This is a genomic window from Georgenia thermotolerans, from assembly GCF_009193185.1.
Taxonomy (GTDB): domain Bacteria; phylum Actinomycetota; class Actinomycetes; order Actinomycetales; family Actinomycetaceae; genus Georgenia; species Georgenia thermotolerans.
This window is the reverse complement of sequence record NZ_VUKF01000004.1, coordinates 114238-160454: the sequence shown is the minus strand read 5'-3', so window position 1 is coordinate 160454 and position 46217 is coordinate 114238. Positions and strand designations below refer to the sequence as shown.

General features: G+C 73.2%; 41 protein-coding genes and 1 tRNA gene (1 of these 42 running past the window's edge). 23 read left to right on the top strand and 19 right to left on the bottom strand.

Going from position 1 to position 46217, the window contains the following annotated elements:
• Positions 1–173: 173 nt before the first annotated feature.
• The 5 genes from GD970_RS03335 to tkt form a co-directional block, all read right to left on the bottom strand.
• On the bottom strand, positions 174–1103 hold the full coding sequence (locus GD970_RS03335) for a glucose-6-phosphate dehydrogenase assembly protein OpcA (RefSeq protein WP_152200712.1): 930 nt from the start codon (positions 1101–1103) through the stop codon (positions 174–176).
• Between the two features lie 76 nt (positions 1104–1179).
• The gene (zwf, locus tag GD970_RS03330; RefSeq protein ID WP_152200710.1) at positions 1180–2727 is read right to left on the bottom strand and encodes a glucose-6-phosphate dehydrogenase; all 1548 of its coding nucleotides are present in this window, start codon (positions 2725–2727) and stop codon (positions 1180–1182) included.
• A complete protein-coding gene (locus tag GD970_RS03325) occupies positions 2724–4355 on the bottom strand; it encodes a glucose-6-phosphate isomerase (RefSeq protein WP_152200768.1) in 1632 nt (543 codons plus the stop codon). The genes zwf and GD970_RS03325 overlap by 4 nt, the downstream gene beginning before the upstream one ends.
• Positions 4356–4405: 50 nt before the next feature.
• Positions 4406–5539: a transaldolase gene (gene tal, locus GD970_RS03320; RefSeq protein WP_152200707.1), complete on the bottom strand. Its 1134-nt coding sequence runs from the start codon at positions 5537–5539 to the stop codon at positions 4406–4408.
• A 54-nt stretch (positions 5540–5593) separates the two neighbouring features.
• Positions 5594–7789 (bottom strand): transketolase, encoded by a 2196-nt coding sequence (tkt, locus tag GD970_RS03315; RefSeq protein ID WP_193314871.1) that lies wholly within the window; start codon positions 7787–7789, stop codon positions 5594–5596.
• Positions 7790–8198: 409 nt separating this feature from the next.
• On the opposite strand from tkt, the gene GD970_RS03310 reads away from it, so the two are divergent.
• Both GD970_RS03310 and xerD read left to right on the top strand, forming a co-directional pair.
• On the top strand, positions 8199–9101 hold the full coding sequence (locus GD970_RS03310; RefSeq protein WP_226925123.1) for a heme o synthase: 903 nt from the start codon (positions 8199–8201) through the stop codon (positions 9099–9101).
• A 46-nt stretch (positions 9102–9147) separates the two neighbouring features.
• The gene (gene xerD / locus GD970_RS03305; RefSeq protein WP_152200700.1) at positions 9148–10107 is read left to right on the top strand and encodes a site-specific tyrosine recombinase XerD; all 960 of its coding nucleotides are present in this window, start codon (positions 9148–9150) and stop codon (positions 10105–10107) included.
• A 67-nt stretch (positions 10108–10174) separates the two neighbouring features.
• Here the strand turns inward: xerD and GD970_RS03300 are convergent, their stop codons facing one another.
• Positions 10175–11107 carry a type IV toxin-antitoxin system AbiEi family antitoxin gene (locus tag GD970_RS03300; protein WP_152200698.1) on the bottom strand — a complete coding sequence of 311 codons (933 nt, stop codon included), beginning with the start codon at positions 11105–11107 and terminating at the stop codon, positions 10175–10177.
• Positions 11108–11355: 248 nt separating this feature from the next.
• Between GD970_RS03300 and GD970_RS03295 the strand changes: the two genes are divergently transcribed.
• From GD970_RS03295 to GD970_RS03245, 12 genes are all read left to right on the top strand, one after another.
• Positions 11356–12228, top strand: coding sequence for a ParA family protein (locus GD970_RS03295; protein ID WP_452179011.1), 873 nt, complete (start codon positions 11356–11358; stop codon positions 12226–12228).
• On the top strand, positions 12212–13156 hold the full coding sequence (locus GD970_RS03290; protein ID WP_152200695.1) for a segregation and condensation protein A: 945 nt from the start codon (positions 12212–12214) through the stop codon (positions 13154–13156). The genes GD970_RS03295 and GD970_RS03290 overlap by 17 nt, the downstream gene beginning before the upstream one ends.
• Positions 13153–13743, top strand: coding sequence for an SMC-Scp complex subunit ScpB (scpB, locus tag GD970_RS03285; RefSeq protein ID WP_152200693.1), 591 nt, complete (start codon positions 13153–13155; stop codon positions 13741–13743). The genes GD970_RS03290 and scpB overlap by 4 nt, the downstream gene beginning before the upstream one ends.
• Positions 13744–13751: 8 nt before the next feature.
• Positions 13752–14504 (top strand): pseudouridine synthase, encoded by a 753-nt coding sequence (locus GD970_RS03280; RefSeq protein WP_152200690.1) that lies wholly within the window; start codon positions 13752–13754, stop codon positions 14502–14504.
• Between the two features lie 277 nt (positions 14505–14781).
• Positions 14782–15912 carry a prephenate dehydrogenase gene (locus GD970_RS03275; protein WP_152200763.1) on the top strand — a complete coding sequence of 377 codons (1131 nt, stop codon included), beginning with the start codon at positions 14782–14784 and terminating at the stop codon, positions 15910–15912.
• A gap of 114 nt (positions 15913–16026) precedes the next feature.
• Entirely contained in the window at positions 16027–16761 is a 735-nt protein-coding gene (gene cmk / locus GD970_RS03270; protein WP_152200688.1) for a (d)CMP kinase, read from the top strand.
• Positions 16761–17498, top strand: coding sequence for a lysophospholipid acyltransferase family protein (locus tag GD970_RS03265; RefSeq protein WP_152200686.1), 738 nt, complete (start codon positions 16761–16763; stop codon positions 17496–17498). The genes cmk and GD970_RS03265 overlap by 1 nt, the downstream gene beginning before the upstream one ends.
• A gap of 5 nt (positions 17499–17503) precedes the next feature.
• On the top strand, positions 17504–19030 hold the full coding sequence (der, locus tag GD970_RS03260) for a ribosome biogenesis GTPase Der (RefSeq protein WP_152200684.1): 1527 nt from the start codon (positions 17504–17506) through the stop codon (positions 19028–19030).
• Positions 19030–20175 carry a hypothetical protein gene (locus tag GD970_RS03255; RefSeq protein ID WP_226925116.1) on the top strand — a complete coding sequence of 382 codons (1146 nt, stop codon included), beginning with the start codon at positions 19030–19032 and terminating at the stop codon, positions 20173–20175. The genes der and GD970_RS03255 overlap by 1 nt, the downstream gene beginning before the upstream one ends.
• Before the next feature lie 93 nt (positions 20176–20268).
• Positions 20269–20433: a hypothetical protein gene (locus GD970_RS21465; protein WP_155524106.1), complete on the top strand. Its 165-nt coding sequence runs from the start codon at positions 20269–20271 to the stop codon at positions 20431–20433.
• Between the two features lie 104 nt (positions 20434–20537).
• Positions 20538–20611, top strand: a tRNA-Pro gene (locus GD970_RS03250).
• A 300-nt stretch (positions 20612–20911) separates the two neighbouring features.
• Positions 20912–22738: an FAD-dependent oxidoreductase gene (locus GD970_RS03245; protein ID WP_152200682.1), complete on the top strand. Its 1827-nt coding sequence runs from the start codon at positions 20912–20914 to the stop codon at positions 22736–22738.
• Between the two features lie 151 nt (positions 22739–22889).
• Here the strand turns inward: GD970_RS03245 and GD970_RS03240 are convergent, their stop codons facing one another.
• The 3 genes from GD970_RS03240 to GD970_RS21460 all read right to left on the bottom strand — a co-directional run bounded on the left by GD970_RS03240 (position 22890) and on the right by GD970_RS21460 (position 24968).
• Positions 22890–23552 (bottom strand): dihydrofolate reductase family protein, encoded by a 663-nt coding sequence (locus tag GD970_RS03240; protein ID WP_152200680.1) that lies wholly within the window; start codon positions 23550–23552, stop codon positions 22890–22892.
• 144 nt (positions 23553–23696) lie between these two features.
• On the bottom strand, positions 23697–24518 hold the full coding sequence (locus GD970_RS03235; RefSeq protein ID WP_152200677.1) for an MBL fold metallo-hydrolase: 822 nt from the start codon (positions 24516–24518) through the stop codon (positions 23697–23699).
• Positions 24519–24626: 108 nt separating this feature from the next.
• A complete protein-coding gene (locus GD970_RS21460; RefSeq protein WP_170297168.1) occupies positions 24627–24968 on the bottom strand; it encodes a ribosomal maturation YjgA family protein in 342 nt (113 codons plus the stop codon).
• Positions 24969–25338: 370 nt separating this feature from the next.
• Between GD970_RS21460 and GD970_RS21455 the strand changes: the two genes are divergently transcribed.
• Complete coding sequence (locus tag GD970_RS21455) at positions 25339–25683, top strand: hypothetical protein (protein WP_170297167.1); 345 nt, start codon at positions 25339–25341, stop codon at positions 25681–25683.
• Between the two features lie 104 nt (positions 25684–25787).
• Here the strand turns inward: GD970_RS21455 and GD970_RS03225 are convergent, their stop codons facing one another.
• On the bottom strand, positions 25788–26315 hold the full coding sequence (locus GD970_RS03225) for a CarD family transcriptional regulator (RefSeq protein WP_170297166.1): 528 nt from the start codon (positions 26313–26315) through the stop codon (positions 25788–25790).
• 558 nt (positions 26316–26873) lie between these two features.
• On the opposite strand from GD970_RS03225, the gene GD970_RS03220 reads away from it, so the two are divergent.
• Both GD970_RS03220 and GD970_RS03215 read left to right on the top strand, forming a co-directional pair.
• A complete protein-coding gene (locus tag GD970_RS03220; RefSeq protein WP_152200669.1) occupies positions 26874–27794 on the top strand; it encodes a pseudouridine-5'-phosphate glycosidase in 921 nt (306 codons plus the stop codon).
• 187 nt (positions 27795–27981) lie between these two features.
• Entirely contained in the window at positions 27982–29331 is a 1350-nt protein-coding gene (locus tag GD970_RS03215) for an 8-oxoguanine deaminase (RefSeq protein ID WP_152200666.1), read from the top strand.
• Positions 29332–29364: 33 nt separating this feature from the next.
• Here GD970_RS03215 and GD970_RS03210 read toward each other — a convergent pair whose 3' ends face one another.
• Positions 29365–29868 (bottom strand): pyridoxamine 5'-phosphate oxidase family protein, encoded by a 504-nt coding sequence (locus tag GD970_RS03210; RefSeq protein ID WP_152200664.1) that lies wholly within the window; start codon positions 29866–29868, stop codon positions 29365–29367.
• A gap of 227 nt (positions 29869–30095) precedes the next feature.
• Here GD970_RS03210 and GD970_RS03205 point away from each other — a divergent pair, with 227 nt between their 5' ends.
• The gene (locus tag GD970_RS03205) at positions 30096–31550 is read left to right on the top strand and encodes an amino acid permease (protein ID WP_152200662.1); all 1455 of its coding nucleotides are present in this window, start codon (positions 30096–30098) and stop codon (positions 31548–31550) included.
• 7 nt (positions 31551–31557) lie between these two features.
• On the opposite strand, the gene GD970_RS03200 is transcribed toward GD970_RS03205, so the two are convergent.
• The gene (locus GD970_RS03200; protein WP_152200660.1) at positions 31558–32055 is read right to left on the bottom strand and encodes a phosphatase PAP2 family protein; all 498 of its coding nucleotides are present in this window, start codon (positions 32053–32055) and stop codon (positions 31558–31560) included.
• Between the two features lie 227 nt (positions 32056–32282).
• Between GD970_RS03200 and GD970_RS03195 the strand changes: the two genes are divergently transcribed.
• From GD970_RS03195 to GD970_RS03180, 4 genes are all read left to right on the top strand, one after another.
• Positions 32283–33497, top strand: coding sequence for a sugar ABC transporter substrate-binding protein (locus tag GD970_RS03195; RefSeq protein ID WP_152200658.1), 1215 nt, complete (start codon positions 32283–32285; stop codon positions 33495–33497).
• A gap of 150 nt (positions 33498–33647) precedes the next feature.
• Positions 33648–34385, top strand: coding sequence for an ATP-binding cassette domain-containing protein (locus tag GD970_RS03190; protein WP_226925115.1), 738 nt, complete (start codon positions 33648–33650; stop codon positions 34383–34385).
• 5 nt (positions 34386–34390) lie between these two features.
• Positions 34391–35671 (top strand): sugar ABC transporter permease, encoded by a 1281-nt coding sequence (locus GD970_RS03185; protein ID WP_152200653.1) that lies wholly within the window; start codon positions 34391–34393, stop codon positions 35669–35671.
• 138 nt (positions 35672–35809) lie between these two features.
• The gene (locus GD970_RS03180; protein WP_152200650.1) at positions 35810–36148 is read left to right on the top strand and encodes a hypothetical protein; all 339 of its coding nucleotides are present in this window, start codon (positions 35810–35812) and stop codon (positions 36146–36148) included.
• Positions 36149–36234: 86 nt separating this feature from the next.
• On the opposite strand, the gene GD970_RS03175 is transcribed toward GD970_RS03180, so the two are convergent.
• From GD970_RS03175 to GD970_RS03145, 7 genes are all read right to left on the bottom strand, one after another.
• A complete protein-coding gene (locus GD970_RS03175) occupies positions 36235–37878 on the bottom strand; it encodes a thiamine pyrophosphate-binding protein (protein WP_152200648.1) in 1644 nt (547 codons plus the stop codon).
• A 223-nt stretch (positions 37879–38101) separates the two neighbouring features.
• On the bottom strand, positions 38102–38923 hold the full coding sequence (locus tag GD970_RS03170) for an HpcH/HpaI aldolase family protein (protein WP_152200646.1): 822 nt from the start codon (positions 38921–38923) through the stop codon (positions 38102–38104).
• The gene (locus tag GD970_RS03165; protein WP_152200644.1) at positions 38908–39693 is read right to left on the bottom strand and encodes a 2-keto-4-pentenoate hydratase; all 786 of its coding nucleotides are present in this window, start codon (positions 39691–39693) and stop codon (positions 38908–38910) included. The genes GD970_RS03170 and GD970_RS03165 overlap by 16 nt, the downstream gene beginning before the upstream one ends.
• A gap of 60 nt (positions 39694–39753) precedes the next feature.
• On the bottom strand, positions 39754–40857 hold the full coding sequence (gene hpaD, locus GD970_RS03160) for a 3,4-dihydroxyphenylacetate 2,3-dioxygenase (RefSeq protein ID WP_405002558.1): 1104 nt from the start codon (positions 40855–40857) through the stop codon (positions 39754–39756).
• Positions 40858–41001: 144 nt separating this feature from the next.
• Entirely contained in the window at positions 41002–42570 is a 1569-nt protein-coding gene (hpaE, locus tag GD970_RS03155; protein ID WP_152200639.1) for a 5-carboxymethyl-2-hydroxymuconate semialdehyde dehydrogenase, read from the bottom strand.
• A 22-nt stretch (positions 42571–42592) separates the two neighbouring features.
• Positions 42593–43360: a GntR family transcriptional regulator gene (locus tag GD970_RS03150; protein WP_152200636.1), complete on the bottom strand. Its 768-nt coding sequence runs from the start codon at positions 43358–43360 to the stop codon at positions 42593–42595.
• Positions 43342–44844 (bottom strand): fumarylacetoacetate hydrolase family protein, encoded by a 1503-nt coding sequence (locus GD970_RS03145; RefSeq protein ID WP_152200634.1) that lies wholly within the window; start codon positions 44842–44844, stop codon positions 43342–43344. The genes GD970_RS03150 and GD970_RS03145 overlap by 19 nt, the downstream gene beginning before the upstream one ends.
• A 125-nt stretch (positions 44845–44969) precedes the next feature.
• Here GD970_RS03145 and GD970_RS03140 point away from each other — a divergent pair, with 125 nt between their 5' ends.
• Positions 44970–46217 carry the 5' portion of an MFS transporter gene (locus GD970_RS03140; protein ID WP_152200631.1) on the top strand. It continues 153 nt past the right edge of the window, so only the first 1248 of its 1401 coding nucleotides appear in the window; it begins with the start codon at positions 44970–44972; its stop codon lies off the right edge, out of view.

The following is a 46217-nucleotide window of genomic DNA, read 5'->3' as shown; positions in this document are numbered from 1 at the left end:
GTCGCGCTCCGCGCGAGCCTTGACCCCGACGCCTCATGCCCGACGCACCCTCAACTACGCGAAGGGGACCAGACCGCCGGTCACCAACCCCCTTGACTCACCACGCTCCTTCAGGGATGACGTCTCGTGCACTGCTTGACGTCTCGCGCCCTACTTGACGTCTCGCGGGAGGGTCAGGCCATCTCCACCAGCGGCAGCCCGCGGGTGAGGACCTCGCCGTAGGTGGGGTCCGGGTCGAGCCGGCGCAGCTCCTCGATCAGGCAGTTCTCGATGTCCCGCTGGGGCAGGTTCACCCGCTGGTCCGGGCGCCCCGGCCGGCTGAGCACGGCCACGGTGGAGCCGTTGGCCCGCGCCAGGCTCACCGGCCCGGACTCGCGCTCCAGCACGACGGCGCTGATGGCGTCGTCGCCGGCGACGCCCTCCATGGTCACCGGCACCCGCAGCCGCTCGGCCAGCCACCCGGCCAGCAGGGCGATGGAGGGGTGGTAGGGCGAGCCGGTCACGGTCGCCGCCGTCACCGCCTCCATGGGCGGCTCGTCGAGCGCCGCCGCCAGGATGCTGCGCCACATGGTCAGCCCGGCCCAGGACAGGTCGGTGTCGCCGGGGGCGTAGTTCTCCCGCAGCTCGGCCATGACCAGCCCGGGGTCGGGGCAGTGCATGGAGTTGGTGATGCGCCGCTGCGCCATCCGCCCGATCGGGTGCTGCGAGGGCGCCGCCGGGGGAGTGTTCACCCACCAGGCGACGATCGGGGCGTCGGGCAGCAGCAGCGGCATGATGAGCGTGTCCGGCCGGGCGCCGGCCCCGCCGTAGGGACGCAGCACCACGACCTCCGAGGCGCCCGCGTCGCGCCCGACCCGGATCTCCGCGTCCAGCCCGGCCCGCCCGTCGGTGTCGTTGTCCCGCAGCACGACGAGCACGCGCGAGGGGTGCTCGTGCGAGGCGACGTTGGACGAGCGGATGCCCGCCTCGGCGGAGGCCTCGTCGTCGGCGAGGATGACCAGGGTGAGCACGCGGCCCAGGGCGACGGCGCCGCCCTCGTCGCGCAGCGAGACGAGCCGGTTGCCGACGGCGGCGGACGTGGTGTCGTTGAGGGTGACGATCATCGGCGGACCTTCCCGGTGAGGGACGACGGCGCGGCGGGCGTCGTCGGGACGAGTGACGGCACGGGGGCGGGGCGGGTCACGGCCGGCGCCAGGTGCGGCCGTCGATCGCGAGCATGTCGTCGGCACCGGCCGGCCCCCACGAGCCGGGCGCGTACGGCTCCGGCTGCCCGCTGTGCGACCAGTGGTCGATGATCGGGTCGAGGATCTGCCAGGACAGCTCGACCTCGGTCTGGCGCGGGAACAGCGGCGGGTCGCCGAGCAGCACGTCGAGGATGAGCCGCTCGTAGGCCTCGGGGGAGTTCTCCGTGAAGGCGTGGCCGTAGCCGAAGTCCATGGTGACGTCCCGGACCTCCATGGCGGTGCCCGGCACCTTCGAGCCGAACCGGATCGTCACGCCCTCGTCCGGCTGGACCCGGATGACCAGGGCGTTCTGCCCGAGCTCCTGGGTGGAGGTGCTGTCGAAGGGCAGGTGCGGCGCCCGCTTGAAGACGACGGCGATCTCCGTCACCCGCCGGCCGAGCCGCTTGCCGGCCCGCAGGTAGAACGGCACCCCGGCCCAGCGGCGGGTGTCGACGTCGAGGCGCATGGCGGCGTAGGTCTCGGTGATCGAGGTCGGCGGGATGCCGTCCTCCTCGAGGTAACCGCGCACCTGCACCCCGCCCTGCCACCCGGCGGCGTACTGGCCGCGGGCGGTGTGCAGGGACAGGTCCTCGGGCAGCTTGACCGCGGAGAGCACCTTCTCCTTCTCGGCGCGCAGCGCCTCCGGCCCGAAGGAGACCGGCTCCTCCATGGCGGTCAGCGCGAGCAGCTGGAGCAGGTGGTTCTGGATGACGTCGCGGGCGGCGCCGATCCCGTCGTAGTAGCCCGCCCGGGTGCCGATGCCGATGTCCTCGGCCATGGTGATCTGGACGTGGTCGACGTAGTGGGCGTTCCACACCGGCTCGAACATCTGGTTGGCGAAGCGCAGCGCCAGGATGTTCTGGACGGTCTCCTTGCCCAGGTAGTGGTCGATCCGGAAGACGGCGTCGGGCGGGAACACCTCCGAGACGACCTTGTCCAGGTCCTGGGCGGAGGCCAGGTCGTGCCCGAACGGCTTCTCGATGACCACCCGGCGCCACCCGGTCGCGTCGCGGCCGGACAGGCCGGAGCGGGCCAGCTGGCGCAGCACCACGGGGAAGGAGTCCGGCGGGACGGACAGGTAGAAGGCGTGGTTGCCGCCGGTGCCGCGCTCGGTGTCGAGCTCCTGGACGGTCTGGGCGAGCCGGTCGAACGCGGCGTCGTCGTCGAACTCGCCCTGGACGAACCGGAACCCGGACGCCAGCTGGTTCCAGGTGCGCTCGTTGAACGGCGTGCGGGCGTGCTCGCGCACGGCGTCGTGGACCACCTGGGCGAAGTCGTCGGTGCTCCAGTGCCGCCGGCCGAAGCCGGTCAGCGCGAACGAGGGCGGGAGCAGCCCGCGGTTGGCCAGGTCGTAGATCGCCGGCATGAGCTTGCGGCGGGCCAGGTCGCCGGTGATCCCGAAGATCACCAGGCCCGACGGGCCGGCGATGCGGGGCAGCCGGCGGTCGCGGGGGTCGCGCAGCGGGTTGCTCACGGCGGGGGTGGTGGTGCGGATGGTGGTCATGCTGCCGGCCCTTCCAGAACGCCCGCCAGCCAGGCGAGCGCGTCAGCGTTGGTCACGTGCAGGCGCAGCACGGGACGGCCGCGCTCGGTGAGCACGGCGGCGTCGCCCGCGGCCTGGGCGGAGATGAGGGTAGCGAAGTCGAAGTCGCGGCCGGGGATCTGTACCGGGTGGCGGGCGGTCCCGGTCAGCTGCAGGAAGACCCCGACCGCCGGGCCCCCCTTGTGCAGCTGCCCGGTGGAGTGCAGGAACCGCGGGCCCCAGCCGAAGGTGACCGGCCGGCCGGTGCGGGCGGCCAGGGCGGCGCGCACCCCGGCGAGGGTGTCGGCGGCCCGGCCCTCCCGGTCCAGGTAGGCCATGACGGCGAGGTAGCCGTCCGGGCCGAGCCGGCCCAGCAGGTTCCCGACCGCCTCGGCCACCGTGGTGGCCCCGGCCAGCAGGTCCGCGGGGCCGCGGACCTCCACGCCGGAGTCGGTGAACGCCGGCGGTTCGGGCGCCGGGGTCTGCTCGAGCAGCCCGCGCGCGGCCGCCTTGGCGGCCTCGACGTCGGGCTGGTCGAAGGGGTTGATGCCGAGCAGGCGGCCGGCCACGGCCACCGCATGCTCCCACAGCAGCAGCGTGCCGCCGAGGGTGCCGGCGACGGTGACCTCGGTGCGCGCGGCGGCGCCGGCGTCCTCCCCACCCTCGTCGGTCTCGTCCGTCAGCGGCAGGAGCACCACGGGCAGCACGTCCGCGGCGGGCGCGGCGAGCTCGGGGGCGTCGGCGCCGACGACGACGGGCAGCAGGCCGGTGCCGGCCTTGCCGGTGGACTCCGCGAGAAGCTGCTCGGCCCAGTCCCCGAGGTGGAACAGGCCCGACCCGGCGTCGCGCAGGACGACCTTGCCGCGCAGGGGGTCGGTGCCGGCCAGCGCGGCGCCGAGGACGAGCGCCGGGTTGGCCTCGGAGTCCTCGGCGAAGAACGGGGCGACGGCGGCGGCGTCGTCGAGCACCTGGGCGACGTCGACCCCGGCCAGCGCCGCGGGCACGAGCCCGAACGCCGTCAGCGCCGAGAACCGGCCGCCCACGTGCGGGTCGGCGGTGAACACGGCCCGGTACCCGGCGGCCCTGGCCGCCGCCTCGAGCGGGGAGCCCGGGTCGGTGACGACGACGATGTGGCGGGCCGCGTCCAGCCCGGCGGCGGTGAACGCCGCCTCGATGGTGCGGCGCTGGGAGTCGGTCTCCACCGTGGTCCCCGACTTCGAGGACACGACGAGGACCGTGGCGCGCAGGTCGCCCTCCAGGGCGCGGTGGACCTGCTCGGGGTCGGTGGAGTCGAGCACCGTCAGCTGCGCGCCGGCGGTGCCGGCGAGCACCTCGGGCGCCAGCGACGACCCGCCCATGCCGGCCAGGACCACCCGGTCGATCCCCTCGGCGGCCAGCTCGGCGCGCAGCGCGGCCAGCGGCTCCAGGAGCGGGCGGGAGGTGTCGGGCAGCGCCGTCCAGGCCAGGCGCACCCGCGCCTCGGCCTCCGCGGCCGGACCCCACAGGGTGGGGTCCTGGGCGGCGAGTCGGCTCGCCACCTGCTCGGCCACCAGCGCCGGCACGCGCGCCGCGACGGCGTGGGCGGCGTCGCCGGTGGCGGTGACCTCGATGAGGGCACCGCCGTCCGGCCCCGCCCACGCCACCGTGGCGGCAGGTGCGCTCACTTCGCGACCGCCTGCCCCGCACGGTCGAGGGCGGCGGTGACGGTCTCGAGGAGCTCGGTCCAGCTCTTCTCGAACTTCTCGACGCCCTCGGCCTCCAGCACGTCGGTGACGTCGGTGTAGGAGACCCCGAGCCGCTCGAGCTCGTCGAGCAGCGCGCGGGCGTCGTCGTAGGTGCCGTGGACGGTGTCGCCGCGCAGGTCCGCGTGGTCGGCGACCGCCTGCATGGTCTTCTCCGGCATGGTGTTGACGACGCCGTCGACCACGAGCTCGTCGACGTACATCGTGTCCGGGTAGGCCGGGTCCTTCACGCCGGTCGAGGCCCACAGCGGGCGCTGGGGGTGGGCGCCGGCCGCGGCCAGCTCCTCCCAGCGCGGGGTGGAGAAGATCTCCTCGTAGGCCTCGAAGGCGAGGCGGGCGTTGGCGATGCCGGCCTTGCCCTTGAGGGCCGCGGCCTCCTCGGTGCCGATGGCGTCGAGGCGCTTGTCGATCTCGGTGTCCACGCGGGAGACGAAGAAGGACGCCACGGAGCGGACGGTGCTCAGGTCGACGCCGGCGCGGTGGGCCTGCTCGAGGCCGTCGAGGTAGGCGTTGGCGACGGCGCGGTAGCGGTCGAGGGAGAAGATCAGCGTGACGTTGACGCTGATGCCCTCGCTGATCGCCTTGGTGATCGCGGGCAGCCCCTCGAGGGTGGCCGGGATCTTCACCATGGTGTTGGGCCGGTCGACCGTGCGCCACAGCAGGCGGGCCTGCTCGATGGTGGCGTCGGTCTGCTTGGCCAGGCGCGGGTCGACCTCGATCGACACCCGCCCGTCCTGCCCGTCGGTGTCGCGGTAGACGTCGGCGAACAGGTCGGCGGCGGAACGGACGTCGTCGGTGGTGATGGTCAGCACCGCGTCGTCCAGACTCGTCCCGGCGGCCGCGAGGGTGGCCACCTGCTCGTCGTAGTCGTGGGCCTTGGCCAGGGCGCCGGCGAAGATCGTCGGGTTGGTGGTCACGCCCACCACGTGCTTGGTCCGGATGAGGTCGGCGAGGCCGCCGCCGTTGAGCCGGCCGCGCGAGAGGTCGTCGAGCCAGATGGAAACGCCCTGGCTGCTCAGCTCGCCCAGTCGGTCAGTCGTGCTCTCGGTCATGTTGTGTGCTCCAGACTCCGTGATGGTGAGGTGTGGTGGGCGCGACCACCGCGGTCACTTGGGCAGGTCGCCCGTGCCGGCCGTGGTGGGGGTGGTCTCGCCGGAGGGCGCCGCGTCGCCCTCGGCGGCCGCGATGGACTCCTTGGCGGCGGCGGCGACGGCCTCGGCGGTGATCCCGAACTTCTCGTAGATCACCTTGTAGTCGGCGGAGGCGCCGTAGTGCTCGAGGGAGACCGAGCGGCCGGCGTCGCCGACCAGGTGACGCCAGCTCATCGCGATGCCGGCCTCGACGGAGACGCGGGCGCGCACCGCGGCGGGCAGCACCTCCTCGCGGTAGGCGGCGTCCTGCTCGGCGAACCACTCCTGGCTGGGCACGGACACCACGCGGGCGTGGATGCCCTCGGCCGCGAGCTGCTCGCGGGCCGCCAGGGCCAGCTGCACCTCCGAGCCGGTGCCCATGAGGATGACGTCGGGGGTGCCGCCCTCGGCCTCGGCGAGGACGTAGGCGCCGCGCAGCGTGCCCTCGGCGCTCGCCAGGGTCTCGGCCGTGGCCGGGCCCTCGCCGCGCTCGGGGTTGGGCACGTCCTGGCGGGTCAGGACGATCCCGGCCGGGCGGTCGGTGCGCTCGAGGATGCCGCGCCAGGCCCAGGCGGTCTCGGCGGCGTCGGCGGGGCGGACGACGTCGAGGCCGGGGATGGCGCGCAGGGCCGAGAGGTGCTCGACCGGCTGGTGGGTCGGGCCGTCCTCGCCCAGGCCGATGGAGTCGTGCGTCCACACGAACGTCGACGGGATGCCCATGAGCGCGGCCAGGCGGACCGCGGGGCGCATGTAGTCGGAGAAGGTGAGGAACGTCCCACCGTAGGGGCGGGTCAGCCCGTGCAGCACGATGCCGTTGAGGGCCGCGGCCATGGCGTGCTCGCGGACGCCGAAGTGCAGCGTGCGCCCGTAGGGGTTGCCCGGGAACATCTTGCTGGCGCGGTCCTCGGGCAGGAAGGACGGCTCGCCCTTCATCGTGGTGTTGTTCGAGCCGGCCAGGTCGGCGGAGCCGCCCCACAGCTCGGGCAGCGTGCCGGCCAGCGCGGAGAGGACCTCGCCGGAGGCCTTGCGGGTGCTCACGGCCTTGCCGGCCTCGAAGGAGGGCAGCGCGGCCTCCCAGCCCTCGGGCAGGGCGCGGGCCTGCAGCCGGTCGAGCAGGGCGGCGGCGTCGGGGTGCTGCTCGCGCCAGGCGGCGAAGGCGGCGTCCCACTGCTCGCGGGCGGCCGCGGCGCGAGCGGTGGCGTTGCCCCGGGTGTGGCCGATGACGTCGTCGGCGACCTCGAAGGACTTCTCCGGGTCGAAGCCGAGGATCTTCTTGACGGCGGCGACCTCGTCGGCGCCGAGCGCCGAGCCGTGGATGGCGCCGGTGTTCTGCTTGTTCGGGGCCGGCCAGCCGATGATGGTGCGCAGCGCGATGATCGAGGGGCGGCCGGTCTCGGCCTTGGCGGCCTGGATGGCGTTCCACAGCGCGGGGACGTCCTCGGCGTACTCGCTGCCGCCGTGCGTCCAGTCCACGCTCTGGGTGTGCCAGCCGTACGCGGCGTAGCGGCCCAGCACGTCCTCGGTGAAGGCGATGTTGGTGTCGTCCTCGATGGAGATCTTGTTGTCGTCGTAGATGACGACGAGGTTGCCCAGCTGCTGGGTGCCGGCCAGCGAGGACGCCTCGCCGCTCACGCCCTCCTCGAGGTCGCCGTCGGAGGCGATGACGAAGATGTGGTGGTCGAAGGGGCTGGTGCCGGGGGCGGCGTCGGGGTCGAGCAGGCCCCGCTCGCGGCGCGATGCCATCGACATGCCGACGGCGGAGGCGATGCCCTGGCCCAGCGGGCCGGTGGTGATCTCCACGCCCTTGGTGTGGCGGTACTCCGGGTGGCCGGGGGTCTTCGAGCCCCAGGTGCGCAGCGCCTCGATGTCCTCGAGCTCCAGGCCCATGCCAGCGAGGTAGAGCTGGATGTACTGGGTGAGGGAGGAGTGGCCGGCGGAGAGGACGAAGCGGTCACGGCCGAGCCAGTGCTCGTCCGCCGGGTCCAGCCGCATGACCTTCTGGTACAGGAGGTAGGCGGCGGGCGCGAGCGACATCGCGGTGCCGGGGTGGCCGTTGCCGACCTTCTGGACGGCGTCGGCGGCGAGCACCCGGACGGTGTCGACGGCGCGCTGGTCGAGGTCCGACCACTCCAGGTCGGTGCTCTGATCGGTCGCGGCGGGCGTTGCGTTCACAAATCCTCGATTCCTCGTCCGGACGTGCACGTCCGGGGCTCGGCCTGTGCGGGCGCCGCGGAGAGGCCGCGTGGCGCCGATGTCTCTACGTTTCTGACCCTACCGGCGTGGCGGTGGGGTGGAACGTCGGCCCCGGTTGTCGCGCCGCTCACGGACGGCTAGGGAACGGTCCGCGGGGCGGCACGATCGCCGTCGGGGGGCCACGTACGATGGAAGCACCAGGGGCGGAGCAATATTCCGCCCTCGTCGCGCCCGAACCGGGCAGATGGGAAGCAGGGATCGCGTGCACAGTGCCCAGCCAGCCGCCGAGCGGGCCGCCCGTGTGGCGGACGCCGAGGGTGCGCCCCAGGGTGCCGACATCGTGGCGGGCGCCGGACCCGCCGCCGGTCCTGCGGGGTCCGCCGGGCCGCTGCACCCCCAGGCCCGGCCCGCCCGGTCGAAGTTCTGGGCGTACCTGGCGCTGACGAAGCCCCGGATCATCGAGCTGCTGCTCATCACCACCGTCCCGACGATGATCGTCGCCGCGGACGGCTGGCCGGGCACCTGGCTGACGCTCCTGACCCTGGTGGGCGGCGCCTTCGCCGCGGGGTCCGCCAACGCCTTCAACATGTACATCGACCGGGACATCGACCGGCTGATGAACCGCACCAAGCAGCGCCCGCTGGTGACGGGCGAGCTCACCGACCGGCAGGGCGTGGTATTTGCCACAGTTCTCGGCGTGGTGTCCATCGCCTGGTTCGCGGCGCTGGTCAACCTCGTCGCCGCCGGGCTGACGCTCGCGGCGATCCTGCTCTATGTGGTCTTCTACACGCTGGTCCTCAAGCGGCGGACGTCGCAGAACATCGTGTGGGGCGGCGCGGCCGGGTGCATGCCCGTCCTCATCGGCTGGTCCGCGGTGACCGGGTCGCTGGACTGGGCGGCCCTGGTGCTCTTCCTCGTCATCTTCTTCTGGACGCCGCCGCACTACTGGCCGCTGTCGATGAAGTTCAAGAAGGACTACGCCCGCGCCGGGGTGCCCATGCTCCCGGTGGTGGCCGACGACGTCCGGGTCGCCCGGCAGATCCTCGCCTACGGCGCCGCCATGGTGGCCGCCACCCTGGCGCTGATCCCGGTGGCCGGGATGGGCTGGGTCTACACCGCGGCCGCGGTGGTCGCCGCGGCGTGGTTCCTGGGCATCTGCGTGCGGCTCTACCGCCGGGCGCTGCACCCCGAGCGCGGCAAGCTCGCCGCCATGAAGGTCTTCCACGGGTCGATCACGTACCTCACGATCGTCTTCGTCGCCGTGGCCGTCGATCCCATGCTGCCGTACTAGGCCCCGGCTGGCGTGCGGTGAGGGCGGGCGTGAGGACGGCCGCGCCGTGACGGCGCAGGCCCAGGCGGGTCCAGGCACCCTCGGGCGCGCGCTCGCCGACTACCTCGCCCACCTCACCGTCGAGCGGGGCATGAGCGAGCACACCGTCGCCGCCTACCGCCGCGACCTCGAGCGCTACACCGCCTACCTCGCCACCCGCGGGGTGCACGCGCTGGGCGAGGTGCGCGAGGCCGACGTCGCCGGCTACGTCGAGGTCATCCGCACCGGCGCGGACGGGCGCAGCGCGCTCGCCGCCTCCTCGGCGGGCCGGGCGGTGACGGCCGTGCGCGGCTGGCACCGGTTCGCCCTCGAGGAGGGCGCCACCGCCGAGGACCCCAGCGCCGCCGTCCGCCCGCCCGCGGCCGGCAAGCGGCTGCCCAAGGCGATCACGGTCGACGAGGTCGAGCGGCTGCTGGAGGCGGCGTCGCTGGGGGAGGGGCCGGTCCCGCTGCGGGACCGGGCGCTGCTGGAGGTGCTCTACGGCACCGGGGCGCGCATCAGCGAGGCGGTGGGCCTGGCCGTCGACGACCTCTCCCTCGACGCCGACGTCGCCACCGTGCGGCTGTTCGGGAAGGGCCGCAAGGAGCGAGTGGTGCCGGTCGGGCACTACGCCGTGGAGGCGCTCGAGGCCTACCTGGTGCGGGCCCGGCCGGCGCTGGCCCGCTCCGGGCGCGGCACGCCGATGGTGTTCCTCAACACTCGCGGCAACCCGCTGAGCCGGCAGAGCGCCTGGGCGGTGCTGCAGCAGGCGGCCGGGCGGGCCGGGCTGGACCAGCGGATCTCCCCGCACACCCTGCGTCACTCCTTCGCCACCCACCTGCTCGCCGGCGGCGCGGACGTCCGCGTGGTCCAGGAGCTGCTCGGCCACGCGTCGGTGACCACCACGCAGATCTACACCCAGGTCACCGTGCAGACGATGCGCGAGGTCTACGCCGCGGCCCACCCCCGGGCGCGAGACGTCAAGTAGCGCGCGAGACGTCCAACAGGTCGCGAGGCGTCAAACAGGTCATGCGACGTCAAACACGTCGCAGCGGTCACCAGCGCCGGCGCGCCGGCACCAGCGGCAGGCCGAGGACCTCGATGACCGTCGCCTCGACGACCGGACGCCACCCCAGCACATCGCCCGCGTGGAACGAGAAGGTCCGCCAGCCCCAGCGCCGCTCGATGTCGGACCGGCGGGCGTCGTCGTGCCGCGCTTGCTCGACCGTCCGGCGGTGGTGCTCCTCGCCGTCGTACTCGAGCGCCAGGAGGTGCTCGAGGTAGCCCATGTCGAGCCGGTAGACCTCCCGGCCCGTGCCGTCGCGCAGGCGGATCTGCAGCTCCGGCATGGGCAGGCCGGCCTCGTGGAGCCGTAGCCGGGTCCAGGACTCCCCGGGCAGCTCGGTGCGCGGGTCGGCCAGGGCGTGCACGGAGCGGGCGCGGGCGATCCACCGCTGGCCGGGGAGCGCCGCGATCCGCTCGCCGATCTCCTCCAGGGTGATCAGGCCCTGGTGGCTGAACATGTCGAGGGCGGCCAGGCCCATGTACCGCTCGGCGTAGCGGGCAAGGTCGAGGGCCGTGCGGGCGGGGGAGGTCACCGGGACGCCGGCGACAGTGACGACGTCGCTCGCGGGCAGCCCGCCGCGTGAGCCCCTGATCTCCGGGCGGCGGATCGCGTTGAGCGCGAGGTCGGAGTCGCTCACACACTCGAGGCGCGGCGGCTCGCGGAACCGCTCGGGGGGCCGGATGTCGATGCCGTGCAGCCACGCGGCCGATTCGCGGGCCAGCGCGGTCCCCGACGGGACGAGCAGACTGAGCGCCCGGACGCGTGCCTTCGGGTCGCTCGCGAGCTCGGCTGGGAGGTAGACACCGCGGAAGGGGCGCACGAGGCTGCCCTCACGCACCATCGCGCGGAGGTCGTGCTTGCTGAACCCGGCGGCGACCGCAGCGCTCAGCGTGATGGGCTCGTCGGGTGGTCGAAGCTGCATGGGTCCGATCGTGGCGGGTGCGCTCCCCGCGGCTCGGCGAAAGCGTCAGGGGTGTGGACAACCGGGCCACAGGGGCGTCGTCGGACGGGGAGCGGGCGGGGACCGGTCCTCGCCGCCTCCGGTGCACAAGTTGACCGCTCGCGCCCAACTTGACGTCTCACGGCCGGGAGGAGGCGTCTCACCTGCCGACGCGCGGGCGTTTCTGGCCCAAGAGCGCCCGGAGCGTCGACTACCGTGGCGGGGTGAGCATCGAGCAACCAGGACTGATCTCCCAGACCGCAGTGGGCGCGAGCCCCGACGGCGCGGCCGAGGACTTCCCGGTGCCCGCCCCGCTCCGCACCCACGGGCCCGCGCGGATCATCGCCATGGCGAACCAGAAGGGCGGCGTGGGCAAGACCACCTCGACGATCAACCTCGCCGCCGCGCTCGCCGAGTACGGCCGGCGCACCCTCATCGTCGACTTCGACCCCCAGGGCGCCGCGTCCGCCGGGCTGGGCATCAACGCCCACGAGCTCGACGAGACGATCTACACCCTGCTCATGACCCCCCGCTCGGACGTGCGCGAGATCATCGAGCACACCGAGGTCGAGGGGCTCGACGTCGTGCCCGCCAACATCGACCTGTCGGCCGCCGAGGTCCAGCTCGTCAACGAGGTGGCTCGCGAGCAGGCCCTCGCCCGGGTGCTGCGCCCGGTCCAGGACGACTACGACGTCATCCTCATCGACTGCCAGCCCTCCCTCGGCCTGCTCACCGTCAACGCGTTGGCCGCCGCGCACGGCGTGATCATCCCGCTCGAGGCGGAGTTCTTCGCGCTGCGCGGGGTCGCGCTGCTCGTCGAGACCATCGAGAAGGTCCAGGACCGCATCAACCCGCGCCTGCGCATCGACGGCATCCTCGCCACCATGGTCGACCTGCGCACCCTGCACTCCCGCGAGGTCATCGAGCGGGTGCGCGAGGCGTTCGGCGACAAGGTCTACACCACGATGATCTCCCGCACCGTGAAGTTCCCCGACGCCTCCGTCGCGAACGAGCCGATCACCACCTACGCGCCGTCGCACGCCGGCGCCGAGGCGTACCGCCGCCTCGCCCGCGAGCTCATCGCCCGTGGCGACGCGGCCTGACGCGACGACGACGGCGCCCGCGCCCACCGGCGCCCGTGCCTTCGAGCTCCAGCTGGAGAACTTCTCCGGCCCGTTCGACCTCCTGCTCTCCCTGATCGCCAAGCACCGCCTCGACATCACCGAGGTGGCGCTGGCGCAGGTGACCGACGAGTTCATCGCCTACATCTCCGCGCAGAGCGAGTGGGACCTGGGGCAGGCCAGCGAGTTCCTCGTCATCGCCGCGACCCTGCTCGACCTCAAGGCCGCCCGGCTGCTGCCGCGCGGCACGGTCGACGACGAGGACGACCTCGAGCTGCTCGAGGCCCGCGACCTGCTCTTCGCCCGGCTGCTGCAGTACCGGGCGTTCAAGGAGGTCGCCGAGCACCTCGAGGAGCGGTGGGCCGCGCAGGGCAAGAGCTACCCGCGCAGCGTGCCGCTGGAGCCCCACCTGGCGGCGCTGCTGCCCGAGCTCGTCATGCAGGTCGGGCCCGACGAGCTCGCCCGGCTCGCCGCCGGGGCGTTCGCGCCCAAGCCCGGCGCGCCCCAGGTCGACATCGCCCACGTGCACGACCCGGTCGTGCCGGTGCGCGAGCAGGCCGCGCTGATCGTCGAGAAGCTGCGCCGGCTGCGCACCGCGACCTTCCGCGCCCTCACCGCCGACGCCGCCTCCACCGCGGTCGTGGTGGCGCGGTTCCTGGCGCTGCTCGAGCTCTTCCGCGAGCGGGCCGTGGCCTTCGACCAGCCCGAGCCGCTGGGCGAGCTGACCATCCGCTGGTCGGGCGCCGAGGAGGGCGAGGTGGCCGTGGGGGACGAGTACGACGGCGACCCCGCCTCGCCCGCCGACCTCGCCCCCGCGCCCGGTGCCGGGGAGCCGGACGGCGCCGTCGACCCGGCCGCCGCCGTCGCCGCCGATCTCGTTCCCGCCCATCCCGCCGAGGACCGCCCATGACCGACGTCCAGTACGAGCCCGTCCCCGACGACGCCCTGCCCGAGACGCACCTGGCCGCCCTCGAGGCGGTGCTCATGGTGGTCGACGAGCCGGTCCCGGCCGCCCAGCTCGCCTCGAACCTGGGCCTGCCCACCGGCCAGGTCGTCGAGCTGCTCGAGGAGCTGGCCGCCGAGTACCGCGGCGAGCGCGGCACCCGCGCCCGCGGCTTCGAGCTGCGCCAGGTCGGCGGCGGCTGGCGGGTCTACTCCAGCCCCGCCCACGCCGACGTCGTCGGCCGCTTCGTGCTCGACGGGCAGACCGCCCGCCTCACCCAGGCCTCCCTGGAGACCCTCGCCGTCATCGCCTACCGCCAGCCGGTCTCCCGCGGGCGCATCGCCGCGATCCGCGGGGTCAACGTCGACGGCGTCGTGCGCACCCTGGTCGCCCGCGGCCTGGTGGAGGAGGCGGGCCACGACCCGGAGGGGGGTGCGATGCTGTACCGCACCTCCTCCTACTTCCTCGAGCGGATGGGCCTGGACGCCCTCGAGGACCTGCCCCCGCTGGCGCCCTACCTCCCCGAGGTGGACGCGCTGGACGACGTCGACTGAGAGCTGTGATGAACAACCACACCGACCCGCACGACCCGAACGGCGTACGCCTGCAGAAGGTGCTCGCCGGCGCCGGCCTGGGCTCGCGCCGGGCCTGCGAGGAGATCATCGCCTCCGGCCGGGTGAGCGTGGACGGGCAGGTGGTGCGCGAGCTGGGCGTGCGGGTCGACCCGACCCGCGCCGTCATCCACGTCGACGGCCTGCGCGTCCAGCTCGACGACTCCCTCGTCACCCTCGCGCTGAACAAGCCCCGCGGCGTGGTCTCCACCATGGACGACGACCGGGGGCGGCCGAGCCTGTCCCAGTTCGTCGCCGACCGGCCCGAGCGGCTCTTCCACGTCGGGCGCCTCGACGCCGACACCGAGGGCCTCATCCTGCTGACCAACGACGGCGAGCTGGCCCACCGTTTGGCGCACCCCTCCTACGAGGTCCTCAAGACCTACCTGGCCACCGTCGATGGCCGGGTGCCGCGGTCCCTGGGCCAGAAGCTCAAGCAGGGGGTCGAGCTCGACGACGGGCCGGTGCGGGTGGACGCCTTCACGGTCAAGGAGACGACGGCGGACGCCTCCCTGGTGGAGGTCGTGCTGCACGAGGGCCGCAACCGGATCGTCCGCCGGCTCATGGACGCCGTCGGCCACCCGGTCACCCGCCTGGTGCGCACCCGCATCGGGCCGGTCCGGCTCGGCACGCTCAAGCCCGGCCGCACCCGGGTGATCGCGGGCACCGAGCTCGGCCAGCTCATGCGCGAGGTCGGCCTCTGACCCCTCCCGCCGCGAGGCGTCAAGTAGTGCGCGAGGCGTCAAGTAGTGCGCGAGACGTCAAACGGTGCGCGAGACGTCAAACAGTGCGCGAGGCGTCAAGTAGTGCGCGAGACGTGAGACCGCTTCGCCGGGCGACCTGCGCGCCCAAGATGACGTCTCGCGACCAACTTGACGTCTCGCCGGAGGGGGCGGGTGCGGGGGACGTCACGCCCCGCCACACGGGCCCCGGACAAGGGGCGACGGCGCCGGGCGGTAGTCTGCCCGGGTGCCCGAGAACATGCCTCGCCCTGCTGTGGCCACGGTCGGCCCGGTCCGGGTGGTCGGCACCGGGCTCCTCGGCGCGAGCCTGGGCCTGGCGCTGAGCGCCGCGGGCGTCGACGTCCAGCTCGAGGACGCCTCGCCGTCCGCCGTCGCCCTCGGCCGTGACATGGGCGCCGGCCGGCCGGCCACCCCCGACAGCCCCGCCCCGCGCCTCGTCGTCGTCGCCACCCCGCCCGACGTCGCCGGCCCCACCGTGCTCGCCCAGCTTCGCGCCCACCCTGGCGCCGTCGTCACCGACGTCGCCTCCGTCAAGGCCCGGGTGGCCCACCACGTCGAGCGCCACGGCGGCGACGACGCCGCCCGGTACGTCGGCTCCCACCCCATGGCCGGCCGGGAGCGGTCCGGCGCGGCCGCCGCGGACGCCGACCTGTTCGTCGGCCGCCCCTGGGTGATCGTCCCGGGCCCGCGCTCGACCCCGGACGCCGTCCTGGCGGTGCGCTCCCTCGCCGTCGACGTCGGCGCCGCCCCCACCACCCTCGGCGCCCAGGAGCACGACGACGCCGTCGCCCTCGTCTCCCACCTGCCCCAGCTGGCCGCCTCGATGGTGGCCGCGCGGCTGCGCGACGCCCCGGAGACGGCGCTCGGCCTGGCCGGCCAGGGGCTGCGCGACGTCACCCGCATCGCCGCCTCCGACCCGCAGCTGTGGGCCGCCATCCTCGTCGGCAACGCCGGGCCGGTGGCCCGCGCGCTGCGGGCGCTGCGCGAGGACGTCGACACCGCCCTGGCCGCCCTCGAGCGCGCCGCCGCCGACGGGCCGCTGACCGAGGGGGCCGCCGGGCCGCTCGCCCGGGTGGTCGCGGCCGGCAACACCGGCGTCGCCCGCATCCCCGGCAAGCACGGCGGGGCGCCGCGGCGCTACGCCGAGGTCAGCGTGCTCGTGCCCGACCAGCCCGGCGAGCTCGGCCGCCTCTTCGGCGAGGTCGGCGAGGCCGGGGTCAACATCGAGGACCTGCACCTGGAGCACTCGGCCGGGCAGCCGGTGGGCCTGGCGATCCTGTCGGTCGACCCGGCCGCCGCGAGCCGGCTGGAGGCCGAGCTCGACCGGCGCGGATGGCGCCTGGTGGCCAGCGGGCGGGCCGAGGCATGAGCCCGCGGGCGGGCGGCGCGGCGTGACATCTCGCGCACTACTTGACGTCTCACGCACAACTTGACGTCTCGCGCACAACTTGACGTCTCACGACACTTCTTGGAGGAGGACACGGTGGAGCAGGCAGGCAGGCCCGACGGGCGCGGGCTCGTGGTGGCGATCGACGGGCCCTCGGGGACCGGCAAGTCCACCGTCTCCAAGCGCCTGGCCGCCGAGCTCGGGCTGGCCTACCTCGACACCGGCGCCATGTACCGCGCGGCCACCTGGTGGTGCCAGCACGAGGGCGTCGATCTCAGCGACACCGACCGGGTCGCCGCCGCCGTCGAGGCCATGCCGCTGCAGATGGTCACCGACCCCGCCGACCCCCGGGTGGTGTGCGCCGGCACCGACATCACCGCCGCCATCCGCGAGGCCGCACTGACGGCCGTCGTGTCCACCGTGGCCACCAACCTCGCCGTGCGCGCCGAGCTGTGCCGCCGCCAGCGCGCCGAGATCGACGCCGAGGCGTCCGGCGCCCCGGGCACCCGCTCCGCCGGGCGGGGCATCGTCGCCGAGGGCCGCGACATCACCACCGTCGTCGCCCCCGACGCCGACGTGCGCATCCTCCTCACCGCCGACGAGGCCGCCCGCCTGGCCCGCCGCGCCCGGGAGCGCCACGGCAGCGCCGACGCCGCCGCCATCGCCGCCACCCGCGACGAGGTGGTGCGCCGCGACGCGCAGGACTCCACCGTCTCGACCTTCATGACCGCGGCCGACGGCGTCACCACCGTGGACACCTCGGCCTTCGACATCGAGGACACCTTCCGCGCGGTCCTGGGCGTGGTCCGCGCCGTGAGCGAGGCCCGCTGATGGGCGCCGCCACCGGCGCGACCCGTGGGCAGCGGGTGCGCCCGGAGGACATCTACCGCTGGGGACCGACCTGGTCCCGCCGCGTGGGCTGGGTGCTCGACCACGTGTGGTGGAACACCACCGTGCACGGCGCCGAGAACGTCCCGGCCACCGGCCCGGTGATCATCGCCTCGAACCACACCGGCATCGTCGACGGGCCGGTGCTGCACGGCGCCCTGCCGCGCGGCTCCCACGTGCTGGTCAAGCAGGAGTTCTTCGACTCCACGATCGGCTTCCTCATGACCTGGGCCGGGCAGATCCCGGTGGACCGCGCCTCCGGCCGGGCCGCGCTGGCCGTCGGCAAGGCGCTGCTCGACGAGGGCCGCGTCGTGGGCATCTTCCCCGAGGGCACCCGCGGGCGCGGCGACGTCAGCGAGGTCCGCGCCGGCGTCGCCTGGCTCGCCGTCAACTCCGGCGCCCCGGTGGTGCCCGCCGCCGTCCTGGGCACCCGCCGCACCGGCGACAAGCGCGGCTACGTCCCGCCGCCGCGCGCCAAGCTCCACGTGGCCTTCGGCAAGCCGCTCGACCTGGCCCTGCCCGACGGCGTCAGCCGGCGCGAGCGCCTGGCCCGCGCCATGGACGGGATCGGCGCCGGGCTCGCCGCCCACGTCGCCGCCGCCGTCGCCCTCACCGGGGTGCCGCTGCCGGCCTCCGCGCAGGACCCGGTCGGCCCCGTGGCCACCGACAAGGAAGAATGAGACCCATGAGCACCGATCCCGCGCGCGAGCCGAACCTCGCCGACCCCGCCGAGGCGGAGGACCTGCGTACCGCCGAGCAGATCGCCGCGGAGGAGGCCGAGGAGGACCGCCGCGCCGAGGCGCTGCGCGCCGGCCTGGCCGACTACGTCCTGGAGGAGGAGGACCTCGTCGTCCTCGAGGGCGCCGAGCCCGCCGAGGCGCCGGGGGAGCGGGCCGGGCTGCCCGTCCTCGCCGTCGTCGGCCGTCCCAACGTGGGCAAGTCCACCCTGGTCAACCGCATCCTGGGCCGGCGCGAGGCCGTCGTCCAGGACACCCCCGGCGTCACCCGCGACCGGGTCAGCTACCCCGCGGAGTGGGCCGGGCGCCACTTCACCCTCGTGGACACCGGCGGGTGGGAGGTCGACGTCGCCGGCATCGACGCCCGCGTGGCCGAGCAGGCCGAGGCCGCCGTCGAGCTCGCCGACGCCGTGATGTTCGTCGTCGACGCCACCGTCGGGCCCACCGACACCGACGAGCGGGTGGTCCGCCTGCTGCGCCGCTCGGGCAAGCCCGTCGTGCTCGTCGCGAACAAGGTCGACTCCCCGATGCAGGAGGCCGACGCGGCCATGCTGTGGTCGCTGGGGCTGGGGGAGCCCTATCCCGTCTCGGCGCTGCACGGGCGCGGGTCGGGCGACGTGCTCGACGCCGCCATGGCCGTCCTGCCCGAGGTCTCCGCCGTCGCCGGCAAGCTGCCCGAGGGCGGGCCGCGCCGGGTGGCGCTGGTGGGCCGGCCCAACGTGGGCAAGTCCTCCCTGCTCAACCAGCTCGCCGGCGCCGAGCGCGTCGTCGTCCACGAGACCGCCGGCACCACCCGCGACCCCGTCGACGAGCTGATCGAGCTGGGCGGCAAGCCGTGGTGGTTCGTCGACACCGCCGGCATCCGCCGCCGCGTGCACCAGACCTCCGGCGCGGACTTCTACGCCTCGCTGCGCACCCAGGCCGCGCTGGAGAAGGCCGAGGTCGCCGTCGTCCTCGTCGACGCCTCGGTGCCGATGACCGAGCAGGACACCCGGGTGATCCAGCAGGTGATCGACTCGGGCCGGGCACTGGTCGTCGCCTACAACAAGTGGGACCTCATGGACGAGGACCGCCGGCCCTTCCTCGAGCGCGAGATCGAGCTCGACCTGGTCCAGGTGCAGTGGGCGCCGCGGATCAACGTCTCGGCCAAGACCGGCTGGCACACCAACCGGCTGGTGCGGGCCCTGGAGACGGCGCTGGACTCCTGGGACACCCGCATCCCCACCGGCCGGCTCAACGCCTTCCTGGGCGAGCTGACGGCGGGGCACCCGCACCCGGTGCGCGGCGGGAAGCAGCCGCGCATCCTCTTCGCCACCCAGGTCTCCAACCGGCCGCCGCGGTTCGTCATCTTCGCCACCGGGTTCATCGAGGCGGGGTACCGGCGGTTCATCGAGAACCGGCTGCGGGAGAGCTTCGGGTTCACCGGCTCCCCGATCGAGATCAGCGTGCGGGTGCGGGAGAAGCGGCGGCGCTGATGCCCAGGCCCCGGCGCCGCGCGGCGGGGGAGCGGCCGGTGGCCGCCCCCGAGGAGTCCGTGCGCGGCCGGCCGGGGGAGGAGTCCGGGCGACCGGGGCGTGAGCACGCCCCGCTGCGGCGCGCCCCCGAGCGGCCCGGTCGGCTGCTGCGGTGGGGCCTGCCGCGGGACCCCGAGGCGACGGCGCACGTCACCGGGTTCGTCGTCACCACGGTGCTCACCGTGGTCGTCACCCGGGCGTTCCTGCAGCTGGCCGGCTTCCCGCAGGTGGGCGGCGGCGGGCTGCACGTCGCCCACGTGCTGTGGGGCGGGCTGTTCCTGGCGGTGGCGGTCGTGCTAGCGCTGTCCTTCGCCGGGCCGGTGGTCCGCCCGCTCGTGGCGCTGACCGGCGGCATCGGCTTCGGTCTGTTCATCGACGAGGTGGGCAAGTTCCTCACCCAGGACAACGACTACTTCTACGCGCCCGCCCCGATGATCATGTACGTCACCCTCGTGCTGCTCATGGTGTGGGCGGACGTGCTGCACGGCCGGCGCGTGCACCACCGCCGCGAGCACCTCGCCGCGGCCGCCGACCACGCCGTCTCCGGCCTGGTCGGCGGGTTGAGCCAGCGGCGCCGCGCGGTCGCGGAGGACCTGCTCGCCCGCGGGCGGGGCGCGCGCGGCTGGGCGGAGACGGCCGCCCTCCTGCGCGCCATCCCCGACGACGAGGAAGAGGTCCTGGACCCCGTCGACGCCGCCCGTCAGCGGCTGCGGGCGCTGCTGCACGGCGTGGTGCGCCGGCGGTGGTCGACGGCGCTCACCGGCGTGCTGCTGCTCGTGCTGCTCGCCGGGGCCCCGGCCACGCTCATGGTGCACCGCGCCCAGGGGCAGACGGCGCCCGGCTGGGTCGAGGCCGGGGTGCTGGGCGCGACGGCGCTCACGCTCGTCGTGGCCGCGCGTGGCTGGCTGCTGCTGCCGACGGACCGGTACGCCGCGTTCCGGTGGCTGCGCGGCGCGGTGCTGGTGACGCTGCTGCTCACCCAGGTGGCGCTGTACCGGGTCGAGCCGTGGCTGGCCTCCGCCGGGCTGCTGCTGGCAGTGGCGGCGCTGGGTGTGACGGGGGCGGAGCTGCGGCGGCTGCAGCGGGTCGCCGGGGCGCCGGCGTAGCGGCTTCGCATCCCGCCGCCTCGGGTTGCCGTTGCCGCCTCCGGCGGCCCCACCCAGACTGGGAGCTTGTCCGTCGAACCAGGAGGAACGACTGTGAGCGAGCAGGACCAGAACCCCACCGAGGAGCCCCGTAAGCACGGCCGGCACGTCAAGGAGGACAGCGACGTGCCCAACCCGGAGACGGGTGCCGGCCTCGGCGCCGGCAAGAGCAGCACCTTCGAGGGCGAGGAGGACGCCGACACGGGCGCCGACAAGTAGGCAGCCGGGCGGTGGGGGGCGGGTGAGGCGACCGTCACAGCCGGCCGGATTCGGTCGCACCGGGTGCGCTGGGGTAACCTTTCGGAGTCCGGTTCGCCGGACAACGGGCTGTGGCGCAGCTTGGTAGCGCACCTGACTGGGGGTCAGGGGGTCGTGGGTTCAAATCCCGCCAGCCCGACACTGTAGAGCCGCACGCCAAGGGCCGTTCCGGAGTTTCCGGGGCGGCCCTTTCGGCGTGCTGGAAGCACTCAGGCAGCCCGCGTCACGCCCAAGGCGGCCGTCGCCCGCGAGCACCAGCCAGCCGGGGGTCGGCACCTGTTCTGCGAGACCTCGATGCTGTGGCCGAGCCCACTCATACGGAGAAGCGGCGTCGGGAATTCCCCTGGAGAGGTCGGAGTTGCCCCGGGTAGATCGATGCATACGTATCGACTGCGGCCGTGTGGCCGGTGTCATGCCGGCCAGTTGGGAGGGAAGTGTCATGAGGTTCGCAGCTGGCTCCATCGGATCGGTCGCCCAGGAGGGCATCCCGGACGAGGTCGATGTGGTGATCGTCGGGTCCGGTGGCGCAGGCCTGACGGCGGCGCTGACCGCCGCGAAGGAGGGGGCACGCGTCCTGGTCGTCGAGTCCCGGGAACTGGTGGGCGGCGCCACGGGGATCTCCGCCGGGGCCGCCTGGATCCCCAACCACGGCTTCTCGCGCAAGGAGCTGAAGGTGGACGACGACCTGGACCAGGCACGGCGCTACATGTACGGCCAGGGGCGCGACCAGGTCCTCGACCACGATCTGGTCGAGAAGTTCCTCGAGACCGGACCCCGCGTCGCCAGGTTCATCGAGGAGCACACCTCCTTCGGGTGGATCCCGACGATCTGGCCCGACTACCGCTCCGACATCGACGGCGCGTCCGTCGGTCGCGCGCTGTTCCCCGGGCCCTACTCCCCGAAGGGCCTGGGCAGGGCAGCGAAGTACGTGCGCCCGGCCCTGACCACCGGCATGGCGAAGAACCCGCTCCCGTTCTGGCTCCTGGGCGGGATCGGCATCGACGACGTCTGGCTCGCCGGACCGGCCCTGGTCGGCGCGCTGCTCGAGGCGGGCCTGCGCAACGGCGTCGACGTCCGCGTCGAGGCGCCCGCCACCCGACTCGTCATCGAGGACTCGCAGGTGCGCGGCGTCGTCGTCGAGGCCGATGGCGTCGAGCACACGGTGCGGGCCACCAGGGGCGTGCTGCTGGCCAGCGGCGGGTTCGAGAGCTCGCCCGAGCACACCTCGACCTACCTCGGCGGCCCGTTCGGCGTGCAGGTCTCCCCGAAGGGCCACAACGGCATTGCGGTGCAGCTGGCCCAGGAGGTCGGCGCCGACCTGACAGGCATGGAGGACGCCTGGTGGATGCCGGGCGTGCAGCTGCCCGGCGAGGAGCTGGAGGGCCGCCCGCTCGCCCGTGTCTTCCTCGGCGAGCGCGCCCTGCCCCACAGCATCATGGTGAACAGCAAGGGCGAACGCTTCGCGAACGAGGCCCTGGCCTACGACCAGTTCGGCCAGATCATGCGCGAGATCGACCCGGAGACCGGCACCATGCCGAACGCCACGGCGTGGCTGATCTTCGACCAGAACTACTGGGAGAAGTTCGGGATCTTCGGCGTCACGCCGGGCGGGGCGGTCCCCGACTACCTGCACCGCGCCGACACCCTGGCGGACCTGGCGGGGAAGATCGGGGTCGACGAGGTGGGGCTGCTCCGCACCGTCGACCGGTTCAACCCCGACGCCGCCCGGGCCCGAGACCCGCAGTTCCACCGCGGCGAGACCTTGTTCGACCGCTACTTCGGTGCGTTCTACCCCCGGTTGGGCAAGCTCTCGCCGGACGCCCGGTTCCCCGCCCTCACCGCCAAGGCCCGGAACGGTATTGCCGCGACGATCGGGCCGGTCGTGAGCAAGCTCGCCGGACGGGTGGCGCAGAAGAACGACCCCGAGCGCGTGCGTTCGATGGTGGTCGGGCCCCTGGCACGGATCATCCGTCCGGTGCTGAAGAGCCCGCGGTCGAGCGTCCTGGGGCCCGTGGACAAGGCGCCGTTCTACGCGCTCAAGGTCGAGGCCAGCGCGCTGGGCACCGTGGGTGGCCCGCGGACCGACGCGCTCGGCCGCGCGCTGAACACCGGGGGCGAGGTCATCCCGGGTCTCTACGCCGCCGGCAACGCCGGTGGTGCACCCACGAAGGGGTTCTACGGAGGCGCCGGCGGCACCATCTCGCTCGGGCTGGTGTTCGGCTACCTCGCGGGACGGGAAGCAGCCCGACGGCAGGCTGAGGCCTGAGCCAGGTTCTCCGCCCCCGACCGCCGTCGAGACGGCGGTCGGGGGCGGACCGCACGACAGCTGACGTCGCGCGTCGCGAACCGACCAGGCCGTGTCCGGGGGCCGACGGTCGTGGACAAGCTCGGCAGGACGGTTCTTCATCGCGGCGCGGCTAGGCGGCCCGGGCCCGTCGCTGGAAGGTCAGGTGGATGACGCCGCTGGGCGAGGGGGCTGCCTCGATGTGGAAGCGCTGCTCGAGTCCTTCGAGGCCGTCCCAGAGCCGTTCGCCCCGGCCGAGGACGATCGGCACGAGGACGATGTGCATCTCGTCGATCAGATCTGCCTCGAGAAACTGGCGGACAGTGGTGGCGCCGCCGCCGATGCGGACGTCGAGTTCGCCGGCCAGGGCGCGTGCCTGCTGGAGCGCCTCGGCGGGTTCGGCGTCGAGGAAGTGAAAGGTGGTCCCGCCGTCCATCTCCAACGGTCGGCGCCAGTGATGGGTGAGGACGATCACCGGCGTGTGGAAGGGCGGGTTGTCGCCCCACCAGCCCCGCCAGCTCTCGTCCGGCCACGGGCCGCGCTGAGGACCGAACTTGTTGCGGCCCATGATCTCGACCCCGATCCCGGTGGCCCACCGGCTGGCGAACGTCTCATCGATGCCGACGGAGCCCGGTTCCTCGCCGTGAAGGCCCATCTGCTGGAAGGTACGCGTCGGCAAGGCCCACTCGAGCAGGCGGCTCCCGGCGTGGCCGAAGGGCGCATCAAGCCGCTGGCCCTCGCCCGTACCGAAACCGTCCAGCGAGACAGAGAAGTTGTGAACACGAACGAGTGACATGACGTCTCCTGGTCGTGGGGCGGCTCGCGGACGGGAACCCGCAGGCCGGGACGTGACCCGTTGGCGGTCCGCATCCGGTATGCCGACCGTAGCGCCGAGGCTGCTGTCCAGCTGCCCGATCGAGGCTGGTGGAGGCGAGCACAGTTATTCGTGCGTTGTGTCCGGCTCTCTCTGCGCGAGCCGCTGTACCTGCCACCGATGCACGTCGGGCAGCCACTCCAACGGGGCCGATGGACCGACCCGCGGGTCATCGAAGACCCCGCCGCCTCGCAGGGCTTGCACGTACGCACGGTCCTGGTCGATTCGCGCCCGTACCTGGTCAGCCCTGCCGACGGCGCCGTGACCGGGAATGACGGCCGCGACGTCGTCGGCCACGGTCTCGAACAGCCGCAGCGTGGCGAGGTAGTCCCCGATCGGATCCGTGGCATCGAGGTCGAGGAAGGGCATCAGGATGTCAGAGAGCATGTCGCCGGCGACGAGGACGCCGCTCTCCTCGATCAGCAGCGCCGCATGGCCCGGGGCATGGGCCTGATGCTCGATGATGCGGACCGCGGGGCCGTCCCAGTGAATCTGTGTGGCTCCCGCGGGCAGGCCGGTGATGAGACCGAGCAGATCCATCGGGATGTCGTCGGCGAACTCCGGTGGTAGCCCCTCGGCTATGCGGACCTGCCAGTCCTCCTGCGACAGCAGTTCTTGGATCGAGGCCGCGCAGCGGGCTGTGCCGTAGCGGGGCGCGTCACCGAAGTTTGCGTGCCAGAGCACGTGGTCCCAGTCGGGATGGGTCGAGAAGCCGGCCACGACGGGCTGGTCCAACCCGCGAAGGTCGTTCGCGAGGGCGGCCATCTCGTGGCTCGTGATGCCGGGGTCGATGAGGAGAACGCCGGCCCGGCCCTGCACGACGACGGAGTTGCTCCGGATGAACTCGCTCTCGTGAACGAGGACGCCCTCAGCGACGTGCTGCAGCATGAGTTCCCTCCGAGGGTGGTCGCGCGAGCCTGTCGTGACGCTAGTGCCTGCGGTCGCGCAGGTAACAGGGTTCTGGCCACGCCGAGGGGGCGGTCGTCCGTGGGCCGCCTACCGGAGCGTCACGGCGTTGCTGAGCGTGCGGTCGACGGCGAAGGCGAGGACGCAGGCGGCGGCGTAGGCGAACAGGTCCGCCACTCCGAACGTGGTGCCCAGCACCAGCCGGATGGGCGGCCACGACCGTGCCAGTTCCGCAGGGAGGCCGGTGAGCTGGAACACCTCGATCAGCAGGCAGGCCGTCATCGCCGCGCCGACGACCTGTACCCGGGGCTTCCCTGGGAGCAGGATTGCCACGAGCAGATAGATGAGGACGGCGTACAGGGCGTCGCCGACGGGGCCGGTCCAGGCGCCATCGCTGAACGTGCGGACGCTGAGCCCGAGTGCAACGGTCATCAGCGCGGCAATGCACAACGTCGCTCGCCTGGTTCTGGTGTGCGCCGGTGGGCGGGCCTGCGGCGGAGAGGCGGGCACCGGACGGTCTGCCATGGTCTCTCCGATCCCTCCGGGCCCGTCTGCGATGAGGGTGTGCCGATACGCGTCCGAGGTTGGAGCAGCGTGGGTCCCGGTCGGGATTCGCCGCAGACGGAGCGTCTCACGGAGCCGGCCTCGCTGTGGTGTCGGTGGTGACAGGGAATTCCGACGCCCGGTTCCATGATAGGCAGCCGCATGCGAAGCTCCTGGCGGGTCCGGCAGGCGAGGCCGACAGGCGCCCGCCGCCCGCTCACTCCTCCTGGGCGACGTGTGAAATGGACGGTGGTTCGGGATGACCGATGAGCGGCTCGTGCCTGCTCGGGATCTCGAGGAGGGGCAGCGGGTGGCGCTTGAGAGGCTGCTCGCGGTGATCACGCCGGCACAAGCGGGTGGTGAGTGGTCGGTAGAGCGGATCGTCGGTGCCCTGCGTGCTGCACACGCTGCCGGTCTCTCGCCCGACGAGATCGCGGTCGAAGCTGGCATGTCCATCAACGCGGTGCGCGGCTTCCTCGACCTGCCGCGAGGGCGCCGCGAGGCCTACGATTGGAGAATTCGATTGTCGGATCAGGCAGGTCCACCGGTGGCCGGGGAACAGCCGCCGGCCTGCACGGAACGCGGATCGGTTCCCTCGCCCTGACCACCGGCGGCCGCCTGCCGCAGGAGAAGAGGGAGAAGGCCCCGACGACGGCCCCGGCCCTTGGGTGCTGGGCTCGAGGGACCGGGGCCGCGTCCTCGGTGCGGCTAGCTTGCCGCGGCGAGCTCGGCCCGCGGCATGCTCGGCCGGGTGCCCTCGAGAACTGCCGCATCGACGATCGCGGTGGCCTTGTCCGTGTCGACGCCCAGCACGAGGGCCAGCTCGGCGACGAACGGGGTGAGAGCATCGCGCAGCATCGTCGTCTCGCCGAAGGAGAGCCGCTTCTCCTGGTTCCACCGGGTGAGGTCGCGGATCAGACCGGCGATGACGCGGACGTCGCCGGAGCGCAGCCGGTCGGCGTTGTTCTTGACGCGACGGGACCACACGCCGTCCTTCTCCCCGGTCGGCGCAAGGAGCAGGTCGAAGACCTCGCGCAGGCCGTCGGCGTCGAGCAGCGCGCGCACACCGAGCTCCTCGGCCCGATCCAGCGGCACCCCGACCGAGAGGTCGGCGTCGTGCACGTCCAGCTTCAGGTAACGCTGACGCCCCTTGCCAACTTTCCGGTCGATGATCTTCGAGACGGTGGCCGGGCCGTGGTGGGAATGGACGAGAACCTGGCCGGGGTAGTAATTCAACGCGTAATCCTTTCGACGAACGCCGCCGGCTGTGCGCCCCGGAGGGGAGCGTCGCGCTCGCGGTCGGTGTCCTCCGTCGAGAGGCAGCCGTCGCCGTGTGCCGAGTTCTTGGAACCAGGTGCTGGTCGGTCTCGGACGGGCGACGCCTGCGCGTGGGGGAAGGGACTCGAAGTCATCCGGTGCGGGAGAGTCCGACCTCAGCGAGCCAGCCCATGAATTATGTCAAAAAATACAGAAAATATCTAGACCAACGCCACAAAGTGCCGCCGGTCACCATTTCTGGGCATTCTTGCCACCGTTCTTGGAGGGCGTCAGGGCAGGGGACCGGTCGACGCAGACGCGCCGACGGGCGCCGCTCGCCGGCCGGAACCGCAGGTGCGGCCCTGTGCAGGGCTCGCCCCTACCAGGTGATGGGGTTGACTGTGCTGGACGAGTGGTCCTCCATGTTCTCGCGGGCCGTTGCGTCGTCGAGGGGACCGCACTGCCACCGAGCGCGCGCCTGGCACGCCATCCGTAGGGCTGTTTCGACCCGCAGGAGGCCTCCATGACCGCCAGCCCGTGAGCATCTCCGCCGCCGTGTCCGACGCCCTCGCCGCGGGGCGCCCCGTGGTGGCTCTGGAGTCGACCATCGTCGCCCACGGCTTGCCCCGGCCGCGCAACCTCGACGCCGCCCGGTCGTTCGAGCGGCTTCTCCGCGATGCCGGGGTGACCCCGGCGACCGTGGCGGTCGTCGACGGCGTGGCGCGGGTGGGGCTGACAGCCGCCGAGCTCGAGCGGATCGCCGAGGATCCTTCGGTCGTCAAGCTCTCGGCCCGGGATCTTGCGCCGGCGATGGCGTTGCGGGTCACGGGAGCGACCACGGTCGCCGCGACGGCGCTGCTGGCGGCGCGGGCGGGCATCCGGGTGTTCTCCACCGGCGGGATCGGTGGCGTCCATCGCGGCGCCGCGCGGTCCTTCGACGAGTCGGCCGACCTGGTCGCGCTGGCGGGGTTGCCCATCACGGTCGTCTCCGCGGGGGCGAAGTCCGTCCTCGACCTCCCGGCGACGCTCGAGCGCCTCGAGACGCTCAACATCACGGTGCTCGGGTACCGGACGAACCGGTACCCGGGCTTCTACCTCGCGGACTCGGGCCTGCCGATCGACTGGCGGGTGGAGTCGGCCGAGGACGTGGTGGCGGTCATGGCGGCACAGGACGCCCTGGCGCTGCACCGGGCCGTGCTGGTGGCCAACCCGCTGCCCGCGGAGCGGCAGCTCGACCCTCGGCTGCACGACCGGGTCCTGGCCGAGGCGCTGGCCGCGGCCGACCAGCGGGGAGTCACCGGCAAGGGCGTCACACCCTTCCTGCTCGCCTACTTCCAGGAGCACACGGGCGGCGCGAGCCTCGAGGTCAACATCGACGTCGCCACCGGCAACGTCGTCCTCGGTGGGCAGATCGCCACCGCCTGGGCCCGGCGCGAGCGCTCCTCAGCGACGGCGTGAGGAGGCGCCACGACGCCGTCCGGGGGAAGCCGCCCGGAGTAGCGCGCCGAGCGGGCGTGCTATAACTCATCTCACCGGACCACACACGCAAAGTAGCGCCCGCCCGCGACGCGGTGACGATTCAGGCGAAGCGCACGCCTGAGACAGGGCACGTGCCACCCACGTCAGCCCGCTCAGGAGGTCTCCGTTGCTCGACACCGTCATCACCAACGCCACCATCTACATCGACCGAGGGGTGGAGATCGAGGGCGGCTGGCTCGCCCTCGACGGCGGCCGGGTGCACAGCGCCGGCCGGGCCGGCGAGCCCGAGCCGGACGCGGCCCGCCGGGTGGACGCCGGGGGCCGGCTGGTGACCCCGGGCCTGATCAACACCCACCACCACATGTACCAGAACCTGACCCGGGCCTACGGGCCCGCGGTCAACGGCACCCTCTTCCAGTGGCTCACCACGCTGTACCCGCTGTGGGCCCGGCTGGACGAGGAGGCGGTGTACCTGTCGACCTACGTCGCCGTGGCCGAGCTGCTCCTCGGCGGGTGCACGACCTCCTCGGACCACATGTACGTCCACCCCCGCCCCGGGCTCATCGACGCCCAGGTGCGGGCCACGACCGACATCGGCTTCCGGTTCATGGCCAACCGCGGCTCCATGACCCGGTCCGTCGACGACGGCGGCCTGCCCCCGCGGGAGGTCGTCCAGGACGAGGACACGATCCTCGCCGACTCCGAGCGGCTGATCGCCGCCCACCACGACCCCGGCCCCGGCGCCATGACCCGCGTGGCCCTGGCGCCGTGCTCCCTCTTCTCCGTCTCGGAGAGCATCATGCGGACGACGGCGGAGCTGGCCGAGAAGCACGACGTCCGGCTGCACACGCACCTCGCCGAGGACCGCGACGAGGACGACTACTGCCTCGAGGTGTACGGGTGCCGGCCGGTGGAGTACTTCGAGCGGGTCGGCTGGGCCGGCCCGCGCTCGTGGGTGGCCCACTACGTGTACGGCTCGGCCGAGGAGAACAAGCGCCTCGCCGCGGCCGGGGTGTCCGCGACGCAGTGCCCGAGCTCGAACATGATCCTCGCTGGAGGGACCGCCGACGCGATGACCCTGCGCGGCGTGGGGATGAACGTCGGCCTGGGCTGCGACGGGTCGTCCTCCAGCGACGCGGCCTCGCTCTGGATGGAGACGCGCGGCGCCCTGCTCCTCGGCCGCTTCCGCCACGGCCCCCAGGCGATGACCGCCCGGGACGCGCTCGACATGGCCACGCGCGGCAGCGCCCGCGCCCTGGGCTGGGACGACGAGATCGGGCACCTGCGGCCCGGGGCGTGCGCCGACGTCGTCGTCTGGGACACCTCCCCGGTCGCGCTCGCGGGCGCCCTCACCGACCCCGTCGAGGCGTGGCTGCGCACGGGCCCGTCGCGGGCCTGGTACACCTTCGTCGCCGGCACCCCGCTCGTGGCCGACGGCGAGCTCCGGCTCCGCGATCTCGAGGACGTGCTGCGCCGTCACCGCTCCGCCGCGACCGCCATCCAGGCCGCCGGCTGACGACGACGGCGCGGCGGGCCGGCGCCGTCGCCGTCACCGGCGCGCGTCGCCGCGCTTCCGGCGCGCCAGCTCCTCGACCGCCCGCGGGATCCGGGTCTCGAAGTCGTGGATGCGGACCCAGGTCGGGGTGACGTCGATGCGCGCCATCTGGTCGTACAGCGCGCGCACGCCGGCCTCCCAGTCTGCGAACTCCGCGGCAGGGGTGAGCTTCCGGGCGCCGGCCACGTACTCGGGGAAGACGCCGTCGACGAGGGTGACCGTGGCCGTCCCGCGCACCAGCAGGACGTGGGGCGGCCAGGCGGGCGGGCTGGTGTCGATCGTCAGCGCCACGGCGGGGTTGGCCTCCAGGGCCCGGACCTTCGCCGAGCCCGGGACCGTGCCGATCACGATCGTCGCGCCGTTCCAGTCGAACCCGACCGGCACCACGCGCGGCGTCCCGTCCCGGGCCACGTAGGCGAGGCGGGCCGGGTTCGCCGATGCCAGCAGGCGCTGGGCGACCGGGTCTGCCATGGCGGCGGCGACGTCGTCCGGCGTCACGGGACCACCTCCTCGTGTGCCGCGGCCGGGCCCCCAGGGTGCCACCGATCGGTCCGCGCGGACCAGGGCGGCCGGACGAGACGCCGGCGACCACGCCCCGGGCCGCACCGGTCCGTTCCCCAACGGACCCGTCCGGTGGACGCGGCACGCGAACGCTGTGACGCTCGTACTGCGCACCTTCGCCCGCGACCGGGTCCAGGGCGCTCCCACCGAGGGGAGCGGTCGAGATGGCGTCAGAGCACGGCTCGATCTGGCGGCGGATGCCGGTCGAGCGGATCGAGGACATCGAGAGCGAGACCGGCTCCGGCAAGCTCATCAAGAGCCTGGGGCTGTGGCAGCTCACCGCGATCGGCGTCGGCGGCATCATCGGCGTCGGCATCTTCTCCCTCGCCGGGGTGGTCGCCCACGGCGACGCGAACAACCCCGCCGCCGGGCCGGCCGTGCTCATCTCCTTCCTCATCGCCGGACTGGCGTCGGCGGCCGCGGCGCTGTCCTACGCCGAGTTCGCGGGCATGGTGCCCCGTGCCGGCTCGGCGTACACGTACGGCTACGTCGCGCTCGGGGAGATCATCGGCTGGTTCATCGGGTGGGACCTGCTGCTCGAGTACACCGCCATCGTCGCCGTCGTGGCGATCGGCATCTCCGGGTACCTGGACGCCTTCCTCGCCGGGACCGGCCTGGCGCTGCCCACCTCGATCACCGCCAGCTCCTTCGAGGCCAAGGGCGGGGTCGTCAACGTGCCGGCCATGCTGATCTGCCTGCTCGTGACGTTCATCCTCAGCCGCGGCTCGCGCACGTTCGGACGCTTCGAGCTGATCGCGGTGGCGGTCAAGATCACCCTGATCCTCGCGATCATCGCGCTGGGCGTCTTCTACATCGACACGGGCAACTACATCCCGTTCATGCCCAACGGCTTCGGCCCGGTGCTCACCGGCGCGGCGACGGTCTTCTTCGCGGTCTTCGGCTACGACGCCATGTCCACCGCGGCGGAGGAGGCACGCGAGGGGCGCCGGCACATGCCCAAGGCGATCATCCTGTCGCTCATCATCGCCATGATCCTGTACGTCGCCGCCACGCTGGTGCTCACGGGCCTGCAGAGCTACCAGGACATCAACCCGGCGGCGGGCTTCGCCTCCGCGTTCAACAACGTGGGGCTGCCGGTGATCGCGGACATCATCTCGATCTTCGCCGTGCTGTCGATCCTCACCGTGATGATCACCTTCCTGCTCGGCGTCACGCGCGTGTGGTTCTCGATGAGCCGCGACGGGCTGCTCTCACCGTGGTTCGCACGGGTGGACCGCCACGGCACCCCGCAACGGGTGACCTGGATCGCCGGGGTGGCCGCGACCGTGCTGGCCGGGGCGCTGCCCATCCGCGCGGTGGCCGACCTCACCAACATCGGCATCCTGTCGGCCTTCGTCGTCGTGTGCGTGGCGGTCATCCTCTTCCGCTACACCCGCCCCGACGCGGAGCGCTCCTTCCGGCTGCCGTTCATGCCGGTGGTGCCCGCGTTCGGCGTGCTCGCCTCGGTGTTCCTCATCCTCCACCTCCACTGGGAGACCTGGGTCCGGTTCGCCGTGTGGCTGGTCATCGGCCTGGTCATCTACTTCACCTACGGGCGGCGGCACGCGCTGCTCAACCCGGCCAGCCCGCTGCACCAACGCCAGCGGGCGCCGTCATAGGCCCGGGTCACGCAGCGGCGGGCGGTGTCGCACCGCGGCGTGCGGCCGCCCACCCGACGGCCCACCGGGCGACGACGACCCCGAGGCCCGCGCAGGCGACGCCGATGCCAACGCCCGCCACGATGTCCGGGACGTGGTGGAGATGAGCGGCCACGCGCGCCGCGCCCACCGCGACCGCCACCGCCAGGAGCGCGACGCCGACGCGGCGGCGCCAGGCCAGGACGACGGCCGCGACCGCGGCGCCGAGCGTGGCGTGGTCGGAGGGGAAGCCGTTGTCGGCGGCGTGCGGGACCAGGGCGGTCTGGCCGTCGGCGACGAACGGCCGGGGATCGGTCCACACCAGCGCGGCCAGCTCGATCCCCACGGCCGCGAGGACCAGCGTCACCACCGCGGCGACGGCGAGGGTCACCTTGTCGCGCCGGCCGGCACGCCACCACACCAGCAGCGCGCCCGCGGGAATGACGAAGACGGCGTAGCGGGCCATGGCGGAGATCAGAGCGGGCACGCGGCCATGGTGCAGCCACCGCCTGAGAGTTCCGTGGGTGGCGACAGCGTCCCGGTACCGCGCCGCGGCGTGGGGCGGCCCGGGACGCCGGGGCAGGGCGGCAGGCGGGCGGGGCAGGGCGGCGGGCGGACGACACCGGGCCGCAACGGCGCGCCCTTCCCATTTCCCACGGGAGGGCGGAGGATTCGCGGCAGTACGGGTTCCAGTCACCTACGGAAGGAAGACCGATGAGAACCGTACGCACGGGCCTGGCGCTCACGAGCGCGACCCTCTGTCTCGGGCTGGTGGTCACCGCCTGCAGCTCGAACACCACGACGTCCTCCCCGACGACGCAGTCGGCGACGTCCGCCGCGGTACCCCAGCTCAAGGCGACCGACTTCACCGCCGACTTCGCCGCCATGAAGCAGCTCACCGACCTCGCCAAGCAGGGCAAGGGGATGATCGGCGTCCTCCTGCCCGACACGACGACGTCCACCCGGTACGTCCAGTACGACGCGCCCTACCTCACGAAGGCGTTCGAGGCCGCGGGGCTGACGACGTCCGACTTCAAGATCGACAACGCCAACGGCAGCGCCGCGACGATGCAGACGCAGGCCGAGGCGGACATCAACGCCGGCGCCTCGGTGCTGCTCGTCGACCCCCTCGACCCCGGCAGCGGCGCCGCGATCGAGGCCAAGGCCGAGGCGGCCGGGGTGAAGGTCATCGACTACGACCGCCTCGTCACCGGCGGCCCGGCCGACCGGTACTACGTCAGCTTCGACAACGTCGAGGTCGGCAAGCTCATCGGCCAGGGCGCGGTGGACTGCATCGGGGCCTGGAACGTCCCCAACCCCAACGTCCTCGTCATGGACGGCGACCCCTCGGACAACAACGCCAAGCTCTTCGCCGAGGGCTACAACGGCGTGCTGGACCCGAAGTTCAAGGACGGCACCTTCACCAAGGTGGGGGAGCCGGCCGGCACCTGGACCCCGTCCGTCGCGGCCACGACCTTCGAGCAGCAGCTCACCGCCAACCCGGCCACGAACGCCGTCGTCACGCCCAACGACGACAACGCCAACGCCGTCATCGCGGTGCTGAAGAAGAACGGCACCCCCGCCAAGAAGTTCCCCACCACCGGCCAGGACGCCTCGCTCCCGGGCCTGCAGAACGTCCTCACCGGCTACCAGTGCGGCACCGTCTACAAGCCCATCTACCTCGAGGCGCAGGCGGCGGCGGCGCTCGCGCTGTACCTGCGGGCCGGCCAGGAGCCGCCGTCGTCGCTGGTCGCCGCCACCACCAAGGACACCGTGCTGAACAAGGACATCAAATCGGTGTACACCACGCCGGTCTGGGTGACCCCGGACAACATGGCCGACACGGTGGTCAAGGACGGCGCCGTCAAGGTCGCCGACCTGTGCACCGGCGAGGTCGCCACCGCCTGCACGAACGCCGGCATCAAGTAGGCACGTCGACCGGGACGTGGCGGGCCGACGGCGGCCCGCCACGCCCCTCCACCAGGGGAGGACACCACGGACGCCACCACCACCGCCCCGGCCGGCGCCACCCCGGCCCCCGGGGGCGACGACGAGACGCCGCTGCTGCGCCTGCGGGGCGTGAGCAAGCACTTCGGGCCCGTCCAGGCCCTCACCGACGTCGACCTGGACCTCCCCGCCGGCCAGGTGACGGCCCTGGCGGGGGACAACGGGGCCGGGAAGTCGGTCCTCATCAAGTGCATCTCGGGCATCCATCCACCCGACGCGGGGCAGATGTGGTGGAACGGCGAGCCGATCCACGTGCGCACGCCCGGCGAGGCGGCCGCCCGCGGGATCGAGACCGTCTACCAGGACCTGGCGCTGTGCGACAACCTCGACGTCGTCCAGAACATGTTCCTCGGCCGCGAGCGGGTCCGGCACGGCCAGCTCGACCAGGAGGCCATGGAGCACGCCGCGCGGGAGACGCTGTCGAGCCTGGCGGTGACGACGATCCGCTCGGTCCGCCAGGTCGTGGCCTCCCTCTCCGGCGGCCAGCGCCAGTCCGTCGCCATCGCCAAGGCGGTGCTGTGGAACTCCCAGCTCGTCATCATGGACGAGCCCACCGCCGCGCTCGGGGTGGCCCAGACCGCGATGGTCCTGGACCTGGTGCGCCGGCTCGCCGACCGCGGGCACGCGGTGCTCCTGGTCTCGCACAACCTCAACGACGTGTTCGCGGTGGCCGACCGCATCGCCGTGCTGCACCTGGGCCGGATGGTCGCCGCGCGCCCCACCGCGGAGCTGGACCGCCAGATCGTGGTGGACCTCATGACGACGGGTGCCTCCACGCGCACCGCGCGGGCCCCGGGAACGGCGGGGTAGCGACCATGTCCAAGCTCCAGGACGCCGAGAAGCCTCCGGCCCAGACCCCGCCGGGCGCGGGCGCCGTCGTGGCCGGGCCCGCCGCGCCGCCGTCGGCCGGGGAGTACCTGCGCCTGTCCCTGCAACGGATCCGGGGCGGCGAGACGGGCGTGCTGCCGGTGGTGGGCGGGCTCGTCCTCGTCGCGATCCTGTTCCAGTCGCTGAACAGCCACTTCCTGACCGCGGGCAACCTCGTCAACCTCCTCGTGCAGGCGGCCGTCTTCAGCCTGCTGGCGATGGGGGAGGTCTTCGCGCTCCTGCTCGGCGAGATCGACCTGTCCATCGGGTTCGTGGCCGGCGTGGGCGCCGTCGTCATGACCGAGCTGGTCCTGCCGGGCCCCGGCTTCCCGTGGTGGGCGGCGATCGCCACGGCGCTGGTCGTGACCGCGCTGATCGGCCTCCTCCAGGGCACCCTCATCACCCGGCTGGGCCTGCCCTCCTTCGTGGTGACGCTCGCCGGCCTGCTGTTCTGGCAGGGCGTCATGCTCTGGGTGCTGGGCAACGGCGGGTCGATCCTCATCCAGGACCCCATCATCAACGCGATCGGCTCCGGCACCCTCACCCGGGTGGGGGGCTGGGTCGTCATGCTCGTCATCGTCGGGGTCTTCGCGCGGCAGACCTGGCGGCACGACCGGCGACGGCGCGAGTCCGGCCTCGTGGCCCCGCCGCCCCAGCTGACCGTGGCCAAGATCCTCGCCGCCCTCGCCGGCGGGGTGGCGCTGGTCCTGCTGTGCAACGCCGACCGCGGGGTGCTGGCCCCGGTGTACGGGATGCCGTGGGTCGTGGTGCTCGTCTTCGCGGTCCTGGCCGCGTGGACCTACCTGCTGGGGCGCACGCGCTTCGGCCTGTACGTCTACGCCATCGGCGGCAACGCCGAGGCGGCCCGCCGCGCCGGCATCCGCCTCCCGCGCATCCGCACCCTCGCCTTCATGCTGTGCTCGCTCACCGCGGGCATCGGCGGGATCGTCTACGCCTCTCGGCTGCGCTCGATCTCGACGGCGCTCGACGGCGGCACCCTCGTGCTCTACGCGGTCGCCGCGGCCGTCATCGGCGGGACGAGCCTGTTCGGCGGGCGCGGCAAGGCGCTGCACGGGGTGCTCGGCGGCGTGGTCATCGCCGCTATCGACAACGGCATGGGGCTGCTCGGGTTCAGCGCGGCGGCCAAGTACATCGTCACCGCGATCGTGCTGGTGATCGCCGTGACGATCGACGCCGTCGCCCGGCGCAACCGGCCCGAGGGCAGGTAGGCGAGGGCGCGGCGGCCGGAGCGTCCCCCGTCCGGGGGCCTGACCGGGGCGGCCGACCGGAGTAGACACGGCTCTACCGTCGCCGGGTTGCGTGAGGGGAACCTGGCAGTGAACGCACGCGATGCACGGAGGTGCGCGATGGGGCACGGCGTGATGGGGCACGGCCCGATGCGACACGGCGTGATGGGGCACGGCGCGATGCGAGGGGCACCCTGGATGATGCGGCGGGCGGCGATGACGCCCACCGTGAGCGGCCCCCAGGCCCTGCCGGCGCTCGCGATCGGCGCGTTCGCGACGGGCGCGAGGAGCATTGCCTTCGCCAGCCTGCTCGGCACGGCGATGGGCGCATCGGCGCTCGGCGTGGTCGCGGTTTGGCGCCTGTCGGTCAACAGGGCGGTGATCCGCCGGCTCAGGATCCAGCAGCTCGAGGTGGACGAGCTCACCGTGCGGCGGCTGAACGTCGTCGAACGGACCTAGAGCGTTCTTCGGATCGGCTCACCCGCTCTCCAGGGCGTGGGTGGCCCGGCCGGCGGGGTCTGCCCGCCGGCCGGTGACGCCGTCGCTCAGCGCCGCGACAGGCTCCGCTCGACGATCTCCTGGATGTAGGGGGCGACGACGCCCTGAGAGACGCGCAGGTCGGCGAGGAACGTGCCCAGGGCGCCCGCGCCGAGCCACTCCTCCACGGCCCGGAGGTCCTCGAGCCGGTCGATGGTGGCCGCCGCGGCGCCCAGGCCGCGCGCGATGGTCGCGAAGTCGATCTCGTCGATGGCCATCGCGGTGCGGTCGAGCCCCTGGGAGCCGTACTGGTGGACCTCCGCGCCGTAGGCGGCGTCGTTGAACACCACCACGAGGGCGCTGCGGGCGCACCGCACGAGGGTGTCGAGGTCGGCCAGGCCCATGAGGCCGCCGCCGTCGCCGGTGACGACGACGGTCAGCGCGTCCGGGCGGGCCACGGCCGCGCCGGGCGCGGACGGGAAGCCCAGGCCGATCGCCTGGAACGCGGTGCCGACGAGGGTGATGGAGTCCGCGGCGGGCAGCTCGAGATAGGTGTTGGGCCAGCCGATGAAGTGCCCGCCGTCGCAGACCACGAGCCGGTTCGCGGGCAGGAGCGCGTCGAGGCGCCGCGTCACCGTGCGCGGGTCGAGCCGGCCGTCGGGGGCGGCGTCGTCGCCGGCCGGCCGGGCGTGCTGGAGCCGGCCGTCCTGGGCCTCGGCGGCGGCGCCACCCCACGGCTCGACGGGGGCGGGCCGCCCGTCGAGGCTGTCGAGCAGGCCGAGGACGGCGAGGGCGGCGTCGCCGCGGACGTAGTGGCCGACCACCGGGTGCGTGGGACCCTCGGCCACGTCCACCTGGACGACGCGCGCGCCCGGGGCGAAGGCCGAGCCGAAGGAGGTGGTGAACTGGTTGAGCCCGGCGCCGACGACGAGGACGACGTCGGCGCGCCGGACGAGGTCCGCCGTCGGCTCGGAGGCGAAGCCGCCGCACACGCCGAGGTCGTAGGGCCGGCCGGCGAACAGCCCGCGCGCCGGGGCGCTCGTGGCGGTCAGCGCCCCCAGCCGGTCGGCGAGCGTGCGCAGCTGCGCCGCGGCGGCCTTCGCGCCACGGCCGGCCAGGACCAGCGGGCGCTCGGCCTCCTGGAGCAGGCGCACGGCCTGCGCGAGCGCCGCGGGGTCCGGCGTCACGGGCTCGGGCAGCAGCGGCATGGCCGGGACGTCGTCGTCCGCGGCGGGCGCGGTCGCGAGGTCGTAGGGCAGGGCGAGCACGACCGGCACCCGGTGGGCGAGCGCGTGCGCCGCCGCCTCGACGGTGGTGCGGCCCGGGGCGGCGGCGTCCAGGACCATCGTCACGGCCCCGACCGCGGCGGCCAGCTGGATCTGGTCCACGTCCCAGGGCCTAGGCCCGGCCGCGGGCGCGTCCCCGACGACGAGAACGAGCGGGGTGGCCGCCTGGGCGGCCTCCGCCAGGGAGGTGATGGTGTTGGTGAACCCCGGTCCGTAGGTGGTCGTCGCCACCGCCAGGCGTCCGGAGACCCGGTGGTAGGCGTCGGCCGAGGCGACGGTGGCCGCCTCGTGGCGCACGGTCGTGACGCGCACGGGCGTGCGCGCGAGGGCGTCGAGCAGGTAGGCGTTGCCGTTGCCCATGAGGGCGAAGACGTCGTCGGCGAGCGAGGCGACGGCGGTGGCGACGACCTCGGAGACGGTGCTCATGCGGGGAGTGGCCTTTCTGTCCGGGGCTCCGCGACGGTGCGGAGCGGATGGGGCTGTCGTGGCTTCCGCGACGGTGCGGAGAGCGCGGGGCTGTCGGCGGCGGTGCGGGGAGCGGAGCCGGGCCCGGCCCGGAGGGGGCTGCGCGCGCCCCGCCGGGCCGGGTGACCGGGAGCTCGTCGAGGAAGTATGGGCCGGCGCGCCCGGGTGGGCGCGCCGGCGTCGTTCAGTAGCTCGCGCGGGCGCCGTCGTCGGCGGCGGGCACGAACGCGGCCGCGAGGGCCTCCGAGCCGCGGGCGAGCAGCGCCACGTCGGCGCCCACGAGCACGAAGGAGGCGCCGGCCTCCAGGTACGCGCGCGCGACGGCGGGGTCGAACGCGTTGACGCCGACCGGCTTGCCGGCCGCGCGCACGGCCGCGAAGGCGCGCCCGACGGCGGCGACGACGTCCGGGTGGCTCTGCTGACCGAGGACCCCCATGGACGCGGCGAGGTCGGACGGTCCGACGAAGACGCCGTCGACGCCGTCCACCGCGGCGATCTCGGCCGCGGCCTCCACGCCCTCCGCGGTCTCGATCTGCACGAACAGCGACACGTGCGCGTCGGCGTCCGGGAGGTACCCGTCGACGCGGTTCCACCGCGCCGAGCGGGCGAGGGCCGAGCCGACCCCGCGGCGCCCGCGCGGGGGGTACCGCACGGCCTCGACGACGGCGCGCGCCTCGTCGGCGGAGGAGATCATCGGCACCAGCAGGTTCTGCGCCCCGAGGTCGAGCACCTGCTTGATGGTCACGACGTCGCCGATCGGGACGCGCACCAGCGGGGTCACCGGGTAGGGGGCGACCGCCTGGAGCTGGGCGAGGACGGACTCGAGGCCGTTGGGGGAGTGCTCCATGTCGATGAGCACCCAGTCCAGCCCCGACCCGGCGCAGATCTCGGCGACGAGGGGGCTGCCCGAGCACACCCAGATGCCCGCGAGGGGGCGCGCCGCCGCGCCCCGCTCGCGCTGGGTCGCCAGGGCGTCGCGGAAGGTCGGCGTCAGACGAAGCGGCACGAGACGGTCCCCAGCTCTCGGAAGTCGGCGAGCACCGTGTCGCCCGGGTGCACCCACATCGGGCGCGTGAACGAGCCCGCGAGCACGATTTCGCCGGCCTCGAGCCGGTCGCCGTGCTGGGCAAGCTTGTTCGCCAGCCACGCGACGCCCATGGCGGGGTGGTTGAGCACGGCCGCGGCGACGCCGGACTCCTCGATCGTCTCGTTGCGGTACAGCAGCGCCGAGACCCAGCGCAGGTCCACCTCGCCGGGCTTGACCGGGTTCCCGCCATAGACCATCGCCCCCATGGCGGCGTTGTCGCTGATGTTGTCGACGATCGTCTTGTTCTGGAGCTCGATGCGCGAGGAGAGGACCTCCAGCGCCGGCACGACGTACTCGGTCGCCCGGAGGACGTCGAAGACCGTCGCGTGCGGACCGTCGATCGCCTCGGCGAGCACGAAGGCGAGCTCGACCTCGATCCGCACGGTCGAGAACCTCGCGTGCTCGATGACCGCACCGTTCTCGAGGACCATGTCGGCGAAGATCGCCCCGTAGTCCGGCTCGTCGATGCCGGTCGCCGCCTGCATCACCTTGGAGGTCAGCCCGATCTTGCGGCCCACCGGCCGTCGACCGGCCTCGATCGCTCGGCGACGCCACTCGTTCTGGACGGCGTAGGCATCCTCGATCGTCATCTCGGTGTGCCGGCCGCTCAGCGGCGGGACTGCAGTGCGGTCGCGTTCGGCCTCGGCGAGCTCGTCGGCGATCGCGGCTATGGTCTCAGGCGAGAGCATCCGGTCCTCCTGGTCTGTCCATCGTGTCGGGTCCGCGCGTATGCGGCGGGAAGAGTGAGGTCACAGCTGGTGCCCGAGCTTGTACTCGCCCTGCTTCCAGCTGGGCAGCGCGTCGGGCTCGTCGCCCTTGCGGGTGTAGGAGAAGCCGTCGGCCCCGATGGTCACGGCCATCTCGCTCGAGTCGGTGCGGGCGATGACCGGCTGGGGCTCGCCGTCGAGGTCGAGGACGAGGGAGGCCTCGGTGTACCAGGACGGGACGACGGGGCTGCCCCACCAGTCCCGGCGCTGGTTGTCGTGCACATCCCACGTGACGACCGGGTTGTCGGGGTCGCCGGTGTAGTAGTCCTGCGTGTAGATCTCCACGCGGTGGCCGTCGGGGTCGCGCAGGTACAGGTAGAACGCGTTGGAGACCCCGTGGCGGCCGGGGCCGCGCTCGATGTGGTCCGACAGGCGCAGCGCGCCCAGCTTGTCGCAGATGGCGATGATGTTGTGCTTCTCGTGGGTGGCGAAGGCGACGTGGTGCATGCGCGGTCCGTCGCCGCCGGTCATCGCGGTGTCGTGCACGGTGGGCTTGCGGCGCATCCAGGCGGCGTAGGTGGTGCCCTCGGCGTCCTGGATGTCCTCGGTCACGCGGAAGCCGAGGTCCTCCATGTACTTCACGGCCCGCGGCACGTCCGGGGTGACCTGGTTGAAGTGGTCCAGGCGGACGAGCGCGCCGGGCGTGTAGAGGTCGTAGCGCCACGCGAGCCGCTCGACGTGCTCGACGTCGTGAAAGAACTCGTAGGGGAAGCCCAGCGGGTCCTCCACGCGGACCGAGTCGCCGATGCCCTTGGTGAAGCCCTCGGGGCGCCGCTCGACCCGGCAGCCGAGCTCGGTGTAGAAGGCCACCGCCTTGTCGAGGTCCTCGGGGGTGCGCACGCGGTAGGAGAACGCGGCGACCGCGGCGACCGGGCCCTTGCGCAGCACGAGGTTGTGGTGGATGAACTCCTCGAAGCTCCGCAGGTAGACGGTCTCCTCGTCCTCCTCGGTCACCACGAGGTCGAGCACGTCGACGTAGAAGTTGCGGGAGGCCTGCAGGTCGGTGACGACCAGCTCCATGTAAGCGCAGCGCAGGATGTCCGGCGGCGCCGCCTTCGGGGTGGGGATGGGGTCGCTGGTGCGGATCGGGTCCTGCGCGGTGACGACCGGCTCGGGGGAGTTCTGGCTGAGGGGAGTGCTCACGTCAGCGTCCTTGCTTCTCTGCGGTTCGGGTATCGGGGTTGATGGGTGCGGGGCGCGCCGAGCCGGGCCCGGCGCGCCCGCGTCGGCTCAGCGGGGGTCCGGGTCGTCCAGGTCGGTCGGCTCGTGGGTCTCGACCTTGCCGAAGGTGGGGTTGTGCACCTTGCCGAGCGTGATGTGCACGGCCTGCTGGTCGGTGTAGAAGTCGATCGAGCGGTAGCCGCCCTCGTGGCCGAGACCCGAGGCCTTGACCCCGCCGAACGGCGTGCGCAGGTCACGCACGTTGTTGCTGTTCAGCCACACCATGCCCGCCTCGATCGACTGGGCGAAGTTGTGCGCCCGCTTGAGGTCGTTGGTCCACACGTAGGCGGCGAGGCCGTACTTGACGCCGTTGGCGAGGGCCAACGCCTCCTCGTCGGTGTCGAACGGCGTGATCGCGACGACCGGGCCGAAAATCTCCTCCTGGAAGATGCGGGCGTCCGGGGCGACGTCGGCGAACACGGTCGGGGCGACGTAGTTGCCGGTCGGGAAGCCCTCCGGCCGGCCGCCGCCGGCGACCAGGCGTCCCTCGGACTTGCCGATCTCGATGTAGCTCATGACCTTCTCGTAGTGCTCGGGGTGCACCAGCGCGCCGACCTCGGTCTTGGGGTCGTGCGGGTCGCCCACGATCACGCGCTTGGCCTGCGCGGCGTAGCGCTCGACGAACTCGTCGTACACCTCGCGCTGGACGAGGATGCGGCTGCCCGCGGTGCAGCGCTCGCCGTTGAGGGAGAACACCCCGAAGATCGTCGCGTCGATGGCGGCGTCGAGGTCGGCGTCGGCGAAGACGACGGCGGGGGACTTGCCGCCGAGCTCCATCGACAGGCCCTTGAGGTACGGGGCGGCGTTGGCGAAGATGATCTGCCCGGTGCGGCTCTCGCCGGTGAAGGAGATGAGCGGCACGTCAGGGTGCTTCACCAGAGCGTCGCCGGCCTCCTCGCCGAGCCCGTTGACGAGGTTGAAGACGCCCTGCGGCAGGCCCGCCTCCTCGAAGATGCCGGCCCACAGCGACGCCGACAGCGGCGTGAACTCGGCGGGCTTGAGCACGACCGTGTTGCCGGTGGCGAGGGCCGGGCCGAGCTTCCAGGACTCGAGCATGAACGGGGTGTTCCAGGGCGTGATGAGCCCGGCGACGCCGATCGGCTTGCGGTTGACGTAGTTGATCTGGCGGCCGGGCACCTTGAAGGTGTCATCGGCCTGCGCCACGACCAGGTCGGCGAAGAACCGGAAGTTCTCCGCGGCGCGGCGGGCCTGGCCGAGCGCCTGGGTGATCGGGAGGCCGGAGTCGAAGCTCTCGAGCTCGGCGAGGCGGGCGTCGCGCGACTCGACGATGTCGGCGATGCGGTGCAGCACGCGCGAGCGCTCGCGCGGCAGCAGCCGCGGCCACGGGCCCTCCTCGAAGGCGCGCCGGGCGGCCGCGACGGCGCGGTCGATGTCGGCCTTCTTGCCGGCGGCGGCACGCAGGTAGGTGGTGTTCGACACCGGGTCGAGCACCTCGAACGTGTCGCCGTCGGCGGAGTCGACGAACTCGCCGTCGATGTAGTGCTGGATGCGGTCGGGCAGGTCGGCCGGCACGTGGTGGGCGGCCGTCGCGGTCGATGCGGTCCTGGTGTCACTCATGGATGCCTCCGGTGGGGTGCGGTCAGGGTGTGGGCCGGCTCGGCGCTGCGGCCGAGTGAGCGGTGTCGCCCGGCGTGCCGGCGGGGTGCTCGGGGTGGTCGTCGGGGTGCTGGTGGCTGAGGTAGGCGGCGAGGGTGGCCGAGCGGTGGCCCCGGGCCGCCCTCTCGATCTCCGCCGGGGGAGCGCCGGCCTCGATGAGCTGCAGGATGCGCTCGTGCTCGCGCACGGACTCCTGCGCGCGGCCCGGCACGAAGCTGAACGTCGAGTCGCGCAGGTGTCCCAGGCGTGCCCACTCGGCGTTGACGAGCTCCAGCATGCGCGGGTTCCCGCACGGCGCGAACAGGATGGAGTGGAACTTCTGGTTGAGCGTCGTGAAGGCCCGGGGGTCGAAGTGGTCGAGCGTGTCGATCATCAGCGCGTTGATCTCGCGCGCCCGGCGGACGTCGTCGGCGGTCAGCCCGGGGGCCGCGAGGGCGGTGGCCGCCCCCTCGAGGATGGCGAGGGCCTCCATGCTGTGCCGGTACTGCCCGTTGTCGATCATCGAGACCTGCGCGCCCACGTTGCGGGTGAAGGTCACCAGGCCCTCGGCCTCGAGCTGGCGGATGGCCTCGCGCACCGGCACCACGCTCATCCCGAGCTCGGCCGCGATGGTGGCCAGCACCAGGCGGTAGCCCGGGGTGAACTCGTGGCTGGAGATCCGCTCCTTGAGCCAGTGGTAGGCCTGCTGCGACTTGCTCCAGGAGGCGGGGGCCGCCGCGGTGGCGGCGGCCGTCACCGGCTGGCGCGCCATGCCTCGTACCTCTGACGCCACTCGGCGTTCATGGGGAAGAGGCCGTCGACCGGGTGCCCGGCGGTGACCTGCTCGGCGATCCAGGCGTCCTCGTCCTCCTGGGCGAGGGCCGCGTCGACGACCTCCTCGACGAGGGCCGGGGGGATGACGATGACGCCGTCGCGGTCGCCGACGATGACGTCGCCGGGCTGCACGGTGGTGCCGCCGCAGCCGACCGCCACGTCCGCCTCCCAGGGCACGTGCTTGCGGCCCAGGACCGCGGGGTGCGCGCCCTTGGTGTACACGGGGATGCCCACGGCGGCCACGGCGTCGTAGTCGCGCACGCCGCCGTCGGTGACGATGCCGGCGGCGCGGCGCGCCTGCGCCCGCAGCGCCAGGATGTCGCCGAGCGTGCCCGACCCCTCCTCGCCGCGAGCCTCGATGACGATGACCTCGCCCTCGCCGACGGCGTCGAAGACGCGCTTCTGGGCGTTGTAGCCCCCGCCGTGGCTGGTGAACAGGTCCTCCCGGTTCGGCACGAACCGCAGGGTGCGGGCGGTGCCGACGACCTTGGCCTCGGGGTGCATCGGCCGGACGCCGTCGACGGTGACGTTGTTGAGGCCCCGCTTGCGCAGCTGCGCGCTCAGCCCGGCCACCGGGACCCGGTGGAGCTTGTCGCGCAGGGCCGCCGTGAGCCGGAACGGCTCCGCCTCCGGCTCCAGCCCGGCGGCGGCCCGCGAGCCCCACGCCTCGGCGCGCTGGACGTCGTCGACCGCGGGCAGCGAGCCCACCGCGTCGTCGAACCCGTGCTCGCCCTGCGTCACGGTGGTGACGAGCCGGCCCGAGCTCGGGGCCCCGGGCGCGCCGGGGGCGTCCACCTCGACCTCGACGACGTCCCCGGGGACGACGACGGAGGACCCGGCCGGGGTGCCGGTGAGGATCACGTCGCCCGGCTCGAGCGTGAAGTGCTGGGAGAGGTCGGCGACGAGCTGGGCGAGGGGGAAGATGAGCCCCGCCGTCGTGTCGTCCTGCCGGAGCTCGCCGTTGACCCAGGTGCGCAGCCGCAGCGCGGCCGGGTCGACCGTGCGGGCGTCGATGAGGGCCCGGCCGATCGGGGTGAACCCGTCGCCGCCCTTGGAGCGGACGTTGGAGCCCTTGTCGTTGGACCGCAGGTCGTACAGGCCGAAGTCGTTCCCCGCCGTCACCCATGCCACGTGGCTCCACGCGTCCGCGAGCGGCACGCGGCGGGCCGCCGCGCCGATGACGAGCGCGACCTCGCCCTCGAAGGCCAGCAGCTCGGTCCCGGCCGGACGCTCGATGGTCCCGCCGGACGGCGCGACCGAGCTCGACGGCTTGAAGAAGTACGACGGGTGCGCCGGGCGGCGGCCCCGCTGGTCGGCGCGCGATGCGTAGCTGAGATGGATCGCGATGATCTTGCCCGGACGGCCGGGGAGAGCCGAGAACCGGGGGTCCGCACTCTGCGCGATCAGGGTGTTGTCAGTCATGAGCTCCCTCGCCCTTGCGTAGTATCTGAAAACATATACGATGGCATCCTGCGAGGCAAGCCTGGAACCGTCCAGCGGGTCTCGAGAAGACAGCGACGTCGTATCGACACAGGAGTCAGCAAGAGATGAGTTCCTCTCCCACCGTTCCCCCGGGCGCGACGCCCGCGGGGACCACCACCCTCACCGCCGTCGACGAGACGCGGGACCGCAGGCGGGTCGTCTTCGCGACCGTCATCGGCACCACCGTCGAGTGGTACGACTTCTTCACTTACGCCTTCGCCGCCGGGCTCGTGTTCGGCCCCGCCTTCTTCTCCGGGCTCGGGGAGAACAGCGTGCTGCTCTCGTTCGCCACCGTCGGCGTGAGCTTCCTCTTCCGCCCCTTCGGCGCGTTCCTGGCGGGCCACCTCGGCGACAAGTACGGCCGCAAGCTCGTCCTCATGGTCACCCTGATCATGATGGGCGCGGCCACCGCCCTCATCGGCGTGCTGCCGACCTACGCGGCGATCGGGGTGGCGGCGCCGACCCTGCTCATCCTCCTGCGGATCGTCCAGGGCATCTCCGCCGGCGGCGAGTGGGGCGGTGCGGTCCTCATGGCCGTCGAGCACGCCCCGGACAAGAAGCGCGGCCTGTTCGGCGCGGGCCCGCAGACCGGTGTCCCGCTGGGGCTGCTGCTCGCCTCCGGCGTCATGGCCCTCATGGCGATGATCGCCCCCGGCGACGCCTTCATCCAGTGGGGCTGGCGCGTGCCGTTCCTGCTCAGCGTCGTCCTCATCCTCGTCGGGTACTACGTGCGCCGGAAGGTCGAGGAGAGCCCGGTCTTCGCCGAGCTGGCCGAGCGCAAGCAGGAGGCGCAGATGCCGATCCTGCGGCTCTTCCGCAAGCACACGGTGCTGGTCATCGTCACCGCGCTCGTCTTCGCCGGCAACAACGCGGTCGGCTACATGACGACCGGTGGATACATCCAGAACTACGCGACCAACCCCGACGGGCCGCTCGCGCTCGACCGCAGCCCGGTGCTGTGGGCGGTGACCGGCTCCGCCGTCACGTGGCTGCTCTCGACGATCGTCGCCGGCTGGGCCTCGGACTACCTGGGGCGGCGCACGACCTACGTCCTCGGCTGGGCGATGCAGCTCGGCGGGGTCTTCGCCCTGTTCCCGCTGGTCAACACCGGCAACGTGGCGCTGCTGTTCGCGGGCCTCGCCCTGCTCACGATCGGCCTGGGCTTCACCTACGGCCCGCAGGCGGCGCTCTACTCGGAGCTCTTCCCGGCCTCGATCCGGTTCTCCGGCGTGTCGGTCTCCTACGCCATCGGTGCGATCCTCGGCGGCGCCTTCGCGCCGATGATCGCGACGGCCATCGTCAAGGCGACGGGC

Bases quoted from the DNA above. Each gene is read 5' to 3' on its own strand.
- GD970_RS03335 (WP_152200712.1), bottom strand. From the start codon at position 1,103: ATGATCGTCACCCTCAACGACACCACGTCCGCCGCCGTCGGCAACCGG.
- zwf (WP_152200710.1), bottom strand. From the start codon at position 2,727: ATGACCACCATCCGCACCACCACCCCCGCCGTGAGCAACCCGCTGCGC.
- tal (WP_152200707.1), bottom strand. From the start codon at position 5,539: ATGACCGAGAGCACGACTGACCGACTGGGCGAGCTGAGCAGCCAGGGC.
- GD970_RS03300 (WP_152200698.1), bottom strand. From the start codon at position 11,107: ATGCAGCTTCGACCACCCGACGAGCCCATCACGCTGAGCGCTGCGGTC.
- scpB (WP_152200693.1), top strand. From the start codon at position 13,153: ATGACCGACGTCCAGTACGAGCCCGTCCCCGACGACGCCCTGCCCGAG.
- GD970_RS03280 (WP_152200690.1), top strand. From the start codon at position 13,752: ATGAACAACCACACCGACCCGCACGACCCGAACGGCGTACGCCTGCAG.
- GD970_RS03275 (WP_152200763.1), top strand. From the start codon at position 14,782: ATGCCTCGCCCTGCTGTGGCCACGGTCGGCCCGGTCCGGGTGGTCGGC.
- GD970_RS03265 (WP_152200686.1), top strand. From the start codon at position 16,761: ATGGGCGCCGCCACCGGCGCGACCCGTGGGCAGCGGGTGCGCCCGGAG.
- der (WP_152200684.1), top strand. From the start codon at position 17,504: ATGAGCACCGATCCCGCGCGCGAGCCGAACCTCGCCGACCCCGCCGAG.
- GD970_RS03255 (WP_226925116.1), top strand. From the start codon at position 19,030: ATGCCCAGGCCCCGGCGCCGCGCGGCGGGGGAGCGGCCGGTGGCCGCC.
- GD970_RS03245 (WP_152200682.1), top strand. From the start codon at position 20,912: ATGAGGTTCGCAGCTGGCTCCATCGGATCGGTCGCCCAGGAGGGCATC.
- GD970_RS03240 (WP_152200680.1), bottom strand. From the start codon at position 23,552: ATGTCACTCGTTCGTGTTCACAACTTCTCTGTCTCGCTGGACGGTTTC.
- GD970_RS03235 (WP_152200677.1), bottom strand. From the start codon at position 24,518: ATGCTGCAGCACGTCGCTGAGGGCGTCCTCGTTCACGAGAGCGAGTTC.
- GD970_RS21460 (WP_170297168.1), bottom strand. From the start codon at position 24,968: ATGACCGTTGCACTCGGGCTCAGCGTCCGCACGTTCAGCGATGGCGCC.
- GD970_RS21455 (WP_170297167.1), top strand. From the start codon at position 25,339: ATGACCGATGAGCGGCTCGTGCCTGCTCGGGATCTCGAGGAGGGGCAG.
- GD970_RS03205 (WP_152200662.1), top strand. From the start codon at position 30,096: ATGGCGTCAGAGCACGGCTCGATCTGGCGGCGGATGCCGGTCGAGCGG.
- GD970_RS03195 (WP_152200658.1), top strand. From the start codon at position 32,283: ATGAGAACCGTACGCACGGGCCTGGCGCTCACGAGCGCGACCCTCTGT.
- GD970_RS03185 (WP_152200653.1), top strand. From the start codon at position 34,391: ATGTCCAAGCTCCAGGACGCCGAGAAGCCTCCGGCCCAGACCCCGCCG.
- GD970_RS03180 (WP_152200650.1), top strand. From the start codon at position 35,810: ATGGGGCACGGCGTGATGGGGCACGGCCCGATGCGACACGGCGTGATG.
- GD970_RS03175 (WP_152200648.1), bottom strand. From the start codon at position 37,878: ATGAGCACCGTCTCCGAGGTCGTCGCCACCGCCGTCGCCTCGCTCGCC.
- GD970_RS03165 (WP_152200644.1), bottom strand. From the start codon at position 39,693: ATGCTCTCGCCTGAGACCATAGCCGCGATCGCCGACGAGCTCGCCGAG.
- hpaE (WP_152200639.1), bottom strand. From the start codon at position 42,570: ATGAGTGACACCAGGACCGCATCGACCGCGACGGCCGCCCACCACGTG.
- GD970_RS03150 (WP_152200636.1), bottom strand. From the start codon at position 43,360: ATGGCGCGCCAGCCGGTGACGGCCGCCGCCACCGCGGCGGCCCCCGCC.
- GD970_RS03145 (WP_152200634.1), bottom strand. From the start codon at position 44,844: ATGACTGACAACACCCTGATCGCGCAGAGTGCGGACCCCCGGTTCTCG.